This is a genomic window from Roseivivax sp. CAU 1761, from assembly GCF_054482755.1.
In genome coordinates this window covers 1-44,847 of sequence record NZ_JBTLRM010000032.1, presented here as the reverse complement: position 1 = coordinate 44,847, position 44,847 = coordinate 1, and the positions used below count along the sequence as shown (strand labels likewise).

The following is a 44,847-nucleotide window of genomic DNA, read 5'->3' as shown; positions in this document are numbered from 1 at the left end:
GCGCGACCGCAGCGCCTTGCGGGCGGGCGCCGCGGCGGGGGCGCCGCCCCCGCACCCCCGGGATATTTGCGCTCAGAAGAAGGGGGAGCGGGCCGCGCGGGGCGAGTTTACACCCCCGGCGGCGGGCGATACATCTGCTGCCCAAGTCATCGCCACATCCGCCGAAAGAGCCTTCATGCCGAGCCTGAACGAGATCCGGTCCGCCTTCCTGACCTACTTCGAGAAGCAGGGCCACCGCGTGGTGCCCTCCTCGCCGCTGGTGCCGCGCAACGATCCCACGCTGATGTTCGCCAATTCCGGCATGGTGCAGTTCAAGAACCTGTTCACCGGGGTCGAGAGCCGCGACTACACCCGCGCCACCACGGCGCAGAAATGCGTCCGCGCCGGCGGCAAGCACAACGACCTCGACAATGTCGGCTACACCCGCCGGCACCACACCTTCTTCGAGATGCTCGGCAATTTCTCCTTCGGCGACTACTTCAAGCAAGAGGCGATCCCCTTCGCCTGGGAGATGGTCACCAAGGAGCTCGGCATCGACGCCAAGCGGCTGCTGGTCACCGTCTACCACACAGATGACGAGGCGGCGGCGATCTGGAAGAAGGTCGCGGGCCTGCCCGACGAGCGCATCCTGCGCATCCCGACCTCGGACAATTTCTGGCAGATGGGCCCCACCGGCCCCTGCGGGCCGTGCTCGGAGATCTTCTTCGACCATGGCGAGAAATACTGGGGCGGCCCTCCGGGCAGCCCGGAGGAGGACGGCGACCGCTTCGTCGAGATCTGGAACATCGTGTTCATGCAGAACGAGCTGTTCGAGGACGGCACGATGCGCGAGCTCGACGCCCAGTCGATCGACACCGGCATGGGGATCGAGCGGGTCGCGGCGCTGCTGCAGGGCACCAACGACAATTACGCCACCGACCTGATGCGGGCGCTGATCGAGGCCTCGGCCGATGCCAGCTCGACCGATCCGGACGGGCCCGGCGAGACCCATCACCGGGTGATCGCCGACCACCTGCGCTCGACCTCGTTCCTGATCGCCGACGGGGTGATGCCGTCGAATGACGGCCGCGGCTACGTGCTGCGCCGGATCATGCGCCGCGCCATGCGCCACGCCCATCTGCTGGGCGCCAAGGACCCGCTGATGCACCGGCTGGTGCCGGCGCTGGTGGCCAAGATGGGCGGCGCCTATCCCGAGCTCGGCCGTGCCCAGGCGCTGATCCAGGAGACCCTGAAGCTCGAGGAGACCCGCTTCAAGGCGACGCTCGACCGCGGGCTGAAGCTGCTCGACGACGAGCTTGCCGGGCTGCCCGAGGATGCCGCCCTGCCCGGCGCCTCGGCGTTCAAGCTCTACGACACCTACGGCTTCCCGCTCGACCTGACCCAGGACGCGCTGCGCGAGCGCGGCCGGGCCGTCGACCAGGCCGGCTTCGACGCCGCCATGGCCGAGCAGAAGGCCAAGGCCCGCGCCGCCTGGTCCGGCACCGGCGAGGCCGCCGACCAGGCGATCTGGTTCGACGTGGCCGATGCGCACGGCGCCACCGACTTCCTGGGCTACGAGACGGAAAGCGCCGAGGGCGTGGTGCTGACGCTGGTCAAGGACGGCGCCGAGACCCGCTCGGCCGCGGCCGGAGACAGCGTGCAGATCGTGCTCAACCAGACGCCGTTCTACGCCGAGGCCGGCGGCCAGATCGGTGATACCGGTGTGATCCGCACCGAGGGCGGCCGGGCGCGGGTCACCGACACCCGCAAGAGCGCCGGCGTCTTCATCCATTTCGCCGAGATCGAGACGGGCGAGATCGCCGCCGGCGAGGCCGCCAAGCTCGAGGTCGACACCGACCGCCGTTCGGCGATCCGCGGCCACCATTCCGCGACCCACCTGATCCACGAGGCGCTGCGCCGCACGCTGGGCGATCACGTGGCGCAGCGCGGCTCGCTGAACGCGCCGGACCGGCTGCGCTTCGACTTCTCCCACGCCAAGGCGCTGAGCCCGGAGGAGCTGAAGGCGGTCGAGGACGAGGTCAACGGCTACATCCGCCGCAACGATCCCGTCGAGACCCGGATCATGACCCCCGACGATGCCCGCGCCATCGGCGCGCAGGCGCTCTTCGGGGAAAAATACGGCGACGAGGTGCGGGTCGTGTCGATGGGCCGGCAGGACGGGTCGGGCAAGGGCGCCGACGGCGCCACCTACTCGATCGAGCTCTGCGGCGGCACCCATGTGCGGCAGACCGGCGATATCGGCCTCTGCGTGCTGGTCTCCGACAGCGCCTCCTCGGCCGGGGTGCGGCGCATCGAGGCGCTGACCGGCAAGGCGGCCTTCGAGCATCTGCGCCGCCAGGACCGTCTGGTGGCGCAGCTGGCGCAGGATCTGAAGACGTCGCCCGGCGATCTCGCCGAGCGGGTGCGCACCCTGGCCGAGGAGCGCCGGGCGCTGTCGAACGAGGTGGCGCAGCTGCGCCGCGAGCTGGCCATGTCGGGCGGCGCCGCCGCCGCGCCCGAGGCCCGCGAGGTCGCCGGCGTACCGTTCCTCGCGCAGGTGCTGTCGGGCGTCTCGGGCAAGGACCTGCCGCCGCTGATCGACGAGCACAAGGCGCGGATGGGATCGGGCGCGGTGCTGCTGATCGCCGATACCGGCGGCAAGGCGGCGGTGGCGGCCGGGGTCACCGACGACCTGACCGGCAAGGTCTCGGCGGTCGATCTGGTAAAGGCCGCGGTGGCGGCGCTCGGCGGCAAGGGCGGCGGCGGCCGGCCCGACATGGCGCAGGGCGGCGGCGCCTCGGCGGAGGCGGCCCCCGAGGCCATCAAGGCGGCGGAAGCCGTGATCGGAGGATAAGACCATGCCCGCACTCTGGATCGCCCATGTCACGGTGACCGACGACGAGGCCTATGGCCGCTACGCCAAGCTCGCCGGACCGGCCATCGCGGCGCATGGCGGCGCCTTCATCGCCCGCGGCGGGCGCTACGTGCAGCTCGAGGGCACCGACCGCGCCCGCAACGTGGTGGCGAAGTTCCCGTCGCTCGAGGCGGCCGAGGCCTGCTACCGCTCGCCGGAATACCAGGAGGCGCTGGATCATGCCCGCGGCGCCTCCGAACGCGATCTGGTGATCGTCGAGACCACGGAATAATCCCGGTCGGGGCCGCGACCGCCACCGGCGCAGCGAGGGGCCAGCCCCTCGCGCTCCCCGGGATATTTCTCTCAGAAGAAGGACAGGACGCTCGAAGTGCCGGGCGCGCCTCCGGCCTTTTTCTGAGCGAAAATATCCCCGCCGGAGGCTTCGACGGCGCGACCCGTGCCACGCCGGGCGCGCTGCCCCGACCGCACCAGCCGCGCTGCCCTCGATGGGCGCCGCGGCACGCGGGGACCGGCGGCTCGCCGTGGCGGCAGCGTGTCGCGTGGCGCGCCGCTCAGCTGCCGGCGTCCGACGTCTCCTGGTACACGCCCTGTTCCTTCAGCGCGTCGAGCACTTCCTTGGGCATGTAGGTTTCGTCGTGCTTGGCGAGGATCTCGTGCGCCTCGAAGGTGCCGTCGACGAAACGGCCGGTGCCGACCATGCCCTGGTTCTCCTCGAACAGGTCGGGCAGCACGCCGGTGAAGACCACCGGCACGCTGGCGCCGCCATCGGTCACCCGGAAGGCGATCTGCTCGCCCTGGCCGCGCTTCAGGCTGCCCTCTTCGACCAGCCCGCCGATGCGGAACACCTCGTCGGGCGGCGGCGGCGCCTCGACCACCTGGGAGGGCGAGCGGAAGAAGTTGATGCCGTCGCGCATGGCATAGCCGATCAGCCCGGTGGCGCCGATCAGCGCCACCGCGGCCAGCGTCACCACCTGGATGCGGCGCTTCTTCTTCAGGGATGTCAGGGCCATTCATGTCCTCCGCAAGCTCGACCGCGGCGCAGTCTAGAGGGCCCGCGCGGGCCGCGCGAGGCGGACCGATGTCGCAACCCCGCCGGGCCGGATCCTGCGCTCAGGGAAAACAGGGCGCAAGCATCAGGCCCTGGGTCTCCGGCAGGCCGAGCATCACATTCGCGTTCTGCACCGCCTGCCCCGACGAGCCCTTGGTCAGGTTGTCGAGCGCCGCGACCACGATGGCGCGTCCGGCGATGCGGTCGCCGGTGACGCCGAGATGGCAGAAGTTCGAGCCGCGCACGTGGTGCGTGGACGGCGTCTCGCCGAAGGGCAGCACCTCGAGGAAGGGCTCGGCGGCATAAGCCTCGGCCAGCGTCCGGTGCACGGTGCCCGGATCGCCCGAGACATAGGCGGTGGCGAGAATGCCGCGATTCATCGGCAGCAGGTGGGGGGTGAACTGCACCTTCACCTCGCGCCCCGCCAGGGCCGAGAATTCCTGGTCGAACTCGCCCAGGTGACGGTGCGTGCCGCCCACCGCGTAGGCATTGCTGCCCTCGGAGAGCTCGGCATGGAGCAGGTTCTCCTTGAGCGACCGGCCGGCGCCCGAGACGCCGCATTTCAGGTCAAGGATGATGTCGTCGAGCCCGATCGCTCCGCCGGCGATCAGCGGCCGCAGCACGTATTGCCCGGTGGCGGCGTTGCAGCCGGTCCCGGCCACCAGCCGCGCCTCCCGGATGGCGTCCCGGTAGAATTCGGTGAGGCCGTAGACCGCCTCCTGCTGCATTTCGAGGGCGGCATGGGGATTGCCGTACCAGCGTTGGTAGTCCGCCGGGTCGCGGAGCCGGAAATCGGCCGAGAGATCGACGATCTTGAGGTGCCGCGGGAGTTCGCGGATGACCTCCTGGCTGGTCTTGTGGGGCAGCGCGCAGAAGCACAGGTCGATGCCGGAGAAATCGATCTCCTCCCAGGTCACCAGCTTCGGCAGGTCGAGGTGGCGCAGATGCGGGAAAACCTGCGCCATCTCCTGGCCGGCCTTGGAATTGGCCGCCAGCGCCGCGACCTCGAGGCCCGGATGGGTGGCGATCAGGCGCAGCAATTCGGCCCCGGTATAGCCGCTGGCGCCGATGATCGCGATCTGTTTGCTCATGCCTGTCTCCGTCGCAAGGGATGCCGCCGGTCTAGCGCCCCCGGCGCGGGCTCCGCAAGGCGGACCGGGTCAGGCCTTCTCGAAGCGGATCTCGCGGCGCAGGAACTGCGTGGCCTGGACCGAGACCTTGCGCGGATCGCCGGTGGTCAGGAACTTCGCCGCGCGCCCCGGCCCGCGCATGCCGGGATGACGCTCGAGGTAGTCGGCAAGGCTCTCGGCGACGATGCCGGCCTGCGAATAGACCTCCACCCCCGGCCCCAGCGCGTCGCGGAAGACGTCCTCCATCAGCGGATAATGCGTGCAGCCCAGCATCGCCGCCTGCGGCTCCGGCATCTTGCGCTTGAGGGCGTCGACATGGGAGCGCACCAGCGCCTCGGCGAGGATCATGTCGCCCTCCTCGATGGCGTCGACCAGCCCGCCGCAGGCCTGCGCCTCGACATCGACGCCGATGGCGCGGAAGGCCAGTTCGCGCTGGAAGGCACGGCTGCGCACGGTGGCGGGCGTCGCGAACAGCGCGACGTGGTTGACCGCGACCTCGCGCGGCGGCGAGTTGTCGCCCCAGTTGCGCTCGGTCAGGGCCTCGATCAGCGGCACGAAGACGCCGAGCACGCGCTTGTCGCGCGGCACCCAGGCCTCCTGCATGCGGCGCAGCGCGGCGGCGCTGGCGGTGTTGCAGGCCAGGATGACCAGGTCGCACCCCTCGGCCCAGAGCCGCTCCACGGCGCTGGTGGTGAGCTGGTAGATGTCGTCGGCGGTGCGCACGCCGTAGGGCGCGTTGGCATTGTCACCGAAATAGACGAAGGGCACCTCGGGCAGCCGTTTCGCCACCCGGTCGAGCACCGTGAGACCGCCCAGACCCGAATCGAAGATGCCGACCGCCATGCTCGCCCGCCTCCCTGTCGCGGGCATCGCCCGCGCCGTCTGCAAAGGAACGGGGGCGCGCCATGCGCCCCCTCGCGGGACTGCTCATAGTGCGGCGCGGGGCGGAGATCCATCCGCCGCGCGCCGATGCGTCATTCCGCGGCGCGCTTCATCCCGGCGCCGCCGTCGCGCAGCGCCGCCAGCAATTCCTCGCGGCGCTTCTCGGCCGTGGCGGCATTGGCCATCTTCACCGGGCCGAACCCGCGGATCGCGAGCGGCAGCTCGGCCAGCGCCACCAGCGCGGCGTGGCGGGCGGCATCGTGGCGCGGCAGCCATTCCGCCATGTCGGCCTCGTACTGGGCGATCAGCGCGCGCTCCATGCGGCGCTCCTCGGTGCGGCCGAACGGGTCGAAGGCGGTGCCGCGCAAGCCCTTCAGCCGCGCCAGCAGCCCGAAGGCACGCTCCAGCCGCTCGCCGAAGACGCGCTTCTTCGGTCGGCCGTCCGGCCCCTGCTTGGAGATCATCGGCGGCGCCAGGTGGAAATGCATCTTGAACTCCCCCTCGAAGGCCGCGCGGGCCTTCTCGCGGGTCTCAAGATGCAACCGCGCCACCTCGTATTCGTCCTTGTAGGACAGGAGCTTGTGATAGCCCTTGGCCACCGCCTCGCGGAGCTCGGGATCGGCGACGCGGTCGACCAGGGCGCGGTAGCGGCGGGCCAGGGCGCGGTTCTGATAGGCGGTCAGGTGCTCCTCGCGGAAGCGGATGCGCTCCTCGAGGCTCTTCGGCTTGGCGACCACGCGGGGCTCGGCCAGCCGCGCCGCCGCCTCGGGCTCGAGCGCCGCCCAGCGGCCGATCTCGAAGGCGCGCAGATTGCGCTCGACCGCGGCGCCGTTGAGCCGCACCGCATCCGCGATGGCGGCGTGCGGCAGCGGCACCAGGCCGTTCTGCCAGGCCGCGCCGAGGATCATCATGTTCGAGAAGATCGAGTCGCCCATCACCGCGCGGGCCAGTTCGGAAGCGTCGAAGAGGCTCAGCCGCTCTTTCAGTCGTTTCTCAAGAGCGAGCTTCAACTGGTCGATCGGCAAGGTGAATTCGGTGTTGCGGGTGAACTCTCCGGTGATGATCTCGTGGCTGTTGACCACGGCGCCGCTGCGGCCCTCGCGCAGCAGGCCCAGGGTCTTGGCGCCGGCGCTGACCACCAGGTCGCCGCCGATCAGCGCATCGGCCTCGCCGATCGCCACCCGGACGGCGTCGATGTCCGCGGGCGTCTCGGCCAGCCGCAGATGGACATGCACCGCGCCGCCCTTCTGGGCCAGACCCGCCATCTCCATCATCGCCGCGCCCTTGCCGGCGATCTGCGCCGCTTGCGCCAGCACCGCACCGATGGTGACCACGCCGGTGCCGCCGACGCCGGTGATCACCATGTTCCAGGTCTTGTCGATCGCCGGCAGCGCGGGCTCGGGCATGTCGGGCAGCGTCAGCTCCGCGGTGGCCCCCTTGCGCGGCTTGGCGCCGTCGAGCGTCACGAAGGACGGGCAGAAGCCCTTGAGGCAGGAATAATCCTTGTTGCAGGCGGATTGGTCGATGGCCCGCTTGCGGCCCAGCTCGGTCTCCAGCGGCACCACCGCGACGCAGTTCGACTGCACGCCGCAATCGCCGCAGCCCTCGCAGACCGCCTCGTTGATGAAGACCCGCGTGTCGGGATCGGGAAAGGCGCCCTTCTTGCGGCGGCGGCGCTTCTCGGCGGCGCAGGTCTGCACGTAGATGATGGCCGAGACGCCCGGCACCTCGCGCAACTCCTTCTGGACGTTGTCCATCTCCTCGCGGGGCCGCCAATCGACCGAGGCGGGAAAGTCCTCGCGCCGGGGTTCTTCTTTCTCGTCATAGACAACCGAGATTTTCTTCACGCCCATGGCGTGGAGTTCCTGGGCGATGCGGTCGGGCGTCAGGCCGCCCTCGTTGGGCTGCCCGCCGGTCATCGCCACGGCGTCGTTGTAGAGGATCTTGTAGGTGATGTTGGTGCCCGCGGCGAGCGCCGCGCGGATCGCCTGAACCCCGGAATGGTTGTAGGTTCCGTCGCCAAGGTTCTGGAAAATATGGGGAGTCTTGGAGAACGGCGCCTCGCCGATCCAGTTCGCCCCCTCGCCGCCCATATGGGTGAAGCCGGTGGTGTTGCGGTCCATCCACTGCACCATGTAGTGGCAGCCGATCCCGGCATAGCCGCGGCTGCCCTCGGGCACCTTGGTGGAGGTGTTGTGCGGGCAGCCGGCGCAGTAATAGGGCAGCCGTGCCGCGATCTCGGGTGCATTGTCGGATTTCCGCGCCTCGGCAATCATTTGCAGGCCGGCCTTCACGCGATCCGTGCCGCGGCCCTCCTCGATGAGGATGCCGCCCAGCTTCTCCGCGATCCAGATCGGGTCGAGCGCGCCGCGGGTCGGAAACAGCTCCTCGCGGTGCATGCCGCCGGCGCCGCCCTTGTACCAGCCATAGACCCGGCGGCCCTGCCGGTCGTCGAAGATCGCCTCCTTGACCTGCACCTCGATCAGCTTGCGCTTTTCCTCGACGATGACGATCAGGTCGAGATCCTCGGCCCAGTCGTGGAAGCCCTGCATGTCGAGCGGGAAGGTCTGGCCGATCTTGTAGGTGGTGAGGCCCAGCCGCTCGGCCTCGGCGGCGTCGATGCCGAGAATGTCGAGCGCGTGCACGAGGTCGAGCCAGTTCTTGCCTGCGGCCACGAAGCCGATCTTGGCGCCCGGCTTGCCCCAGACCCTCCGGTCCATGCGGTTGGCATGGCTGAAGGCCTCGGCGGCGTAGCGCTTGAAGTCGATCATCCGCGCTTCCTGGGCATGCGGCGTGTCGCCCAGCCGGATGTTCAGCCCGCCCTCGGGCATGGCGAAATTCGCCGGCTCGAGAAGTTGCATGCGGTCGGGGCGCCCGTCCACCACGGCGGTCGCCTCGATCGTGTCCTTCATCGTCTTGAGACCGACCCAGAGCCCGGAATAGCGCGACAAGGCGTAGCCGTAGATGCCGTAATCGAGGATCTCCTGCACGCCCGCCGGGGAGACGACCGGCATGTAGGCATCGACCAGGGCCCATTCCGACTGGTGCAGGACGGTGGAGCTTTCCCCGGTATGGTCGTCGCCCATCGCCATCAGCACGCCGCCATGCCGCGAGGTGCCGGCCATGTTGGCGTGGCGCATCACGTCGCCGGTGCGGTCGACGCCGGGCCCCTTGCCGTACCAGAGGCCGAAGACGCCGTCATGCTTGCCCTCGCCGCGCAGCTCGGCCTGCTGGCTGCCCCACAGCGCGGTGGCGGCCAGGTCCTCGTTCAGGCCCTCCTGGAACAGCACGTTGGCGGCCTTGAGCCAGCGGTCGGCCTTCTTCATCTGGAGGTCGACCGCGCCCAGCGGCGAGCCGCGGTAGCCGGTGACGAAACCGGCCGTGTCGAGCCCGGCCTTCCGGTCGCGGTGATGCTGGGTCAGCATCAGGCGCACCAGCGCCTGCGTGCCGTTCAGCAGCACTTCATCCTTGCCCAGATCGAAGCGATCGGTCAGGGAAATGTCCTGTTTGCTCATCGTCGCGCCTCCCCACGCCAATGACGGTGCATACTCTCGATAATAGGTCAAAATAGCTGACCTGAACAGGAAAATTCCGGTCCATGCTGCATTGCAGCGAAGATCGGCGGGCACATATTCGATATTTCGTGTACCAATGCCCAAACAGTGCGAAAGTGGACCTGATGGACTGGGACAAGCTCAGAATATTTCACGCCGTCGCCGATGCCGGCAGCCTGACCCATGCCGGCGACATCCTGCATCTCTCGCAATCGGCGGTGTCCCGCCAGGTCCGGGCGCTCGAGGAATCGCTGAACACCACGCTGTTCCACCGCCATGCCCGGGGCCTGATTCTCACCGAACAGGGCGAGCTGCTGTTCGACGCCACGGTGGCCATGGTGAAGCGCATCGAGGCGGCGACGGCGCGCATCCGCGACAGCGAGGAAGAGGTCTTCGGGGAGCTCCGGGTGACCACCACCACCGGCTTCGGCACGATGTGGCTGGCGCCGCGGCTGTCCAAGCTCTACGAGAAATATCCCCAGCTCAACATCGACCTGATGCTGGAGGAGCGGGTGCTCGACCTGCCGATGCGCGAGGCCGATGTGGCGATCCGCATGAAGGAGCCGAGCCAGGCCGACCTGATCCGCAAGCGGCTGATGAACATCCGCATGCGGCTCTACGCCTCGCCGGAATATCTCGAGCAGAACGGCGAGCCGAAGGACCTGAACGAATTGAAGGGCCATCGCCTGATCTGCCAAAACCCGCGTTCGGCGCAGGTCGCCTCGGGCCTGCAGCTGGTCCAGACGCTGATGACCAACGACATCCAGGGCATGCTGACCGTCAACAACTATTTCGGCGTGCTGCAGGCGGTGATCTCGAACCTCGGAATCGGGGTGTTGCCGGATTACATCATCGAGGATTTCCCGCGGATGGTGCGGGTGCTCCCGGGCGTCGAATCCAACGAGGTGCCGGTGTTTCTCGCCTACCCGGAAGAGTTGCGGCATTCCAAACGCATAGCCGCTTTCCGCGATTTCGTGCAGGATGAGATCATGGCCCACCGCGCCAGCCGCAAGGCGATGGGCGCCGATTGACCGGTGCCGTCATGCGCGGATTGCATATCGGAAATGTTGCACCTGCGGCATGGAATTCCTTGATCGACTCGTAACCGACCATTAATTCATCTTTCGAACGATGCGGCGCTCACCAGCGCATCATCTTCATACCTCCCTGTTGGACTTCGGCCGAGCCTTGTGCTCGGCCTTTTTTTGTCCGCTCTTCGGGCAACGGCAGGCCAGCCCCGGCGGCGGGCGGTTGCGCTGCGGCGCGGCATCCCGAATGTCGGACGCGGTCAGGCCGGGAAGACGAAGCAGCGGTCGCGCCGCACCGAGAGCCACATCGGCGTGCCCGGGTTGGGCAGGAAGACGTTCGGCACGGTGGCGCGCAGCACCTCGCCGTCATGCTCCATGCGGAACTCCACCAGGCTCTCCGAGCCCAGGAAGCGCGCGCGTTCGACATGGCCGCGGGCCGGGGCGCCCTGCCGCGTGCTGGGCGCCGGTCCGCGGCCCGAGCGGTCGAAATCGATCGAGACATGCTGCGGGCGGAAGACGATCTCGACCCGGGCGCCGTCGGGATGGCCGGGCGCCAGGAAATCCCCAAAGGGGGTATCGACCAGCGCGCCGTGGACCCGCCCCTCGATGACGTTGACGTCGCTGAAGAAGGCCACCGCGGCCTTGTCGACGGGCGCGTTGTAGATGTTGTAGGGCGCGCCGTGCTGGACGATGCGGCCGCCGCGCATCAGCGCGATCTCGTCGGCCATGCGCATCGCCTCCTCGGGCTCGTGGGTGACCAGCAGCACGCTGGTCCCCTCCTCCTTGAGCAGCGCCAGGGTCTCGTCGCGGATGCCGTCGCGCAGCCGGTTGTCGAGCCCCGAGAAGGGTTCGTCCATCAGCATGATGCGCGGCTTGGGCGCCAATGCCCGGGCCAGCGCGACGCGCTGCTGTTCGCCGCCGGACAGCTCATGCGGCCAGGCATCGACGAAATGGCCGAGCCCCACGCGGTCGAGCAGGCGGCGCACCCGCGCCTCGCGCTCGGCCCGCGGCCCCTTCAGGCCGAAGGCCACGTTCTGGCCGACGCTGAGATGCGGAAAGAGCGCGAAATCCTGGAACATCAGCCCGATTGACCGGCGCTCGGGCGGAACCCGGAAGACGGTGTCGCAGATCAGCCGCCCATCGACATGGATGGTGCCGGAATCCTGCCGGTCGACCCCGGCGATCATCCGCAACGTCGTCGACTTGCCGCAGCCCGACGGGCCGAGCAGGCAGGTGACGTCGCCGGGGCGGATCGCAAGCGACACGTCGTCCACCACGGTCTTGCCGTCGAAGCGCCGGATCAGATTGCGGATTTCCAACCGCGGGGCGGGGGCGTTCAAGGTCTCGGGTCTCACCTGCCGCTATCCAAGCGAAGTTCTCGGGTTTTGCCCGTAGCAGGCCCGCCGGCGCGCCGCAAGCCGCGGTCTCGCACCGGCGCCGCGGGGCGCGTCGCGGCCAGCGCTCATCCGACCGCCCGGGCCAGCCGCGGCAGCCGCGCCTTCTTGAGCAGCGGGCGCATCTCCCAGCTGCCCGAGGACAGGCGCCGCGCCTTGTCGAGCACCGCGTCGCAGACCGCCGCCACGAGGTCCGGCTGCGCCTGCCAGCGGGCCATCAGGAAGGCGTCGGGGTCGATCCGGAGCAGACCCTCCTCGGCCAGCGTGCCGCGCGGGAAATCCTTGGCGTTGACCGTGACGATGGCATCGGCCGAGCCCGCCACCGCGGCGGCCAGGACGTGGACGTCGTTGGGGTCGGGCAGCCAGAGCCGCGCCTCGAGCGAGGGCGGCCAGACGATCTCGGCCTCGGGCCAGTCGGCGCGCAGCTGCGCGATCTCGGCCCGGGCACTGGCCTCGCCCTCTGGGCCGAGCCGGCGCGCCGCCCGCGCCCATTCCTCGAGCAGACGGGCCGACCAGAGCGGCGTGTAGGCGCCGCCGGCGGCGACCCCCAGCATCACCTCGCGCATCACCGTGGGGTAGAGCACGCAGGCGTCGATCAGCACCTTCACAGGCGGAAGACCAGCGCCTTCAGGTAGCCCGACTCCGCCAGCTGCGGCAGCAGCGGATGGTCCGGCCCGGCGCCGCCGGTATAGAGCAGCTGCGCCCGCCGCCCGGCCCGGCCGATGCCGCGCAGGCAGGCGCCCTGGAAGGCCGCGAGGTCGGCGGCGTGCGAGCACGAGCAGAGCACCAGCGCGCCGCCCTCCTCGACCAGCGGCGCGGCCAGCCGGGCGATGCGTTCATAGGCCCGCAGCCCGGCCTCGAGCGCCGGCTTGGCGGGCGCGAAGGCCGGCGGGTCGCAGACCACCAGCCCGAAGCGCGCACCCTCCTCTCCCAGCGCCGTCAGCACCTCGAAGGCGTCGCCCTGCCGGGTCTCGAAGCGGTCACTCATGCCCGCGGCTTTCGCCCCGCCCTCGGCCAGGTCGAGCGCCGGGCGCGAGCCATCGACCGCCAGCGCCGAGCGCGCCCCGCCGGCCAGCGCCGCCAGCGCGAAGCCGCCGACATGGCTGAACACGTCGAGCACCGCCCGGCCGCGGGCCAGCCGGGCCGCGAAGGCGTGGTTCGGACGCTGGTCGTAGAACAGCCCGGTCTTCTGCCCGCCGGTGAGGTCGGCCAGATAGGTCGCGCCGTTCATCGCGACCTCCACCGGCGCCTCGGGCGCGTTGCCGGCCAGCACCGCGTCGACATCGTTCAGCCCCTCCAGCGCGCGGCCGCGGCCGCCGGCATTCTTCAGCACCGTGCCGGCGCCGGTCACCTCGACCAGCGCCGCGGCCAGGTCGGGCAGCAGCGTTTCGGCCCAGGCGGCGTTGGGCTGCACCACGAGGCGGTCGCCGAAGCGGTCCACCACGACGCCCGGCAACCCGTCGGCCTCGGCATGGATCAGGCGGTAGAACGGCGCATCGTAAAGCCGCTCGCGCAGATCCAGCGCCCGCGCGATGCGGGCCGTCAGCCAGGCCCGGTCGATGCGGGCCTCGGCGTCGCGGTCGAGCATCCGGGCGATGATCTTGGAGCCCGGGTTCACCCCGACGACGCCGAGCGGCCGCCGCTCGCCATCCTCGAGCTGCGCCAGCGCGCCCGGGGCCAGCGCCCGGGTGCGCCGGTCGGTGACCAGTTCGTTGGCGAAAACCCAGGGAAAGCCGCGGCGGATCGCGCGGGCATTGGCCTTGGGCATGAGGCGGATCACGGGGAGTTCGGGGGCATGGGTCATGGCGGCGCTCATAGCGGCTCGCACCGGCCGGGGGAAGCGCCCTCAACCGCGCGCCGCGCCGCGCGCCGGCCGACCGCCTCGGCGGCGACGGGCCGCGACAGCGCCGCCGCGCGCCCTACCCTTCCGGGCGGGACCGCCTGCGCAAAGGATGCGGCGAGCGGCTTTACTGTTAGCGCTAACTTCACTACATAGGCGGCAACGCCCCGTGCCCCGGCCGATCCCGCCCCCCGGACCGGCCGGCACCCAGCGACGAGGAGCCAGTCCATGACCCTGAACGCCACCATCGCCCGCGTCACCGAGCGCATCGAGGCGCGCTCCGAGCAGAGCCGCGCCACCTATCTCGACCGCATGCGCCGCGCCGCCGAGGACGGGCCGCGGCGCGCCCACCTGACCTGCGGCAACCAGGCCCATGCCTATGCCGCGATGGGCGAGGACAAGGACGCGCTGGCCACCGGACGCGCCCCCAATATCGGCATCGTCACCGCCTACAACGACATGCTTTCGGCGCATCAGCCCTTCGAGCGGTTCCCGCAGCTGATCCGCGACGCGGCGCGGGCGCGCGGCGGCACCGCGCAGGTCGCCGGCGGCGTGCCGGCGATGTGCGACGGGGTGACCCAGGGCCAGGTCGGCATGGAACTGTCGCTGTTCAGCCGCGACGTCATCGCGCTGGCCGCCGGCGTGGCGCTGTCGCACAACACCTTCGATTCGGCGCTCTATCTCGGGGTCTGCGACAAGATCGTGCCGGGCCTCGTCATCGCCGCGGCGACCTTCGGCTACATCCCCGGCATCTTCATCCCCGCCGGGCCCATGACCTCGGGGCTGCCGAATGACCAGAAGGCCAAGGTGCGCCAGCAATTCGCCGCCGGCGAGGTCGGCCGCGACGCGCTGATGCAGGCCGAGATGGAAAGTTATCACGGCCCCGGCACCTGCACCTTCTACGGCACCGCCAATTCCAACCAGATGCTGATGGAATTCATGGGGCTGCACCTGCCGGGCGCCTCCTTCGTGAACCCGAACACGCCGCTGCGCGACGCGCTGACCGTGGCCGGCACCGAGCGCGCGCTGGAGATCACCGGGCTCGGCAACGATTACCGCCCGGTCTGCGACGTGCTGGACGCGCGCGCCTTCGTCAACGGCATCGTCGGGCTGATGGCGACCGGCGGCTCGACCAATCTGGTGCTGCACCTGCCGGCCATGGCGCGGGCCGCCGGCGTGCTGCTGGAACTCGAGGATTTCGACGAGATCTCCAACGTCACGCCGCTGATGGCCAAGGTCTATCCCAACGGTCTTGCCGACGTGAACCATTTCCACGCCGCCGGCGGGCTCGGCTACATGATCGGCGAGCTGCTGGGCGCCGGCCTGCTGCACGAGGACGTCAAGACGGTCGCCGGCGACGGGCTGTCGCGCTACACGCAGGAGCCCAAGATCGAGGCCGGCCGCGTGGTCTACGGCCCCGGCGCGGGCATCACCCAGAACGACAAGATCCTGCGCCCGGCCAGCGACCCGTTCCAGAAGACCGGCGGCCTGCAGCAGCTGCGCGGCAATCTCGGCCACGGCATGATGAAGACCTCCGCGGTCGATCCCTCGCGCCACGTGATCGAGGCCAAGGCGCGGATCTTCCACGACCAGGACGCCGTCAAGACCGCCTTCAAGGCCGGCGAGTTCACCGAGGACACGGTGGTGGTGGTGCGCTTCCAGGGGCCCTCGGCCAACGGCATGCCGGAACTGCATTCGCTGACCCCGGTGCTGGCGGTGCTGCAGGATCGCGGGCTGAAGGTGGCGCTGGTCACCGACGGCCGCATGTCGGGCGCCTCGGGCAAGGTGCCCTCGGCCATCCACATCGCGCCCGAGGCCGCCAAGGGCGGGCCGCTGGCGCGGCTCCGCGACGGCGACCTGGTGCGGGTCGACGCGGTCAAGGGCGAGATCGCCTGCCTGGCCGAGGATTTCGCGGCGCGCAGCCCGGTCGAGGCCGATCTCGCCGGCAACGGCCACGGCGTCGGGCGCGAAATCTTCGAGGTGTTCCGCCGCAATGTCGGGCTGGCCTCGAACGGCGCCGCGGTGGTGGTCTGACCCGGCCGCCGGACCTTGCCGCATGACCGGTTGACGCGCCGTCACGGCGCCGTCAGGAGAGCATGGAACCGGGCCGGCCGCCGCCGGTCCCCAGAACCACGAGGGAACAAGACATGACACCGCAAGAGGCGAGCGCGCGCTCCGAGGAACTCTGCCGCCTGGCGCCCGTGATCCCGGTGCTGGTCATCGACGACGCGGGCCTGGCCCGACCGCTGGCCGAGGCGCTGGTGGCCGGCGGCCTGCCGGTGCTCGAGGTGACGCTGCGCACGCCGGCGGCGCTCGACGTGATCCGCGAGATGGCGCAGGTGCCCGGCGGCCGGGTCGGCGCCGGCACCCTGCTCACCCCCGCGGATGTCGAGGCGGCGGTGGCGGCGGGCGCGACCTTCGGCGTCTCGCCCGGCGCCACCGACCGGGTGCTCGACGCCTGCGAGGAAGCCGGGCTGCCGCTGCTGCCGGGGGCCGCCACCTCGTCCGAGGTGATGCGCCTGCTCGAGCGCGGCTACACGGTGCAGAAGTTCTTCCCGGCCGAGGCCAATGGCGGCGCCCCGGCGCTCAAGGCGATCGGCGCGCCATTGCCGCAGGTGCGGTTCTGCCCGACCGGCGGCGTGTCGCTGAAGAATGCCGGCGATTATCTGGGCCTCTCCAACACGCTCTGCGTCGGCGGCTCCTGGGTGGCCCCCAAGGACCGCGTGGCGGCGGGCGACTGGGACGCCATCCGCGCCCTGGCCGAGGAGGCCGCAGCGCTGCCGCGCTGAGCCGCCCCGGGGCCGGGCGCACGCCCTGCGGCCGATCCCGGATGCCGGCCGCCGTGGCGCCGGTCAGCCGGCGGCGGCGAGGGCGCGGTCGATGATCGCGCCGGCCTCCTCGGTGGCCTCGCCCAGCGTGCCGGCCAGCGCCTCCAGCGTCTCTTCCCCGGTCACCCGCAGCAGCAGCGCCCGCTCCCCGGCGCCGAGCCCCTCGGGGTCGAGCGGCGCGTCGCTCATCAACCGGGCCACCACCTGCACCGCCCAGAGCATGCGCCAGGTGGCGTCGAGCGCCGCGGCATCCTCCGCGCTGAGCCAGCCGCAGGCCGCGCCCGCCTCGAGCCCGGCGCGCAGGCCCTGCGGCGCGCCCTCGCCCAGCAGCGCCCCGGCCTGGGCCACCAGCTCGATCTCCTGCATCCGGCCGCGGCCCACCTTGGGCTCCCAGATCGGCGCCACGCCCTTGGCGGCGGCGATGCGCTCGCGCATCTCGGCCAGCCGGGCCAGCGCCTCGGCGCGGTCGCGCGGCGTGCTCAGCACCTCGCGGCGCACCTCGGCCACCTCCTCGCAGAGCGTCGCATCGCCGGCCACGCAGCGCGCCCGGGTCAGCGCCAGATGCTCCCAGAGCCACGCCTCGCCGTGCTGGTAGTCGCGGAACGCTGCGAGGCTGGTGGCCACCGGTCCCTGGTGCCCCGAGGGCCGCAGCCGCATGTCGACCTCATAGAGCCGGCCCTCGGCCATCGGCGCGCTGAGCGCGGTGATCAGCGCCTGGGTCAGGCGCGCGTAATAGGTCCGCGAGGCGAGCGGGCGGCGCCCGTCCGAGCCCTCGACCCCGTCGGCGTCGTAGATCACGATGACGTCGAGATCGGAGCGCGCATGCAGCCGCCCGGCGCCCAGCGAGCCCATCCCCACCACCGCCGCGCCGCGGCCCGGCGGGGCGCCGTGCTTGCGCGCGAACTCGGCGATCACCGCCGGCCAGATCGCTCGCATCACCGCCTCGGCCCGGTCGGCATATTGCCGCCCCGCCTCGTCCGGGTCGATCAGCCCGCGCAGGAAATGCACCCCGGTGCGGAACCGCCATTCCCGCGCCCAGCGGCGCGCCGCGTCGAGCTTGCGCTCGTAATCGTCCTCGCGCGCCAGGATGTCCTCGAGCTCGGCCTGCAGCCGCTCCCGGCCCGGCCAGTCGGCGAAGAAATCTCCGCCGATCACCGCGTCGAAGACGGCGGCGTTGCGCGACAGGTAGCGCGCCAGGTCCTCGGAGACCGAGACGATGTCGATCAGCAGGTCGACGAGCTGCGGGTTGGCCTCGAAGAGCGAGAAGACCTGCACCCCGGCGGGCAGCCCGGCGAGGAAACCGTCGAAGGCGGCCAGCGCCTCCTCGGGCTTGGCCGAGTCCTGCAGCCGGGCCAGGATGCCGGGCTTCAGGCGATCGAAGATCTCCACCGCCCGGGCCGAGCGCAGCGCCGGGTAGCCGGGCCAGCGGGCGAGGATGTCGGCGCCGAAATCGTCCTCGACCTCCGCCACGTCCTCGCCGTCCTGCGGGCCCCGCGACTGGGCGAAGAAACGCTCCGAGATCTCGTGCACCTCCTCCAGCCGCCGCTTCAGGTCGCGCTCCAGATCGGCGCGCGCCACCCCCATCAGGCAGGCCAGCCGCTCGAACCCCTCGGGCGAGCCCGGCAGTTCGTGGGTCTGGGCGTCGGCGATCATCTGCACACGGTGCTCGACCTCGCGGTGGGCGCGGTAATGCTCGGCCAGGGTCTCGGCCACGTCCTCGGGCACCCAGCCCTTCCGGGCCAGCACCCGCAGCCCCGCCACGGTGCCGCGGACGCGCAGATCGGGGTCGCGGCCGCCGGCGATGATCTGCCGGGTCTGGGTGAAGAACTCGATCTCGCGGATGCCGCCCCGGCCGAGCTTCATGTTGTGCCCGGGCAGCGTGATCGGCCCGCCCAACCCCTTGTGGGCACGGATCTTGAGCCGCATGTCATGCGCGTCGCGGATCGCCGCGAAGTCGAGATGGCGGCGCCAGACGAAGGGCGAGATGTCGGAGAGAAAGCGCGCCCCGGCCTCGAGATCGCCCGCCGCCGGCCGCGCCTTGACATAGGCCGCGCGCTCCCAGGTCCGCCCGACGCTCTCGTAATAGCGCTCGGCCGCCTCCATCGACAGACAGACCGGGGTCACCGCGGGGTCGGGCCGGAGCCGCAGATCGGTGCGGAAGACGTAGCCCTCGGCGCTCTGCTCGTTGAGCATCTGCGACATCTGCCGGGTCGCCCTGACCAGCGCCATGCGGGCCTCGTCGTAATCGGCCTCGTCATAGCGGGTCTCGTCGAAGAGGCAGATCAGGTCGATGTCGGAGGAGTAATTGAGCTCCCCCGCGCCCATCTTGCCCATCGCCAGCGCCACCAGTCCCGCCGCCTCGAGCGGCGCGTCCTCGGCGATGCCGGGCAGCCTCCCGCGCCGGGTCTCGCGCGCCAGGGCCGCGCGCATCGCCCGGTCCACCGCCAGATCGCCGAACTCGGTGAGCGCCTGGGTCACCGTCTCGAGCGGCCAGACCCCGGCGAGATCGGCCAGCGCCACCAGCAGCGCCAGCCGGCGCTTGGCGCGGCGCAGCGCCGCCGGCGTGTCGGCCGGGGCGATGTCCGAGAGCTCGGCATGGAGCCCGAGGCGCGCCGCCTCGGGATCGGCCATCGCGGCCTCGAGCCAGTCCGCCTCGCGGCCGATCAGCCCGGCGAGGTAGGGACTGCTGCCGGCCGCGCCCTCCAGAAGCTCGGCCACCGGGCCATCCGCCCAGCTGCAGGCGGCGCTGGCATCGCGGCCGCGCTCGGCATCGAAGGGGCGCGGGCTGCGCGTCATGCGATCGGAAATGCTCATGCGCCGTTGATGCCCGTTGCATTCGCCCGCTGCAATGGCGACCTCTTGCCCGGGCCGTCCGCACCGGCCCGGCAGGCAGAAGGACGGGAGACACGCATGAGCAAGAGCCTGAAACGGGTGGAACGGGCGCTCGCGGCGGCCGGCGTGGCGGTGGATATCCGCGAGGTCGGCGCCGCGCGCACCGCGGCGGAGGCCGCGGCCTCGGTGGGCTGCGCGCTCGACCAGATCGCCAAGTCGATCATCTACCACGACCCGGTGACGGACCGCGCCGTGCTGTTTTTGACCGCCGGCGGCAACCGGGTCGACGATGCCCGCGCCGCGGAACTGGCCGGGGCGCCCCTCGGCAAAGCCGACGCGGCGCTGATCCGGGCGCAGACCGGCTTTGCCATCGGCGGCGTCGCCCCGGTGGGCCACCTGTCGCCGATCCGCGCCTGGCTCGACCCGCGGCTTCTGGACTTCGACGCGGTCTGGGCCGCCGCCGGGACGCCGCGCCACGTCTTCCGCATCGACCCGGCGCGGCTGCCCGAGCTGACCGGCGCGGCGGTGGCGGACTTCGTCCGGCCGGCGGCGGCGGCGTGATGTGAAAAGTTTTCACATCGCCCTTGAACCGGCGCCCGGCAATGCCGATCTGGGTTAATGTGAAAGACATTCACATAACCCACACCCCCAACGGAGGTCCGTCCATGATCGATGCAACTTCATCCTCCGCCCTGCCGGCCCGCCCGGGCTGGCTGGCGCGCGGCGAGGCTTGGCTCGACGCCCGCGGCAAGGCCGCCTGGATCGTCGCCACCATCGCGGGCTTCATCCTGTTCTGGCCGCTGGGGCTGGCCCTCCTCGCCTACATGATCTGGAGCAAGCGCATGTTCGGATGCTCGCATTCCGCCCGCAAGAGCTGGGCGCCCGCCGGCTTGGCCGCGATGAAACCCTCGGGCAACGCCGCCTTCGACGCCTACAAGTCCGACACGCTGCGCCGGCTCGAGCAGGAACAGAAGGATTTCGAGGCCTTCCTGAAGCGCCTGCGCGAGGCCCGCGACAAGGCCGAGTTCGACCAGTTCATGGCCGACCGCGCCCGCAAGGAGGACACCGGCCCCGAGCCCGGGGAGCGCGACTGAGACCCGAAGCGGCCCGGATCGCGGATCCGGGCCGCCTTGGCCACGCCTTTCGGCCCGATCCCAGACTCCGATCGCGACGCCCGACCCAGGAGATGACCATGCAGACGACGCTTTCCGGCCAGTTGCCCGACCCGGCCCTGCAGCCCGAATTCTACGACGGCGTGACGCTGAAACGCGCCGTGGCCTGGGTCGTGGACGTGGTCCTGGTCCTGCTCATGGTGGTCCCGGTGGTCGTGCTCACCGCCTTCGTGGGGCTGTTCTTCCTGCCGATGCTGATGCTCGGCGTGGGCTTCGTCTACCGCTGGGTGACCATCGCCAACTCCTCGGCCACCTGGGGCATGCGGCTGATGGCGATCGAGCTGCGCGACGCCCATGGCCGGCGGCTCGATGCCGGCACCGCCTTCCTGCACACCGCCGGCTACGCCTTCGCCATCAGCACCGCCATCGTGCAGCTGGGCTCGGCGCTCCTGATGTGCGCGACCGAGCGCGGCCAGGGGCTGAGCGACCTGATGCTCGGCACCGTGATGGTCAACCGGCGCGCCTGAGCCGCGCGCCGCCTCGCCGGTCCGCCGCCGGGACCTCGCCCCGGCCCCGGCGCAGTGCCGCGGATGCGGGCGCATTGTTCGCCAGTCCCGGCCGCGGCCGCAATGTCCCGCGGCGGGGCTTGGCGAGGGGGGGTTTCGTTGCTAGGTTTTTCGCGATCGGCCCCTCGGTAGGACATCCATGCGCCACTCGCTCCCTCTCGCGCCGCAATTCTACGTGACGGCGCCGCAGCCCTGCCCCTACCTGCCGGGCCGGATGGAGCGCAAGCTGTTCACCGCGCTGCAGGGCGACCAGGCCGAGAGGCTCAACGACGCGCTCTCCAAGCAGGGCTTCCGGCGCTCGCAGAACGTGCTCTACCGCCCGTCCTGCTCGGATTGCGCCGCCTGCCTCTCGGCGCGCATCTCGGTGGCCGATTTCAAGCCCTCGAAGAGCCAGCGCCGGACCCTGAACCGCAACGCGCATCTCGAGCGGCACGCCACCTCGCCCTGGGCCACCGAGGAGCAATACGGCCTGTTCCGCAACTATCTCGACCAGCGCCACGCCGATGGCGGCATGGCCGACATGGACGTGTTCGAATTCGCCGCGATGATCGAGGAGACGCCGATCCGCAGCCGGGTCATCGAATATCTCGACCGCGACAGCCGCGCGCTCGAGGCGGTGTGCCTAACCGACATGCTCGATGACGGGCTGTCGATGGTCTATTCCTTCTACCGCCCCGAGGCGCCGCAGCGCTCGCTCGGCACCTGGATGATCCTCGACCATGTCGAGATCGCCCGCGAGGCCGGCCTGCCCTACGTCTATCTGGGCTACTGGGTGCCGGGCTCGCCGAAGATGGGTTACAAGGCCAATTTCGCCGGGCTCGAGCTGTTTCGCGGCGGCGCCTGGCAGAAGATGGTGGCGCGCGACGATTATTCGTCCGAGACCCATCCGCTCTCCACCGACCCGATCGCCGAACAGGTCGCCAACATCTCGCTGCCCGACAGCCGGGCCTGAGCGGCAGTTTCTGGCCTGCGCCCCGGCCCGAGGGCGCGGGCGCGGCGGGAGGGCCTGGATGGGGGCGCTGCCCCCGGCCTCTGCGAGGCCTCCCCCGGGATATTTCGGCTCAGAAGAAGCGGCGCGCGGGGCGCGCGGGGGGCCTCGGCCCGCGCGCCCCGCAGGGGGTCAGTTCGGGATCAGGTCGGGCACGATGGTGACGATGCCGGGGAAGAACCACAGGATCGCCAGGCCCAGCACCTGGATCAGCACGAAGGGCACCACGCCGCGGTAGATCTGCCCGGTCGTCACCGTCGCCGGCGCCACGCCGCGCAGGTAGAACAGCGCGAAGCCGAAGGGCGGGGTCAGGAACGAGGTCTGCAGGTTCACCGCGATCATGATGGTGACCCATTTCGGATCGAAGCCGCCGCCGTAGATCACCGGGCCGACGATCGGCACCACGATGTAGATGATCTCCAGGAAGTCGAGCACGAAGCCCAGCACGAAGAGCACCAGCATCACGATCAGGAAGACCTTGTACTCGTCGTCGAAGCTGCGCAGGAACTGCTGGATGTAGTGTTCACCGCCGAAGGAGATCACCACGAGGTTCAAGAGCTGGCTGGCGATCAGGATGGTGAAGACCATCGAGGTCACCTTGGCGGTCTCGCGCACCGCCGGCGTCAGCACCCGCGAGCGCAGCAGCACCCAGCAGGCATAGAGCAGGCCGAACAGCGCGAACAGGAAGGCGCCGTAGGCCACCAGAAAGGCGATCCAGGATTCGAAGGACACCTCCGGCAGGTTCACCCGCACGTCGAAATTCACCCCCACGATGATCATCAGCGCCACCGCCAGCGTCGCCCAGGTGACGATCCAGGGATCGCGCCCCTCCTCGCGCAGCTTGCGGTAGGCCGCCAGCATGATCGCGCCGGCGGCGCCCAGGGCCGCGGCCGGCGTCGGGTTGGTGATGCCGCCGAGGATCGAGCCCAGCACCGCGATGATCAGCACCAGCGGCGGGAAGATCACCCGGATCAGCTCGTTCCGGGCGAGCCGCGCGGCGGCGTGCCTGGCGGCCCAGAGCGCCAGCGCCAGGGGCAGCAGGATCCACAGCACCGTGGCCCCGGCCGAGGTCAGCGGGCCGATAAACAGGACATCGACCAGCAGCAGCAGCAGCACCCCGGCGGCGCCGGCGATCAGCGGCTTCGGATCGGCGCTCGGCGCCATGCCGCGGGCGAAGGCGAAGAGCAGCGCGAAGACCAGCGCGAAGGTCGCGATGCCGGTGCCCACGGGGGCGGCATTGGCGATCTTGCGCAGCCGCAGCTCCTCGATGCGCTCGTCGCTGAGCCGCTCCGAGGCGGTCACGCCGCCGGCCTTGTCGATGATCTGCTGTTCGCCCACCGCGCGGTCCCAGGCCGCCTGTCCGTGCAGCTCGATCATCGCCTCCTGGCAGGCCGGCGGCACGTTGGTGCGCAGCGACGCGGTCTGGCCGGCCTCGGAGAAGCGGTCGACCGTCACCGATTGCGAGCCGACCAGGTTGACCTGGCCCAGCAGCATGGTGCCGGCGATCAGCGCCGCGGGCACGAAGAGGAACCAGGTCAGCGCCTCGCCGCGGGTCACCACCTCGCCCCCGGCGCGGTCGGCGAAGGCCACCGGCGGCGCCTTCTGCGGGTTCAGCAGCGCGAAGCCGAAGGCGTAGCCGGCATAGAGCAGCGCCAGCAGGATGCCCGGCAGCAGCGCCGCCTGGAACAGCGTGCCCACCGAGACCACCGCCGGCTCGCCCAGATAGGTCAGCGCGTCCGAACAGCCGGCGAGCTGCGCCCGCTCCTCCTGGCTGGCGGAGTAGAGGTCGCCCGCCAGCGTGCCGAGCAGCACGATGACGATCGAGGGCGGGATGATCTGGCCGAGCGTGCCGGAGGCCGCGATCACCCCGGTCGAGAGCTCGGTCGAGTAATTGTTCCTGAGCATCGTCGGCAGCGCCAAGAGGCCCATCGTCACCACGGTGGCGCCGACGATGCCGGTCGAGGCGGCGAGGAAGGCGCCGACCACCACGATGGAGACCGCGAGCCCGCCCGGCAGCGGGCCGAAGACCCGCGCCATGGTGGTCAGCAGGTCGTCGGCGATGCGCGAGCGCTCGAGCACGATGCCCATCAGCACGAACATCAGCACCGCCAGCAGGGTCTCGATCGAGGGGCCGGCCAGGACGCGTTCGTTGATCCGGTTGACGATGAAGGAGACGTTGCGCTCCATCGCCGTCTCCCAGCCCAGCGGGAAGACCGATTCCGCCACCCGCGGCAGGTCGGGGTAGCGGAACTTGGAGATCGTCTCGGCCCGCACCCCGTCGGCGATCAGCGCGTTGTATTCCGCCGACCCCTGGTCGATGGCCTGGTGGATCAGCAGCCCGGCGCTGTCCATCGCCGCGATGATGGCGAAGGAGATGACGCCGGCGCCGCCGATGGCGAAGGCCACCGGGAAGCCCGACAGGATCGCCGCGAAAAGGGTGATGAAGACGATGATGAGCCCGAGCTCGACACCATCAAGTCCGAAGAGCATGTCCGCTGTCCCCGCCGGTTGTCTGGTCCGGTCCGTTGCTTGTCGTCAGATTTCGCCGTGTTCGGGGATCGGCCCCCCGGGATCGAGCACGTCCTTGTCGAGATACTTGTCCTCGGAGGCCGGACCTTCGCGCCATTCCAGGTACGAGCGGAAGAAGAAGGTCCAGGCCTGCAGGAAGATCAGCCCGGTGAGCACCACCAGCAGGATCTTGAACAGGAAGTAGGCCGAGAAGCCGTTCGGGCTGAAGCCGATGGTCTCGACGTTCCAGCGCAGCGCCCGGGCCTTCATCATCAGCCGGTCGTAGCCGTCCGAGCTCGACGGGTTGGGCACGATCAGGTGACGCCACAGGAAGAACCACGAATAGCGCCAGACCAGCACCGCCATCGGCAGCATGAAGAGCAGGCTGCCGATCATGTCGATCACCCGCTTGGTGCGGAAGCTGACCGCCGAATAGACCAGGTCGACGCGCACATGGCCCTGCTGCACGAAGGTGTAGGCCAGGCACAGCGCCACCACGAGGGCGTTGTAGAGCTTCAGCTCCTCGGCCCACCACGAGATGTCGAACTCCACCGGGATGCCGAAGCCCAGCGAGATCGAGGAGCGCGCGAAGATGCGCTGCATGAAGACGATGACCACCTGCTGGATCACCATCAGCAGGCCGGCCCAGGCGAAGAAGCGCCCCAACGTGTTGTGGAAGCCCTCGAGGCCGCGCACCACGCCCCAGAGGAAGCGGTTGTTCCAGACGCCGACCGAGCCGATCACCAAAAACACCGTCAGCGCGACGAACAGCAGCTCCGCCGAGGCGCCGTAATGCACCACGCGCATCACCGCCTCGTTGTCGGACCAGTCGAGCCATTGTCCCGGATGGCTCAGCGCGTAGCCGAGATTCCAGAACGCCAGGACGATGTTCTTGATCACGTACCAAAGGCCGTCGAAGAGCCAGAAGCCCCCCGCGGCCGCGCCGTCCTCTTGCATGCCCGCTCCCCTTCGAGCCGTCTTCGCCGCCGCGCGCCGGAACGGCGGCGGGCCGGAGCCCGCCGCCCTGTCGCGATCACGAGTTGCCGAGCACCCGGTCGCGCTGCTGGGTGTAGGTGCCGGACGAGGTCTCGAGCCAGGCCGAGGAGGACTTCATCGAGGCCATGGCGCTGTCGTAGACGCGCTTGTAGAGCTCGTCGCCCATGTTCTCGTCGTGGACCTCCTGGCTGGCCTGGCCGAAGGCGTCCCAGACGCTGTCGGGGAATTCGCGCAGCGTCACGCCGCCCGATTGCAGGCGCTGCAGCGCCGCGCCGTTCTCGGTCAGGAACTGCGCCAGGTTCCACTGATGCGCCTCGGCCGAGGCGATCTCGATGATCTTCTGCTGCGCCGGGGTCAGGCTCTCGAAGACGTCGCGGTTGGTCGCGAGCGACAGGCCGGCGCCGGGCTCGTGGAAGCCGGCGGTGTAGTAGATCTTGGTGATTTCCTGGAAGCCGGCCTTCTCGTCGGCCCAGGGGCCGATCCACTCGGTGCCGTCGATGGCGCCGGAGGAGAGCGCCTGGTAGACCTCGCCGCCGGGAATGTTCTGCACGCTGGCGCCGAGCTTGCCCAGGGCCTGGCCGCCGAGGCCCGGCATGCGGAACTTGAGGCCGTTGAAATCCTCCGGTGCGGAGATCTCGTTGCGGAACCAGCCGCCGGCCTGGGCGCCGGTATTGCCGGCGAGGAAGGATTTCAGGCCGAAGATCTGGCCCAGCTCGTCGTGCAGCTCCTGGCCGCCGTCATGGTAATACCAGTTGGTCAGCTCCTGCGCCGTCATGCCGAAGGGCACGGCGGTGAAGAAGGCATAGGCCGGGTGCTGGTTGACGAAGTAGTAGTCGGCGCCGTGATACATGTCGGCCTGGCCGGAGGTCACGGCGTCGAACACCTCGAAGGCGCCGACCAGTTCGCCCGCGGCCTTCAGATCGACGGTCAGCTGGCCGTCGGTCATCGCGGTGATGGTGTCGGCGGCGCGCTGCGCTGCGTCATGCACGCCGGCCAGCCCGCGGCCCCAGGTGGTGACCAGCGTCAGGGTGCGGTTGCCCTGGGCATAGGCCGGTGCGGCCAGGGTCGTGGCGGCTGCGGCCGAGCCGCCAAGCGCGGACGTTCTCAGGAAAGACCGACGGTCCATGTACTTCCTCCCATGGTGTTGGTAGCGGCCACGCCTCTATCCCCGGGCGCGGTTCGCAAGTGCAGCGCACGTTAGCTTCGCGGCGCCCGCAGCGGAAGGGGCAATACGTCACTCCGCTGCGGAAATGCGCGGCTTTCGGTGCGATTTCCGCATCTTGACGGCGGGGCCGTCGGTGCTGCAGCGGCGAAGCCGGCGATTCCGCAAGGCCGATCTTGCACTCACTCCGAATCGCGCCGGCGGCGCCACTCGGCGAGCGCCGCGTTGCCCGCGCCGGCCCCGGGTTGCGGCGCCCCGCGCGGGGCGTCCAAGGGCGGCGGAGGCGCCGCCTCGGGGGATGCGGTGCGCCCCGGCCGACCGGCCGAGGCGGCGAAGGCCAGGGCGAGCTGGCGCTGGAAATCCTGGCCCTTGGCCTGGTGCCGGGCGCCGAAATAGAAGCTCACCACCGCCGCCAGCAGCCACCAGAGCGGTTCCGGAACCAGCGCCAGCCCCGCCATGCGCGCGGCGAACCAGTCCGGATCGACCATCGCCGCGCCGAACAGGCCCAGCGTGCCCAGCGCCATGGCCGGGCGCGGCACCCGGTTCAGCCCGTCCATCACCGCGTCGAACCGCGACCGCTCGCCGGCGAGGAACTCGTCCCCGAACTGCGCCAGCGCCTCGCTGCGCGCGTCGGCGTCGCGCCGCGCCTGGGCCTCGGCGTTGACGCGGAACACCTCGGCGGTCTCCGCGATGACGTTGCGCCCCGACCCGAAAACCATGTCCATGGCCCGCTGAATCATCCCCATGCCGCTACCCTCCGGTCGAATTCCTCTTGCGAGAGATGGAAGCGCGGCGAGATGAAGCTCTCGGCGCGCCGGATCCAGCCGCCCTTCCCGCCCGCGCGGCTCCGCGCGTATTTGCGCGAGGCCGGCCGCCGGTCGGCGATGGCGAAGTAGTAGTCGCGCCGCGCGATGCCGTAGGCATCGGCGAAGTGGTCGGGCGCCGCGGCCTGCGCCGCGCGGGCCGCGCGCCGGGTCTCGGGTCCGATGATGCCGTCCACCGCAACCGGCCAGCCCATATCGCGCAGCAGCCGCTGCAGGATCTTCACCGCATTGGCCCCGGCATTGACATACATATCGAAGACCGAGGCCCGCACCGGCTCCGGCAGCGACGCGATGCCGGGTCGCTCGTAATAATGCGTCAGAAAGATGTCGACGGCCTGGTCGCGGGTCAGGCGCCGGACATCGTCCTTGGTGACACGGCCGTCGCCGTCGAGATCGCCGCCGAGCCGCGTCAGGGTGCCCAGCGTGACGCCGAAATTCGTGGCGCCGCCCGGGTCGTCCGGGTCGTCGACATAGCCGCCCTCGCGCGAGACGATCTCCTCCGCGATGCGGCGCGGATCGGGTATGGGCATGGGCGTCACCTCCTGCGCGGCCGAGTGCCGGGGCCTCAGGCTCGCAGGACGAGGTTAAGGCGCGCGCTCGTCGGCGCGCGCCCCCTATCTGCACCGCGACCGCGCGGTCGCGGCCGCGGTCAATCGTCCTGCCGGCTGTATAGGCTCTGGTTGGACGGCTTCAGGCTGATCCCCTCCTCCGAGGCCTTGGCATAGACCGCGTCTTCGGTCCTGCCGAGCTTGAGGCCGATCACCCGCGTCGGCGTGTTCTCGGCGGCGAGATCGCGCAGCGTCTGCACCTCCGCGTCGCTCCAGTCCTCGCCGCTGTTCCGGTCATATTTCGCCATGACGTCTCCTCCGGTCTCCTGGCTGAACGCAAAAGGCCGGGCATCGCTGCCCGGCCCCCTCTCGCGCGGCATCGGAACGCTTAGTTCCAGAAGCCTTCATCGAGGTTTTCCATGCTTTCCAGACGCTCTTCGGTCATCGGCGTGACCACCGCGTAGCTGCGGTCGTCGACCGGCACCAGCTTCACGTCCTGCATTTCGATCATCACGTGCTTGTCGCCGATGTCGAGGAAGCCGCCGACCTCGGCCACGATGCCCTTCATCTGGCCGTCGGTGCCGAGCACGATGTCCTCGATCTCGCCGACGCGGTCCCAGTTTTCGTCGACCGCGTCGTAGGTTGCGTCAAGATCCCAGTCGACGTCGTCGGCCTCGGAATCGATCGCGTAGACGGCGCCGCCGGTGATGTCGCGGCTGCGGATCAGGTTGGCGCTGTCCATCGCCATGCCGTCGTCCTGCATCTGCGTCTCGGTCTCGGTCTCGGCCATCTGCTCGGTGTCGCCGTGATTGTCGGCCCAGGCGACGCCGCCGGCCAGGGTGAGCGCGAGGGCGGAGGTCAGAATGCGGTTCATAACAGAACTCCTTTCGTCGTCGTGTCTGCCTTCACAACGGCGCTCACGCCGCGGCGTTCCAGCCCGGAGGACGGAAAAATTCCATTTCCGGCATGGAACTTGCGACGCGGGAGGTCAGTGCCCGCGGTGCCGGAGCACGTAGGAGACCAGCTGTCGGGTCGAGCCGTCCTTGCCCTCGGCCGAGGCCTCGCCGGTGACCACGGGGCCCAGCGACGAGGCCAGTTCCTTGCCCAGCTCCACCCCCCATTGGTCGAAGGAGTTGATGCCGAGGATGGCACCCTCGACGAAGACCCGGTGCTCGTAGAGCGCGACGATCTTGCCCAGGATCTCGGGCGTGAGCTGGGGATAGATCAGCGTGGTCGAGGGCCGGTTGCCGGGGAACACGCGGTGCCGCGCCTGGCGCTCGAGCTCCGCGCCCTCGAAGCCCTTGTCGCGGCAGATCGCCCGCGCCTCCTCGAGATCGCGGCCCCGCATCAGCGCCTCGGACTGGGCCAGGCAATTGGCCACCAGCAGGTCGTGGTGGTGGCCGAGATCGGCCTCGTGCCCCTCGGCCGCGACCATGAACTCGCAGGGCACCACCCGGGTGCCCTGGTGGATGAGCTGGTAGAAGGCATGCTGGCCGTTGGTGCCGGGTTCGCCCCAGACCACCGGCCCCGAGGGCACGTCGAGCGCGCCTCCGTCGATCGCCACGCCCTTGCCGTTGCTCTCCATTTCGAGCTGCTGGAGATAGGCCGGCAGCCGCGCCAGACGGTTGTCGTAGGGCAGCACCGCGCGGGTGGCATGGCCCAACACCTGGTTGTGCCAGATTCCCACCAGCGCCAGCAGCACCGGCATGTTCTCGTGCAGCGGCGCGGCGCGGAAGTGCCGGTCGATCTCCTGGGCGCCGCGCAGGAAGGCGCGGAACGCGTCGGGGCCGATGGCGAACATCAGCGACAATCCGATCGGCCCCCACATCGAGTAGCGCCCGCCGACGAAATCGCCGAAGCCGAACACCCGGTCGGCCGGGATACCCCATTCGGCGGCCTTCTCGCGGTTCGAGCTCAGCGCCACGAAGCGCCCCTCGTGCGACACCCGGCGGTCGTCGAGCCAGGCCCGCGCGGTGCGGGCGTTGGTCATGGTCTCGATGGTGGTGAAGGTCTTGGAGGCGACGACGAAGAGCGTGGTTTCGGGGTCGAGCCCGCGCAGCGTGTCGGCGATGTCGGCCCCGTCGACGTTGGAGACGAAATGGCAGCGCGGCCCGTCGCAATAGGGCGTCAGCGCCCGGTAGGCCATGGCCGGCCCGAGGTCGGACCCGCCGATGCCGATATTGACCACGTCGGTGATGCCGCCACGGCGCACGTCGCGCGCCAGCTCGGCCATGCGCTCCAGCGTCCCCAGGATCTCCGGCATGACGTCCTCGCCGTCGACCAGAACCGGCCCGCCATCGAGGTTGCGCAGCGCCGTGTGCAGCACCGCGCGGCCCTCGGTGTCGTTGATCGCCTCCCCGGTGAACATGCGCTCACGCTGCGCCTCGACCCCCGCCGCCTGGGCCAGCGCCACCAGCGCGGCGCGCACCTGCTCGTCGAGCGCGGTCTTGGAATAGTCGAAGAGCAGGCCCGCGGTGTCGAGGCTGAACTCCGCGGCGCGGTTCGGATTGGCCGCGAACAGGTCGCCGATCCGGCGCTTCTCCGCGCCGTCGGCCAGCCGCTTCAGGTCGTCCCACATGGTCTCACTCCGCCCAATGTACCGTGGCCCCGTCGAGCACCGCGTTGATCGGCGCCGCCTCGGGGGATTTGCCGCGCGCCGCTTCGAGCGCCCGGCGCTTTTCGGCGCCGAAGATCAGCACGTGCTTGGCCAGCGCCCCGTCGAGCACCGGCGCGCTCAGGGTGATGCGCGGCTCGGGCGCGCCGGGCGCGCGCATCGCGACCAGCGGCGGCGCCTTCGGCGACAGCGCCTCGGCCAGCCGATCGGCGCCGGGAAACAGCGACGCGGTGTGCATGTCGGCGCCCATGCCCAGCAGCAGCACCGACAGCGGCAGGCAGGGCGCGATGCCCGCGGACAGCTCCTCGAGCCGCGCCTCGGGCTCTGCGGCCGCGGCGTAGAGCGGCACCAGATGCGCCGCCGCCGCCTTGTCGACCAGCAGCCGCTCGCGCAGCAGCCGGGTGTTGGAGCGCGCGCTGCTCTCGTCCACCCAGCGCTCGTCGGTCAGCATCACGTCCACCCGGTCCCAGTCCAGCGCCACCGAGCAGAGGTCGTCGAAGACCGGCCCCGGCGAGGTGCCGCCGGGCACGGCGAGGCTGGCGCGCTCCCCGGCCGAGAGGGCGCGGCGCAATTCGCTGGCGATCCGGTCGGCAAGGTTGATGCACAGCATCTCGCGGTCGGCATAGTCGCAGAACTCGTATCCCATTGCGGGCTCCTCAGGCCTTTATGTCGCGCCAGCGGCGACCGTCGCGATGCATCAGCATCAACGCGTCGTCGGGACCGGCCGAGCCCGGATCGTAGGGCTTGGGCACGTCGCCGCGGGCCTGCCAACCCTCGATCACCGGGTCGGTCCAGGCCCAGGCGGCCTCGACCTCGTCGCCGCGCATGAACAGCGTCTGGTTGCCGCGGATCACGTCCATGATCAAGCGCTCGTAGGCATCCGGCATGTCGGCGCCGTCGGGCCCCAGCGCATCGGCGAAGGTCATGTCGAGCGGCACGTCGAGCAGGCGCATGCCGCCCGGGCCCGGCTCCTTGATGGTGACGTCGAGCGTCATGCCCTCGTTGGGCTGCAGCCGGATCGCCAGCACGTTGCGGTGCCGCCCGGCCTCGGCGCCGAAGATCGAATGCGGCGCGTCCTTGAACACCACGGCGATCTCCGAGGTGCGCGCCCGCAGCATCTTGCCGGTGCGCAGGTAGAACGGCGTCCCCGCCCAGCGCCAGTTCGAGATATGCGCGCGCAGCGCCACGAAGCTTTCGGTGGTCGAGCGGTCGTTCTCGACATGCGCGCGGTAGCCCGGCTGGCCGGCATCGGCGTCGTATTGGCCGCGCACGATGTGATGCGGCTCGACCGGTTCCAGCGCGCGGATCACCTTGAGCTTCTCGTCGCGCACCGCGTCGGGGTCGAACTTCGCCGGCGGCTCCATGGCGATCAGGCAGAGCAGCTGCATCAGGTGGTTCTGTACCATGTCCCGCATGGCGCCGGAATGGTCGTAATAGGAACCGCGCCCGCCCACGCCCACGGTCTCGGCCACGGTGATCTGGATGTGATCGACGAACTGCGCGTTCCAGAGCGGTTCGAACAGCACGTTGCCGAAGCGCACCGCCATCAGGTTCTGCACCGTCTCCTTGCCGAGATAATGGTCGATCCGGTAGATCTGCGTCTCGTCGAAATACTGCGCCAGCTCGCGGTTCAGCGCCCGCGCGCTGCCGAGATCGTGGCCGAAGGGCTTTTCCACCACGATGCGGCTCTCGCGGCTGGCGAGGCCGAAGGCGCGCAGCCGCTCGGCCAGGTCGCCGAACAGCGACGGCGCCACCGAGAAGTAGAAGGCGCGGATGGCGTCGTCGCGCAGCTTGGCGCCGAGCTCGGCCCAGCCGCCCTCGCCCTTGGCGTCCACGGTCTGGTAGCGCACCCGGTCGAGGAAGGCGTCGAGCTGGCCGGGCTCGCCCTGCACCCTGCTGAATTCCTCGATCGCCTCACGCACCATGGTGCGGTAGCCGGCATCGTCCATGTCGCTGCGCGCGGCGCCGACGATCAGCGCTTCGGGGGGCATCTGGCCGGCGCAGTAGCGGCGGAACAGGCCGGGCAGGATCTTGCGCCGGGCCAGATCGCCGGTGCCGCCGAAAACCACGAGGTCGAAATTGTCGACCGGAATGACACGCGAAACCATGAGGGGAGTCTCCGAATCTGCTCTGACGGCCCGGACCCGCCGGCGTTAACCGGGATGAATGTTAGCGCTAACTGAGGCGTTCGGGCGTGGCATAGCGCAGCTTGCGCCCGGAGTCTAACACTGCGCGACGCAGCGGCAATGCGGGGCGCGATCCGGTGCCCCGCCGGCACGATCCCGCGCGCCCGCTTGCAGCAGGCCCGGCCGCGTGGCACTGCTCGGCACGCCCCGTCCGGAAGGAGCCGCCATGGCCGCGCGCAAGATCATCATCGACACCGATCCCGGACAGGACGACGCCGTGGCGATCCTGCTGGCCCTGGCCTCGCCCGAGCTCGAGGTGCTGGGGATCACCGCGGTGGCCGGCAACGTGCCGCTGGCGCTGACCCAGAAGAACGCCCGCATCGTCTGCGAACTGGCCGGGCGGCCCGACATCGCGGTCCATGCCGGCTGCGACCGGCCGCTGCTGCGGCCGCTGGTCACCGCCGAGCACGTCCATGGCCGCACCGGGCTCGACGGCCCCGCCCTGCCCGATCCCGCCATGCCGCTGGCCGAAGCGCATGCCGTCGACTTCATCGTCGAGACGCTGCGCCGCGAAGCCCCGGGCAGCGTCACGCTCTGCGTCCTGGGTCCGCTCACCAACGTGGCGCTGGCGCTGCGCCGCGCCCCCGACATCGCCGAGCGGCTGGCCGGCATCGTGCTGATGGGCGGCGCCTATTTCGAGGTCGGCAACATCACTCCGACGGCGGAGTTCAACATATACGTCGATCCCGAGGCGGCGGCGGTGGTGCTGGGCTCCGGCGCGGAGATCACCATGCTGCCGCTCGACGTGACCCACAAGGCGCTGGTCACCCGCGCCCGCAACGACGCCTTCCGCGCCCTCGGCAACGCCGCCGGCCGCGCGGTGGCCGAGATGACCGATTTCTTCGAACGCTTCGACAAGGAGAAATACGGCTCCGACGGCGCGCCGCTGCACGATCCCTGCGTCATCGCCTGGCTCATCCGCCCCGACCTGTTCTCCGGCCGCCGCATCAATGTCGAGGTCGAGACGGCGTCGGCCCTGACGCTGGGCATGACGGTGGCCGATTGGTGGGGCGTCACCGACCGCCCGGCCAATGCCACCTTCATCGGCGATCTCGATGCCGACGGCTTCTTCGCGCTGCTGACCGACCGGCTCGGACGTCTCTGACGCCCGGTCCCCGCCCCTCCCGAATCCGCACGAGACCCACGCATGTCCGCAGAATTTCCCCAGCTTGCCCCCGGTGATCCGGCATGAAGTCGCTGCATCTTGCCGGCGCCGAGGACGCCGAACGGCTGCTGCCGATGGTGGCGGCCTACCATTCCGAACGCGGCTTCGACCTCGACGAGGAGCGCCGCGCCGAGGCGGTCAAGCCGCTGCTCGAAGGCTCGCCGCACGGCGCGGTCTGGCTGATCGGCCCGCGCAAGGCGCCGGTGGGCTACATCGTCGTGACCTTCGGCTGGTCGCTGGAATTCGGCGGCCTCGACGCCATCGTCGACGAGCTCTACGTCCGGCCGGCGGTGCGCGGCCGCGGCATGGGCTCGGACGCGCTGGACGGCATCGCGCGGGCGCTGCGCGACGGCGGCGTGCAGGCCATCCACCTCGAGGCGGCCCGCCACGACGCGCGCGCCCGCGCCTTCTACGAACGCTCGCGCTTCCGCATGCGCGAGGGCTACGCGCTGATGTCGCGGCGGCTGGTCTGAGCCCGGCTCTGGCCGGGCCCGGGCGCCGTGCCTATATCCCGGCCATGACCTTTGCGATTCCCTTCGACAACTCCTATGCGCGCCTGCCCGCGGGGTTCTACTCGCGGCTCGACCCGACGCCGGTCTCGGCGCCGACGCTGATCGCCTTCAACCGGCCGCTGGCCGCGGAGCTGGGCATCGACGCGCCCGACGACCCCGACCTGCTGGCGCGGGTCTTCGCCGGCAACACAATCCCCGAGGGCGCCGAGCCCTTGGCGCAGCTCTATGCCGGCCACCAGTTCGGGCATTTCAATCCGCAGCTCGGCGACGGCCGCGCCATCCTGCTGGGCGAAACACGCGACCGGGCGGGCCAGCGGCGCGACATCCAGCTCAAGGGATCGGGACGCACCCCCTACAGCCGCATGGGCGACGGCCGCGCCTGGCTGGGCCCGGTGCTGCGCGAATACCTCGTCTCCGAGGCCATGCACGCGATGGGCGTGCCGACCACCCGGGCGCTGGCCGCGGTGCGCACCGGCGAAGACGTGATCCGCGAGGCACCCCTGCCCGGCGCCGTGCTGACCCGCGTGGCGGCGAGCCACATCCGCGTCGGCACCTTCCAGATCTTCGCCGCGCGCCAGGATGCCGCGGCGCTCCAGGCGCTCTACGATTACACCGTCGACCGCCACTATCCCGACGTGCGCGATCCGGCCGAGCTTCTGCAGCGCGTCGTCGACCGTCAGGCCGCCCTGGTGGCGCATTGGATGAGCCTCGGGTTCATCCACGGCGTGATGAACACCGACAACACCACGCTGTCGGGCGAGACCATCGATTACGGCCCCTGCGCCTTCATGGATTCCTACCATCCCGACACGGTGTTCTCCTCGATCGACCGCTACGGCCGTTACAGCTACGCCGCCCAGGCCGACGTGATCGTCTGGAACATGGCGCAGCTCGCCACCGCTCTGATCGGGCTGATGCCCGACCCCGAGGCGGCGGTGCAGGACTTCACCGCGCGCATCCACGCCATGCCGGACGCCATCCGCGCCCATTGGGAGCGCCGCTTCGCCGCCAAGATCGGCATTTCCGAGCCGCGCGGCGAGGACCGCGACCTGGTGGCCGACCTGCTGACCCGCATGCAGGCCGGCGGCGCCGATTTCACCAACACCTTCCGGGCGCTGCTCCACGGCACCGCGCGCGACGAGTTCACCGACCCCGCATCCTTCGACGGCTGGGCCGAGCGCTGGCAGCGCCGGATCGCCGGGGAGCCCGACCCGAAAGCGGTCATGGCCCGCGCCAACCCGGCGATCATCCCGCGCAACCACCGCATCGAGGAGGCCATCGCCGCCGCGGTGGCGGGCGACGACGCGCCGTTCCACCGGCTCGGCGCGGCGCTCGCGACGCCGTTCTCGGACGATCCGGCCCATGCCGACCTGCGCCGCGCGCCGCGCCCCGATGAGGTCGTGCAGGCGACCTTCTGCGGCACCTGATCCCGTCCCACCGCGCGCCGCCCCGTCGCGCCGCGCCAGAGCCCCCGCGGAGCCCATGACGCCGATCTTCGCCTACGACATCCGCGCCGATGGCAGCGCCCGGCCGGTCGCCGATCCCGACACCGCCCCCGCGGCCGACAGCTACCGCTGGGTGCATTGCGATTTCGGCGACCCGGGCGTTGCCGACTGGCTCTTCGCCACCCTGCCGGAACGCGCCGCGGAGATCCTCAGCCAGCCCGAGACCCGGCCGCGCAGCCTGGGCCATGCCGGCGGCGTGCTGGCCATCCTGCGCGGGCTCAACCTCGACCCCGCCGCCGACGATCCCGAGGATCTGGTGGCCCTGCGCATCTGGGTGGCGCGCGACCGCGTGGTCACGGTGCGCCGCCGCAAGGTCCAGGCCGCCCAGGATCTGCGCGCCGCGGTCGACCGGGGCGAAGGGCCGCCCTCGCCGCAGATGCTGCTGGTGGCGCTGGCCCGCAACTTCACCGACCGGCTGGAGAGCTACGGCGTGGCGCTCGAGGACCGGCTCGACCTGCTCGAGGACGTGCTGTTCGAGGATGACCGCGACCCGCGCCACGAGGACCTGCCGGAGCTGCGCACCGCGGCGATCCGGCTGCACCGCTTCCTCGGGCCGCAGGCCACCGCGCTGGCCGGGCTCACCGATGCCCGGCTGCCGGTGATCGACGCCGAGGCGCGCGAGGACCTCGCCGAACTGGCCGATCGCGGCCAGCGCGCGGTCGAGGAGATGACGGCGATCCGCGACCGCCTGGCGGCGCTGGCGGACCATGTCGACATGCGCCAGAACGCGCGGCTGTCGAAGCATTCCTACGCGCTGTCGGTGGTGGCCGCGATCTTCCTGCCGATGAGCTTCGTCACCGGGCTCTTCGGGGTCAACGTGGCCGGCATGCCGGGCACCGAACACCCCTGGGCCTTCACCCGCCTGACGCTCGGCTCGCTGGCCCTGGGCTGGCTGGTCTGGGCCGCGCTGAAGGCGCTGCGGCTGTTCTGAGCCGACGCGCCTGTCGCCGGCGCTCCCGCGCCCCATATCACCACAGGCGGACGCCCCGACGGGGCCAAGGGAAGGAGAGACGATCATGAGCATGATGAAGACCCTCGCCAAGCTCGCCATCGGATACGCGGCGGCGCGCGGCATCGACCGCATGGCCCGCGGCAAGGGCGTCACCGGCCTCTGGGGCGGCGGCGCCCAGGTCAAGGGCCAGCACCCGATGACCAAGGCCGGCAGCCAGATGAGCCAGGCCATGCAGGGCGGCGCCGCCCAGGCGACCCAGCCGATGCAGGCCATGCTCGACAAGATGCGGGCCTCGGGATTCGATCTCTCCGCGATGCTCGGCGGCGCCGGCGCGGCGCCCTCCTCGACCGGCCGCGGCCTGCTGTCCAGCGTGCCCTCGAAGGGCTCGGGCGGCATGGCCGGCATGCTGGCCGCGATGGGCGGCGCCGCGGCGATGGGCGGCCAGGGCGTGGGCGCGCTGCTCGACCAGTTCAACATGCGCGAGACCGCGCCCGAAATGGAGAAGGGCGCCGCCCTGATGCTGCGGGCGATGATCCAGGCGGCCAAGTGCGACGGCGAGATCGACGCCGCCGAGAAGGCCAAGATCCTCGATTTCGTGGGCGAGGACGCCGATCCGGAGGACCGCGCCTTCGTCGAGCGCGAGCTTGCCGCCCCGGTCGATCCCGAGGCGCTGGCCCGCGACGTGCCGGCGGCGCAGCGCATGCCGGTCTATTCCGCGGCGCTGATGGCCATCCGCGTGGACACCGATGCCGAGGCGCAGTATCTCGACCGTCTCGCCAAGGCGCTCGAGCTCGACGAACCGACGGTGAACGCGCTGCACGTCCAGCAGGGCATGCAGCCGCTCTACGCCTGAGCCGCAGGGATCGTCCCGGCGCCTGTGTCCCGAACGCCCGGCCCCGGCCGGGCGCCCGTCCTGTCGCTGGGAGCCGATGCCGCAAAGCAGCTCGATCCACGGCCTCGCCCTCGCCGCCTTCGGCGCGCTGGTGCTGACGCCCGATGCCCTGTTCATGCGCCTGTCGGGTATGGACGGGGCGACCATGCTGGCCTGGCGGGGCTGCGCCACCGCGCTGGTCTTCCTCACCGCCTGGGCGGTCAGCCGGCCGCCGGCCGGCCGCGCCGGCACCGCGCGGGCGCTGTCCAGCCGCGCCGGCCTCACCGTGATCGCCAGCCAGACCGCCAATGCGGTGCTGTTCCCGGCCGGGATCGCGCTGGCCCCGGTGGCGGTGATGCTGCTCGCCGTGGCCTGCGTGCCGGTCGCCGCGGCGCTGCTGTCGCGGCTGCTCTACGGCGAGCGCACCGGCCGCGCCACCTGGGCCGCCATCGCCGCGGTGCTGTCGGGCATCGCCCTCGCGGTGACCGGCAAGGGCGAGCTCGGCCTCGACGCCGGGGCGCTGGCCGGCGCGCTCTGCGGGCTCGGCGTGGCCTGTTCGCTGGCCCTGACCTTCGTCACCCTGCGGCACAATCCCGGCGTGCCGATCCTGCCGGCGATGGGGATGGGCAGCCTTGCCGCCGGGATGCTGGGACTGGCGGCGCTGGGCGGCAGCGGCCTGTTCGACGGCAACGTGCCGGCGATCCTGGTCACCGGCCTGCTGATCGTGCCGGTGTCGTTCTTTGCCCTGTCCTCGGCCTCGCGCCACACTGCGGCGGCCAATGTCAGCCTCCTGATGCTGCTCGAGACCGCGCTCGGGCCGCTCTGGGTCTGGCTCGGCACCGGCGAGGCGCCGACGCCGCGGATGCTGGCCGGCGGGGCGGTGGTGCTCGGCGCTCTGGCGCTTTATATCGAGCATTCCCGGCGGAGCGTTCGGCGCCGCGCACGGCTTGGCGCGACACGTCCCGCGGGGGTAGACCGTCAGGACAGCACCGAAACGGGCGGACCATGAGCGACACGATCTCGAAACGCTGCGCCGAACGCGGATTGCGCATGACCGGCCAGCGCCGCATCATCGCCGAGGTTCTCGACGCCGCCGAGGATCACCCCGACGTCGAGGAACTGCACGCCCGCGCCGCCCTGCAGGATAGCCGCATCTCGCTGGCCACCGTCTACCGCACCGTCAAGCTCTTCGAGGAGGAGGGCATTCTCGAGAGGGTCGATTTCGGCGATGGCCGGGCGCGCTACGAGGATGCCGAGCGCGAGCATCACGACCACCTCATCGACATGACCACCGGAAAGGTGATCGAGTTCGTCGATCCCGAGATCGAGGCGCTGCAGGAGCGCATCGCCGAGCGGCTGGGCTACCGGCTCCAGGGCCACCGCATGGAGCTTTACGGGGTGCCGCTGAAATCCCGCAAGCGCGGCGCCTGATCGCTGCCCTCTGGCCTTTCCGGCGGCGAGGCGGTAGCGCCCGGACAGGGCAGCCGGGAGACGGGACATGGACAATCTGCGCGGCATCCTGCTGATGACGCTCGCCATGGGTGCTTTCGCGGTCGAGGACGCCTTCATCAAGGCCGCCTCCGCCACCCTGCCCACCGGCCAGATCCTGATCGCCATCGGCCTGTTCGGCGGCGGCGGATTCGCGCTCTACGCCCGCAGCCGCGGCGTGCGGCTGTTCGGGCCCGACCTGCTGGCCCGGCCGATCCTGCTGCGCAACCTGACCGAGATCGTCGGCACCTGCGGCTTCGTCCTCGCCATCACCCTGATCCCGCTGGCCACCGCCTCGGCGATCGCCCAGGCGATGCCGCTGGTGATCACCCTGGGCGCGGCGCTGCTCTTCGGCGAGGAGGTCGGCTGGCGGCGCTGGTCGGCGATCCTGACCGGGCTTGCAGGCGTGCTGGTGATCCTGCGCCCGGGCCTGGCGGGCTTCGATCCGAACGCGCTCTGGGCGCTGCTCGCGGTCTTCGGCCTCGCCGCCCGCGACCTCGCCGCGCGGGTCGTGCCGGCGCGCATCAGCCACCTGCAGCTGGCGACCTACGGGCTGCTCTCGACCATCCCCTCGGGGCTGATCCTGCTGCCCTTCACCGGCGGGCTGGCCTGGCCCGATGCCCGCAGCGGGCTGATGCTGCTCGGCGCCATCATCGTGGGCGGCGTCGCCTATTACGCCATCACCTCGGCCACCCGCACCGGCGGCGTCGCGGTTGTCACGCCGTTCCGCTACACCCGCATCCTCTTCGCCCTGCTGATCGGCTTCCTGGCCTTCGGCGAACGCCCCGATGCAATGACCCTGCTGGGCGCGGCGATGATCGTGGGCTCGGGCCTCTACACGCTCCTGCGCGAACACCGGCTGGCCCGGCAGCGCGCCCCGGAGGTCCCGCCGCCGTAGCCTGTTAACGCTAACATCAACGTTTACTTTGCGGCGGCTTCCAGCTAACCGATTGCCGAACGAAGATCAGAGGGACGGCCCATGAGCACGATCATCGACATCCACGCGCGCGAAATCCTCGACAGCCGCGGCAACCCGACCGTCGAGGTCGACGTGACGCTGGAGGACGGCTCGATGGGCCGCGCCGCGGTGCCCTCGGGGGCCTCCACCGGCGCCTACGAGGCGGTCGAGCGCCGCGACGGCGACAGCGCGCGCTACAAGGGCAAGGGCGTGCTCGAGGCGGTCGCCGCGGTCAACGGCGAGATCGCCGAGGAACTGCTCGGCATGGACGCCACCGCCCAGGTCGAGATCGACCTCGCGATGGTCGAGCTCGACGGTACCGACAACAAGGGCCGGCTCGGCGCCAACGCCATCCTCGGCGTGTCGCTGGCCACCGCGCGCGCCGCCGCCGACTTCACCACGCAGCCGCTCTTCCGCTATGTCGGCGGCACCTCGGCGCGGGTCCTGCCGGTACCGATGATGAACATCATCAACGGTGGCGAACACGCCGACAATCCGATCGACATCCAGGAATTCATGATCATGCCGGTGGCGGCGGAGAACATCCGCGACGCCGTGCGCATGGGCTCCGAGGTCTTCCACACCCTGAAGAAAGAGCTGGTCGCGGCCGGCATGTCCACCGGGCTCGGCGACGAGGGCGGCTTCGCGCCGGAGCTTGGCTCCACCCGCGAGGCGCTCGACTTCATCCTGAAGTCGATCGAGAAGGCCGGCTATACCCCGGGCGAGGACATCTTCCTCGCCCTCGACTGCGCCGCCACGGAATATTTCAAGGACGGCAAGTACGAGATGAAGGGCGAAGGCGCCTCGCTCGATTCCGACGACAACGTCGCCTATCTCGAGAAGCTGGTGCGCGACTACCCGATCATCTCCATCGAGGACGGCATGTCGGAGGATGACTGGCAGGGCTGGCGCGCCCTGACCGAGGCCATCGGCGACAAGGTGCAGCTGGTGGGCGACGACCTCTTCGTCACCAACCCGGCGCGGCTCGCCATGGGGATCGAGAAGGGCTGCGCCAATTCCATGCTGGTCAAGGTCAACCAGATCGGCACCCTGACCGAGACCCTGAAGGCGGTGGACATGGCGCACCGCGCCCGCATGACCAACGTGATGTCGCACCGCTCGGGCGAGACCGAGGATTCGACCATCGCCGATCTCGCCGTGGCCACCAATTGCGGGCAGATCAAGACCGGCAGCCTCGCGCGCTCGGACCGGCTGGCCAAGTACAACCAGCTGATCCGCATCGAGGAGATGCTGGGCGCCACGGCGGAATATGCCGGCCGCTCGATCCTGCGCGGCTGACCGGCGCCGCGCGCCGGGCCGCGACGCCCGGGCGCGCGCCCTGCCCCGGCGGGCCCGCCCCGCCGGACGCCACGTTCTCGACGCCCCGGCCGGCCCCCGGCATGACGACGCCCCCGCCGGTCACGGCGGGGGCGTCGTGTCTCGGACCCAAGGCGGCCGAAGCGGCGGCTCACCAGGCGTTGGTGATCATGCCCTCCAGCGCGTCCTTCTCCATCGACAATTCGGTCAGCCGGGCCTTCACCGCGTCGCCGATGGTGACGATGCCGATCAGGGCGCCGTCGTCGTTCACCACCGGCATGTGGCGGAAGCGGCCTTCGGTCATCCGCGCCAGCACCGCGTCGGCGGCGTCATGCGTCGTGCAGGTCTGGAGATCCCGGGTCATGTAATCGCCCGCGGTGGCCTCGAGGCAGGAGGCGCCGCGCAGCGACAGCATCCGCACGATGTCGCGTTCCGACAGGATGCCTTCCGGCGTCCGGCCGTCCTTCGACACGACCACGGTCCCGATGCGCTTCTCGGCGAGCAACTTGGCAGCGTCCCGGATCAAGGTATCCGGGGTCACCGTGACGACGGAATCGTCCGCCTTGTTCTTCAGGATCTGTTGCACCAGCATACGAAAAACCTCCCTGCCGCCAATCGCTTGAAGTGAAGCGTCCTCCCGGCGCAGCGGCTCTGTCAAGTCAGACCTTCGAGTCGGACCACCTCTCGGCGGATGCCCGTGGCCAATTGTTCGGCAAAGCGGTTCAAACGCGCCAGCCTGCGGTCATCGGCATGCCGGACGAGATAGAAGGACCGGGTCAGCGACACGTCCTCGGGCAGCACCTTCACGAGATCCGGCGCCACCGGCAGCGCGAAATCGTGCACGATGCCGAGCCCGGTGCCCAGCCGCAGCCACTGGAACTGCACCGCCACCGAATTCGAGGCCAGCCGCACCCGCTCGACCCCGAGATCGGCGAGGTAGTCGAGTTCCTTGTCGAAGATCATGTCGGGGATGTAGCCGGCGATCTGGTGCCCGGCGAGATCGGCGAGCCGGCGCACCGGCGGATGCCGGGACAGGTAGCCGCGGCTGGCGGCCAGGTGCAGGCGGTAATCGGTGAGTTTCTGCACCGTCAGCCGTCCGGCGGTCGGGGCCGAGACCGCCACCGCCATGTCGGCCTCGCGCTTGGAGAGGTTGACCACCCGCGGCAGCGCCACGATCTGCACGTCGAGCCCGGGATTGTCGGCGACGATGGCGGCGCAGACCTGCGGCAGGACGAAATTGGCGCAGCCGTCCGGAGCGCCGATCCGCACCTGCCCGGTCAGCCCCTCGGCCACCCCGCGCACCGCCTCGCCGGCCTGCTGCATGGCCTGTTCGGCCTCCTCCGCGTGGCGCAGGAGCCGGTCGCCGGCCTCGGTCAGCGCGTAGCCCTGCGGGCTTTTGGCGAAGAGCGGCGCGCCCAGCCCCTGTTCCAGCCGGGCCACCCGGCGCCCCACCGTGGCCGGGTCCATGCGCAGCGCGCGGCCGGCCGCGGAGAGGCTCTCGCCGCGCGCCACGGCGAGGAAAATCCGCATGTCGTCCCAGCTGTCCATCCGGCGCGTACCTGTATTTTCGCAAAACCCTTTTGGCAACTTGCCTCTGTTTCGGGCATTTCCGCAAGCCTATGGTCGCGCCGAACGCATAGGAGGATTTGGCATGACCGAACTCATGCACTGGGTCGACGGCAAGGGCGTGAAGGGCAAGTCCGGCCGCTTCACCGACGTGATGAACCCCGCCACCGGCGAGGTCCAGGCACAGGTGCCGCTCGCCACCAAGGACGAGATGGACGCCATCATCGCCCGCGCCGCCGAGGCGCAGGTCGCCTGGGGCGCCACCAACCCGCAGCGCCGCGCGCGGGTGATGATGAAATTCGGCCAGCTCATCAACGAGCACATGGACGAGCTCGCCGAGCTGGTCAGCCGCGAACACGGCAAGACCCTGCCCGATGCCCGCGGCGACGTGCAGCGCGGTCTCGAGGTGATCGAGGTCTGCATGGGCGCGCCGCACCTCTTGAAGGGCGAGTTCACCGACGATGGCGGCCCCGGCATCGACCTGCAGTCGATGCGCCAGCCGCTGGGCGTGGTGGCCGGCATCACGCCGTTCAACTTCCCGGCGATGATCCCGCTGTGGAAGATGGGCCCGGCGCTGGTCTCGGGCAACGCGATGATCCTCAAGCCGTCCGAGCGCTGCCCCTCGACCGCCTACCGGCTGGCCGAGCTGCTGCAGGAGGCGGGCCTGCCCGACGGCGTGCTGCAGGTGGTCAACGGCGACAAGGAAGCCGTGGACGCGATCCTCGACAACGAGACCGTCCAGGCGGTGGGCTTCGTGGGCTCGACCCCGATCGCGCAGTACATCTACGGCCGCGCCGCCACCAACGGCAAGCGCGCGCAATGCTTCGGCGGCGCCAAGAACCACATGATCATCATGCCCGATGCGGACATGGACAAGGCAGCGGACGCGCTGGTGGGCGCCGGCTACGGCGCCGCGGGCGAGCGCTGCATGGCGATCTCGGTCGCGGTGCCGGTCGGCGAGGAGGCCGCCGAGGCGCTGATCGAGCGGCTGGTGCCGCGCATCGAGAAACTGCGCGTCGGCCCCTACACCGCCGGCGACGACGTCGATTTCGGCCCGCTGATCACCAAGGCGGCGCAGGAGCGCGTGCTCGGCCTGATCGACAAGGGCGTGGAGGAAGGCGCGACGCTGGTCTCCGACGGCCGCGGCCTGAAGATCCAGGGCTACGAAAACGGCTTCTTCGTCGGTCCGACGCTGTTCGACAACGTCACCCCGGACATGGAGATCTACCGCGAGGAGATCTTCGGCCCGGTGCTCAGCCAGGTCCGCGCCGGCTCCTACGAGGAGGCGCTGAAGATCACCATGGACAACCCCTACGGCAACGGCACGGCGATCTACACCGCCGACGGCGACACCGCGCGCGACTTCGCCCACCGGGTCAATGTGGGCATGGTCGGCATCAACTTCCCGATCCCGGTGCCGCTGAGCTACCACACTTTCGGCGGCTGGAAGAAGTCGGCCTTCGGCGACCTGAACCAGTACGGCCCGGACGCCTTCCGGTTCTACACCAAGACCAAGACGGTCACCGCGCGCTGGTTCTCGGGCATCAAGGAGGGCGGCGAGTTCAACTTCAAGGCGATGGACTGACGCCCCTCCGCGGGCCGCGGCAAGACCGCGGCCC

At 70.5% G+C, this 44,847-nt stretch carries 39 protein-coding genes; 19 read left to right on the top strand and 20 right to left on the bottom strand.

Features of this window, described 5'->3' with window-relative positions; genetic code table 11:
- Nucleotides 1-175: 175 nt before the first annotated feature.
- The gene (gene alaS, locus ACXYMW_RS16240; protein WP_459036379.1) at nucleotides 176-2,833 is read left to right on the top strand and encodes an alanine--tRNA ligase; all 2,658 of its coding nucleotides are present in this window, start codon (nucleotides 176-178) and stop codon (nucleotides 2,831-2,833) included.
- A gap of 4 nt (nucleotides 2,834-2,837) precedes the next feature.
- Nucleotides 2,838-3,125: a DUF1330 domain-containing protein gene (locus ACXYMW_RS16235; protein WP_459036378.1), complete on the top strand. Its 288-nt coding sequence runs from the start codon at nucleotides 2,838-2,840 to the stop codon at nucleotides 3,123-3,125.
- 280 nt (nucleotides 3,126-3,405) lie between these two features.
- On the opposite strand, the gene ccmE is transcribed toward ACXYMW_RS16235, so the two are convergent.
- The 4 genes from ccmE to ACXYMW_RS16215 form a co-directional block, all read right to left on the bottom strand.
- Nucleotides 3,406-3,864, bottom strand: coding sequence for a cytochrome c maturation protein CcmE (ccmE, locus tag ACXYMW_RS16230; RefSeq protein ID WP_459036377.1), 459 nt, complete (start codon nucleotides 3,862-3,864; stop codon nucleotides 3,406-3,408).
- A 100-nt stretch (nucleotides 3,865-3,964) separates the two neighbouring features.
- Nucleotides 3,965-4,993 carry an N-acetyl-gamma-glutamyl-phosphate reductase gene (gene argC, locus ACXYMW_RS16225; protein ID WP_459036376.1) on the bottom strand — a complete coding sequence of 343 codons (1,029 nt, stop codon included), beginning with the start codon at nucleotides 4,991-4,993 and terminating at the stop codon, nucleotides 3,965-3,967.
- Nucleotides 4,994-5,062: 69 nt separating this feature from the next.
- A complete protein-coding gene (locus ACXYMW_RS16220; protein ID WP_459036375.1) occupies nucleotides 5,063-5,875 on the bottom strand; it encodes a glutamate racemase in 813 nt (270 codons plus the stop codon).
- A gap of 131 nt (nucleotides 5,876-6,006) precedes the next feature.
- Nucleotides 6,007-9,429, bottom strand: a complete 3,423-nt coding sequence (locus ACXYMW_RS16215; protein ID WP_459036374.1) for an indolepyruvate ferredoxin oxidoreductase family protein — start codon at nucleotides 9,427-9,429, stop codon at nucleotides 6,007-6,009.
- A 164-nt stretch (nucleotides 9,430-9,593) separates the two neighbouring features.
- Between ACXYMW_RS16215 and ACXYMW_RS16210 the strand changes: the two genes are divergently transcribed.
- Complete coding sequence (locus tag ACXYMW_RS16210; RefSeq protein WP_459036380.1) at nucleotides 9,594-10,499, top strand: LysR family transcriptional regulator; 906 nt, start codon at nucleotides 9,594-9,596, stop codon at nucleotides 10,497-10,499.
- A 257-nt stretch (nucleotides 10,500-10,756) separates the two neighbouring features.
- Here the strand turns inward: ACXYMW_RS16210 and ACXYMW_RS16205 are convergent, their stop codons facing one another.
- The 3 genes from ACXYMW_RS16205 to ACXYMW_RS16195 form a co-directional block, all read right to left on the bottom strand.
- Nucleotides 10,757-11,815, bottom strand: a complete 1,059-nt coding sequence (locus ACXYMW_RS16205; RefSeq protein WP_459036373.1) for an ABC transporter ATP-binding protein — start codon at nucleotides 11,813-11,815, stop codon at nucleotides 10,757-10,759.
- 143 nt (nucleotides 11,816-11,958) lie between these two features.
- Entirely contained in the window at nucleotides 11,959-12,498 is a 540-nt protein-coding gene (locus ACXYMW_RS16200) for an RSP_2648 family PIN domain-containing protein (RefSeq protein WP_459036372.1), read from the bottom strand.
- Nucleotides 12,495-13,694 (bottom strand): RSP_2647 family RNA methyltransferase, encoded by a 1,200-nt coding sequence (locus ACXYMW_RS16195; protein ID WP_459036371.1) that lies wholly within the window; start codon nucleotides 13,692-13,694, stop codon nucleotides 12,495-12,497. The genes ACXYMW_RS16200 and ACXYMW_RS16195 overlap by 4 nt, the downstream gene beginning before the upstream one ends.
- Before the next feature lie 264 nt (nucleotides 13,695-13,958).
- On the opposite strand from ACXYMW_RS16195, the gene edd reads away from it, so the two are divergent.
- Together edd and eda are read left to right on the top strand one after the other, a co-directional pair.
- The gene (gene edd, locus ACXYMW_RS16190; protein ID WP_459036370.1) at nucleotides 13,959-15,764 is read left to right on the top strand and encodes a phosphogluconate dehydratase; all 1,806 of its coding nucleotides are present in this window, start codon (nucleotides 13,959-13,961) and stop codon (nucleotides 15,762-15,764) included.
- A gap of 113 nt (nucleotides 15,765-15,877) precedes the next feature.
- Nucleotides 15,878-16,519, top strand: coding sequence for a bifunctional 4-hydroxy-2-oxoglutarate aldolase/2-dehydro-3-deoxy-phosphogluconate aldolase (gene eda / locus ACXYMW_RS16185; protein ID WP_459036369.1), 642 nt, complete (start codon nucleotides 15,878-15,880; stop codon nucleotides 16,517-16,519).
- A 63-nt stretch (nucleotides 16,520-16,582) separates the two neighbouring features.
- Here the strand turns inward: eda and ACXYMW_RS16180 are convergent, their stop codons facing one another.
- Nucleotides 16,583-19,372, bottom strand: a complete 2,790-nt coding sequence (locus ACXYMW_RS16180) for a bifunctional [glutamine synthetase] adenylyltransferase/[glutamine synthetase]-adenylyl-L-tyrosine phosphorylase (protein ID WP_459036368.1) — start codon at nucleotides 19,370-19,372, stop codon at nucleotides 16,583-16,585.
- 96 nt (nucleotides 19,373-19,468) lie between these two features.
- On the opposite strand from ACXYMW_RS16180, the gene ACXYMW_RS16175 reads away from it, so the two are divergent.
- The 4 genes from ACXYMW_RS16175 to ACXYMW_RS16160 all read left to right on the top strand — a co-directional run bounded on the left by ACXYMW_RS16175 (nucleotide 19,469) and on the right by ACXYMW_RS16160 (nucleotide 22,020).
- Nucleotides 19,469-19,951, top strand: coding sequence for a YbaK/EbsC family protein (locus tag ACXYMW_RS16175; RefSeq protein ID WP_459036367.1), 483 nt, complete (start codon nucleotides 19,469-19,471; stop codon nucleotides 19,949-19,951).
- A 104-nt stretch (nucleotides 19,952-20,055) separates the two neighbouring features.
- Nucleotides 20,056-20,484 (top strand): DUF2852 domain-containing protein, encoded by a 429-nt coding sequence (locus ACXYMW_RS16170; RefSeq protein WP_459036366.1) that lies wholly within the window; start codon nucleotides 20,056-20,058, stop codon nucleotides 20,482-20,484.
- 98 nt (nucleotides 20,485-20,582) lie between these two features.
- A complete protein-coding gene (locus ACXYMW_RS16165; protein WP_459036365.1) occupies nucleotides 20,583-21,029 on the top strand; it encodes an RDD family protein in 447 nt (148 codons plus the stop codon).
- A 178-nt stretch (nucleotides 21,030-21,207) separates the two neighbouring features.
- Nucleotides 21,208-22,020 (top strand): arginyltransferase, encoded by an 813-nt coding sequence (locus ACXYMW_RS16160; protein WP_459036364.1) that lies wholly within the window; start codon nucleotides 21,208-21,210, stop codon nucleotides 22,018-22,020.
- A gap of 168 nt (nucleotides 22,021-22,188) precedes the next feature.
- Here ACXYMW_RS16160 and ACXYMW_RS16155 read toward each other — a convergent pair whose 3' ends face one another.
- The 10 genes from ACXYMW_RS16155 to zwf form a co-directional block, all read right to left on the bottom strand.
- Nucleotides 22,189-24,546, bottom strand: a complete 2,358-nt coding sequence (locus ACXYMW_RS16155) for a TRAP transporter large permease (RefSeq protein WP_459036363.1) — start codon at nucleotides 24,544-24,546, stop codon at nucleotides 22,189-22,191.
- Between the two features lie 45 nt (nucleotides 24,547-24,591).
- Nucleotides 24,592-25,521, bottom strand: a complete 930-nt coding sequence (locus ACXYMW_RS16150) for a TRAP transporter small permease subunit (RefSeq protein WP_459036362.1) — start codon at nucleotides 25,519-25,521, stop codon at nucleotides 24,592-24,594.
- A 76-nt stretch (nucleotides 25,522-25,597) separates the two neighbouring features.
- Nucleotides 25,598-26,686, bottom strand: coding sequence for a TRAP transporter substrate-binding protein (locus ACXYMW_RS16145; RefSeq protein ID WP_459036361.1), 1,089 nt, complete (start codon nucleotides 26,684-26,686; stop codon nucleotides 25,598-25,600).
- Nucleotides 26,687-26,904: 218 nt separating this feature from the next.
- The gene (locus ACXYMW_RS16140) at nucleotides 26,905-27,468 is read right to left on the bottom strand and encodes a holin family protein (RefSeq protein ID WP_459036360.1); all 564 of its coding nucleotides are present in this window, start codon (nucleotides 27,466-27,468) and stop codon (nucleotides 26,905-26,907) included.
- Nucleotides 27,459-28,076 (bottom strand): holin-associated N-acetylmuramidase, encoded by a 618-nt coding sequence (locus tag ACXYMW_RS16135; protein WP_459036359.1) that lies wholly within the window; start codon nucleotides 28,074-28,076, stop codon nucleotides 27,459-27,461. The genes ACXYMW_RS16140 and ACXYMW_RS16135 overlap by 10 nt, the downstream gene beginning before the upstream one ends.
- 119 nt (nucleotides 28,077-28,195) lie before the next feature.
- Complete coding sequence (locus ACXYMW_RS16130) at nucleotides 28,196-28,402, bottom strand: hypothetical protein (RefSeq protein WP_459036358.1); 207 nt, start codon at nucleotides 28,400-28,402, stop codon at nucleotides 28,196-28,198.
- An 80-nt stretch (nucleotides 28,403-28,482) separates the two neighbouring features.
- Nucleotides 28,483-28,968 carry a PRC-barrel domain-containing protein gene (locus tag ACXYMW_RS16125; RefSeq protein WP_459036357.1) on the bottom strand — a complete coding sequence of 162 codons (486 nt, stop codon included), beginning with the start codon at nucleotides 28,966-28,968 and terminating at the stop codon, nucleotides 28,483-28,485.
- Between the two features lie 114 nt (nucleotides 28,969-29,082).
- Nucleotides 29,083-30,672, bottom strand: a complete 1,590-nt coding sequence (pgi, locus tag ACXYMW_RS16120; protein ID WP_459036356.1) for a glucose-6-phosphate isomerase — start codon at nucleotides 30,670-30,672, stop codon at nucleotides 29,083-29,085.
- A gap of 4 nt (nucleotides 30,673-30,676) precedes the next feature.
- Complete coding sequence (pgl, locus tag ACXYMW_RS16115) at nucleotides 30,677-31,354, bottom strand: 6-phosphogluconolactonase (protein WP_459036355.1); 678 nt, start codon at nucleotides 31,352-31,354, stop codon at nucleotides 30,677-30,679.
- A 10-nt stretch (nucleotides 31,355-31,364) separates the two neighbouring features.
- Complete coding sequence (zwf, locus tag ACXYMW_RS16110; protein ID WP_459036354.1) at nucleotides 31,365-32,816, bottom strand: glucose-6-phosphate dehydrogenase; 1,452 nt, start codon at nucleotides 32,814-32,816, stop codon at nucleotides 31,365-31,367.
- 244 nt (nucleotides 32,817-33,060) lie between these two features.
- Here zwf and ACXYMW_RS16105 point away from each other — a divergent pair, with 244 nt between their 5' ends.
- From ACXYMW_RS16105 to eno, 9 genes are all read left to right on the top strand, one after another.
- Entirely contained in the window at nucleotides 33,061-33,999 is a 939-nt protein-coding gene (locus ACXYMW_RS16105; RefSeq protein WP_459036353.1) for a nucleoside hydrolase, read from the top strand.
- A gap of 83 nt (nucleotides 34,000-34,082) precedes the next feature.
- Complete coding sequence (locus tag ACXYMW_RS16100) at nucleotides 34,083-34,532, top strand: GNAT family N-acetyltransferase (protein WP_459036352.1); 450 nt, start codon at nucleotides 34,083-34,085, stop codon at nucleotides 34,530-34,532.
- A gap of 44 nt (nucleotides 34,533-34,576) precedes the next feature.
- Entirely contained in the window at nucleotides 34,577-35,998 is a 1,422-nt protein-coding gene (locus ACXYMW_RS16095; protein WP_459036351.1) for a protein adenylyltransferase SelO, read from the top strand.
- A 55-nt stretch (nucleotides 35,999-36,053) separates the two neighbouring features.
- A complete protein-coding gene (locus tag ACXYMW_RS16090) occupies nucleotides 36,054-37,007 on the top strand; it encodes a CorA family divalent cation transporter (protein ID WP_459036350.1) in 954 nt (317 codons plus the stop codon).
- Between the two features lie 85 nt (nucleotides 37,008-37,092).
- Entirely contained in the window at nucleotides 37,093-37,881 is a 789-nt protein-coding gene (locus tag ACXYMW_RS16085) for a DUF533 domain-containing protein (RefSeq protein ID WP_459036349.1), read from the top strand.
- Nucleotides 37,882-37,957: 76 nt separating this feature from the next.
- Nucleotides 37,958-38,908, top strand: a complete 951-nt coding sequence (locus ACXYMW_RS16080) for a DMT family transporter (RefSeq protein WP_459036348.1) — start codon at nucleotides 37,958-37,960, stop codon at nucleotides 38,906-38,908.
- Complete coding sequence (locus ACXYMW_RS16075; protein ID WP_459036347.1) at nucleotides 38,905-39,330, top strand: Fur family transcriptional regulator; 426 nt, start codon at nucleotides 38,905-38,907, stop codon at nucleotides 39,328-39,330. The genes ACXYMW_RS16080 and ACXYMW_RS16075 overlap by 4 nt, the downstream gene beginning before the upstream one ends.
- A 67-nt stretch (nucleotides 39,331-39,397) precedes the next feature.
- The gene (locus tag ACXYMW_RS16070; RefSeq protein ID WP_459036346.1) at nucleotides 39,398-40,285 is read left to right on the top strand and encodes a DMT family transporter; all 888 of its coding nucleotides are present in this window, start codon (nucleotides 39,398-39,400) and stop codon (nucleotides 40,283-40,285) included.
- 81 nt (nucleotides 40,286-40,366) lie between these two features.
- Complete coding sequence (gene eno / locus ACXYMW_RS16065; RefSeq protein ID WP_459036345.1) at nucleotides 40,367-41,644, top strand: phosphopyruvate hydratase; 1,278 nt, start codon at nucleotides 40,367-40,369, stop codon at nucleotides 41,642-41,644.
- 169 nt (nucleotides 41,645-41,813) lie between these two features.
- On the opposite strand, the gene ACXYMW_RS16060 is transcribed toward eno, so the two are convergent.
- Nucleotides 41,814-42,254: a CBS domain-containing protein gene (locus tag ACXYMW_RS16060; protein ID WP_459036344.1), complete on the bottom strand. Its 441-nt coding sequence runs from the start codon at nucleotides 42,252-42,254 to the stop codon at nucleotides 41,814-41,816.
- A 62-nt stretch (nucleotides 42,255-42,316) separates the two neighbouring features.
- Complete coding sequence (locus ACXYMW_RS16055) at nucleotides 42,317-43,210, bottom strand: LysR family transcriptional regulator (protein WP_459036343.1); 894 nt, start codon at nucleotides 43,208-43,210, stop codon at nucleotides 42,317-42,319.
- 103 nt (nucleotides 43,211-43,313) lie between these two features.
- On the opposite strand from ACXYMW_RS16055, the gene ACXYMW_RS16050 reads away from it, so the two are divergent.
- Nucleotides 43,314-44,813, top strand: a complete 1,500-nt coding sequence (locus ACXYMW_RS16050; RefSeq protein ID WP_459036342.1) for a CoA-acylating methylmalonate-semialdehyde dehydrogenase — start codon at nucleotides 43,314-43,316, stop codon at nucleotides 44,811-44,813.
- The last annotated feature ends 34 nt before the right edge of the window (nucleotides 44,814-44,847 follow it).

Bases quoted from the DNA above. Each gene is read 5' to 3' on its own strand.
- alaS (WP_459036379.1), top strand. From the start codon at position 176: ATGCCGAGCCTGAACGAGATCCGGTCCGCCTTCCTGACCTACTTCGAG.
- ACXYMW_RS16235 (WP_459036378.1), top strand. From the start codon at position 2,838: ATGCCCGCACTCTGGATCGCCCATGTCACGGTGACCGACGACGAGGCC.
- ccmE (WP_459036377.1), bottom strand. From the start codon at position 3,864: ATGGCCCTGACATCCCTGAAGAAGAAGCGCCGCATCCAGGTGGTGACG.
- argC (WP_459036376.1), bottom strand. From the start codon at position 4,993: ATGAGCAAACAGATCGCGATCATCGGCGCCAGCGGCTATACCGGGGCC.
- ACXYMW_RS16220 (WP_459036375.1), bottom strand. From the start codon at position 5,875: ATGGCGGTCGGCATCTTCGATTCGGGTCTGGGCGGTCTCACGGTGCTC.
- ACXYMW_RS16215 (WP_459036374.1), bottom strand. From the start codon at position 9,429: ATGAGCAAACAGGACATTTCCCTGACCGATCGCTTCGATCTGGGCAAG.
- ACXYMW_RS16210 (WP_459036380.1), top strand. From the start codon at position 9,594: ATGGACTGGGACAAGCTCAGAATATTTCACGCCGTCGCCGATGCCGGC.
- ACXYMW_RS16195 (WP_459036371.1), bottom strand. From the start codon at position 13,694: ATGACCCATGCCCCCGAACTCCCCGTGATCCGCCTCATGCCCAAGGCC.
- edd (WP_459036370.1), top strand. From the start codon at position 13,959: ATGACCCTGAACGCCACCATCGCCCGCGTCACCGAGCGCATCGAGGCG.
- eda (WP_459036369.1), top strand. From the start codon at position 15,878: ATGACACCGCAAGAGGCGAGCGCGCGCTCCGAGGAACTCTGCCGCCTG.
- ACXYMW_RS16180 (WP_459036368.1), bottom strand. From the start codon at position 19,372: ATGAGCATTTCCGATCGCATGACGCGCAGCCCGCGCCCCTTCGATGCC.
- ACXYMW_RS16175 (WP_459036367.1), top strand. From the start codon at position 19,469: ATGAGCAAGAGCCTGAAACGGGTGGAACGGGCGCTCGCGGCGGCCGGC.
- ACXYMW_RS16170 (WP_459036366.1), top strand. From the start codon at position 20,056: ATGATCGATGCAACTTCATCCTCCGCCCTGCCGGCCCGCCCGGGCTGG.
- ACXYMW_RS16165 (WP_459036365.1), top strand. From the start codon at position 20,583: ATGCAGACGACGCTTTCCGGCCAGTTGCCCGACCCGGCCCTGCAGCCC.
- ACXYMW_RS16160 (WP_459036364.1), top strand. From the start codon at position 21,208: ATGCGCCACTCGCTCCCTCTCGCGCCGCAATTCTACGTGACGGCGCCG.
- ACXYMW_RS16155 (WP_459036363.1), bottom strand. From the start codon at position 24,546: ATGCTCTTCGGACTTGATGGTGTCGAGCTCGGGCTCATCATCGTCTTC.
- ACXYMW_RS16150 (WP_459036362.1), bottom strand. From the start codon at position 25,521: ATGCAAGAGGACGGCGCGGCCGCGGGGGGCTTCTGGCTCTTCGACGGC.
- ACXYMW_RS16145 (WP_459036361.1), bottom strand. From the start codon at position 26,686: ATGGACCGTCGGTCTTTCCTGAGAACGTCCGCGCTTGGCGGCTCGGCC.
- ACXYMW_RS16140 (WP_459036360.1), bottom strand. From the start codon at position 27,468: ATGGGGATGATTCAGCGGGCCATGGACATGGTTTTCGGGTCGGGGCGC.
- ACXYMW_RS16135 (WP_459036359.1), bottom strand. From the start codon at position 28,076: ATGCCCATACCCGATCCGCGCCGCATCGCGGAGGAGATCGTCTCGCGC.
- ACXYMW_RS16130 (WP_459036358.1), bottom strand. From the start codon at position 28,402: ATGGCGAAATATGACCGGAACAGCGGCGAGGACTGGAGCGACGCGGAG.
- ACXYMW_RS16125 (WP_459036357.1), bottom strand. From the start codon at position 28,968: ATGAACCGCATTCTGACCTCCGCCCTCGCGCTCACCCTGGCCGGCGGC.
- pgi (WP_459036356.1), bottom strand. From the start codon at position 30,672: ATGTGGGACGACCTGAAGCGGCTGGCCGACGGCGCGGAGAAGCGCCGG.
- pgl (WP_459036355.1), bottom strand. From the start codon at position 31,354: ATGGGATACGAGTTCTGCGACTATGCCGACCGCGAGATGCTGTGCATC.
- zwf (WP_459036354.1), bottom strand. From the start codon at position 32,816: ATGGTTTCGCGTGTCATTCCGGTCGACAATTTCGACCTCGTGGTTTTC.
- ACXYMW_RS16105 (WP_459036353.1), top strand. From the start codon at position 33,061: ATGGCCGCGCGCAAGATCATCATCGACACCGATCCCGGACAGGACGAC.
- ACXYMW_RS16100 (WP_459036352.1), top strand. From the start codon at position 34,083: ATGAAGTCGCTGCATCTTGCCGGCGCCGAGGACGCCGAACGGCTGCTG.
- ACXYMW_RS16095 (WP_459036351.1), top strand. From the start codon at position 34,577: ATGACCTTTGCGATTCCCTTCGACAACTCCTATGCGCGCCTGCCCGCG.
- ACXYMW_RS16090 (WP_459036350.1), top strand. From the start codon at position 36,054: ATGACGCCGATCTTCGCCTACGACATCCGCGCCGATGGCAGCGCCCGG.
- ACXYMW_RS16085 (WP_459036349.1), top strand. From the start codon at position 37,093: ATGAGCATGATGAAGACCCTCGCCAAGCTCGCCATCGGATACGCGGCG.
- ACXYMW_RS16080 (WP_459036348.1), top strand. From the start codon at position 37,958: ATGCCGCAAAGCAGCTCGATCCACGGCCTCGCCCTCGCCGCCTTCGGC.
- ACXYMW_RS16075 (WP_459036347.1), top strand. From the start codon at position 38,905: ATGAGCGACACGATCTCGAAACGCTGCGCCGAACGCGGATTGCGCATG.
- ACXYMW_RS16070 (WP_459036346.1), top strand. From the start codon at position 39,398: ATGGACAATCTGCGCGGCATCCTGCTGATGACGCTCGCCATGGGTGCT.
- eno (WP_459036345.1), top strand. From the start codon at position 40,367: ATGAGCACGATCATCGACATCCACGCGCGCGAAATCCTCGACAGCCGC.
- ACXYMW_RS16060 (WP_459036344.1), bottom strand. From the start codon at position 42,254: ATGCTGGTGCAACAGATCCTGAAGAACAAGGCGGACGATTCCGTCGTC.
- ACXYMW_RS16055 (WP_459036343.1), bottom strand. From the start codon at position 43,210: ATGGACAGCTGGGACGACATGCGGATTTTCCTCGCCGTGGCGCGCGGC.
- ACXYMW_RS16050 (WP_459036342.1), top strand. From the start codon at position 43,314: ATGACCGAACTCATGCACTGGGTCGACGGCAAGGGCGTGAAGGGCAAG.